Genomic DNA, 54,623 nt, shown 5'->3' with positions numbered 1-54,623 from the left:
TGCCGGCCTCGATCCCGCCGATCGCGCCGCCTATTCGCGCAGTTGCGCCGCACGTGACTGAGGCCTGAACTGACTGAAGAGCAGGTCTCTCAGCCGTCATTGCGAGGAGCGAAGCGACGAAGCAATCCACGTCTCCGCAAGTGGCGAAATGGATTGCTTCGCTTCGCTCGCAATGACGGGGGGCGGCAACGGCTGCGGTGCCCACAACGATCTTCCTGATCCCGTCGGCTTTATTTGCCCCGACGCCTGACTTATCCTGTGAGCAGACGAACCCCAACGGAAGCTTGCGAAGACATGCGCGAATTGTTCGATGAAGCGGCGGGACAATCCCCGCTGGATCCGCAGGAGGCGGCGCGTCGTAACGTGCGCGCGCCGCAGCGCAGGCGGTTCTATGGCCGCGCCGATGTCGCCGAGGAGGATGGCGGCTTTGCCGTGACGCTCGATGGCCGGCCGATCCGTACGCCATCGGGAAAGAAGGTGACGGTGCCGTCGCGCGCAATCGCGGACGCCGTCGCTGCCGAGTGGAACGCGCAAGGAGAGATGATCGATCCGCTGACCATGCCGCTGACGCGCTTCGCCAACAGCGTGATCGAGGGCGTGGTTGGTCGCGTCGACGTGGTCGCTGACGACGCCGCAAAATATCTCGGCTCGGATCTGTTGTTCTATCGCGCCGGCCATCCAGAGGGGCTGGTCGCCCGCGAGGCCGAGCATTGGGATCCGGTCCTGTTTTGGGCTGCGGATACGCTCGGTGCGCATTTCATCCTCGCGGAAGGCATCGTGCACGTCGCCCAGCCGGAAAGCGCGATCCAAGCCGCGCGCGAGGCGTTTCCGAGCGATCCATGGTCGGTGGCGGCGCTGCATGTGGTGACGACGCTCACCGGCTCGGCGTTGCTTGCGCTGGCCTTGACCCACGGTTTTCGGGACGCGGCGCAAATCTGGACCGCCGCCCATGTCGACGAGGACTGGAACATCGAGCAGTGGGGCTTGGACGAGGAGGTCGCCGCGCGCCGCGCCGCACGGCTGGTCGATTTCAACGCGGCCACCAGCATCCTGAAGACGCTGAACTGAGTTCCTTTGGCGCAACCGCCACCCGCTAAGTTAACGGGAGGTTTACGGCGCGGAGGTAGGCTCTAGCCTTCCAGCCGAGACCCTCCGACATGGCGCTGACCATCAATCCCGTGCTGCCGGTGCTTTCCGCCAAGGAGGTGGGCAGCGTCGCACCCGATCTCGTGCTGCAGCCGGGCAGCGTGATCAATGCGCAGGTGCTGAAGGTGCTCTCCGCCGACCTGGTCCGGATCGCGATCTCGAGCCTGTCGATCGACGTGCTCTCGGAAGTTCCCTTGAAGGAGGGGCAGGCGCTGCAGCTCGCGGTATCCCAGACCAAGGACGGGATCCGTCTTGCGATGCTCGGGCAGGGCGATGCCGCCGCTGACGACGCGGTGACGCTATCGCCCGACGCGCAGCTCGCCACCGCCAATCCCTCGACGACGGCCCAGCCCAAGAACGTCCTTACGCCGGTGGAGCGCGCGGCTGTCGCCAACGCCGCGCAAAATGCGGCGACGGTGCAGCAGAGCCTGGCGCCGTTGTTTGCCAATCTCGGCGCATTGGCTGACGCGGGTAACCTGCCGCCAAGGCTGCAGCAGGCGATTGCGCAAGTGTTGGCGCAGCAGACCCGGCTCGACTCGAGCCTTGACGGCGGCAATATCAAGAATGCGTTCGAGCGCTCCGGCCTGTTCCTCGAGGCGGCGCTGGCCGCCGGCACCGCATCGCCGGCCGCGGGCGTTCCCGATCTGAAGGCCGCGCTGATCGTGCTGCAGCAGACCCTGCTATCGTCGCTCGGCACGGCGAATGCCGCGCCGCCGGCCTCCACCGCCGCGGGACAGGTCGCGGCACATCCCGCGCTCACCCAAAATCTCGCGCCATCCGATCTCGAGGTCGAGGAAATCCTGCTGCCGCAGGCGCGCGTTCCGGTCGCCGACGATCTCGTGACGCCGGGCACCATCGGCCGGGGCACGTCAAATGCCGGCCCCTCCGCCGGTGCGACGCTGAATCTGCTGCAGGAACTCGGCAATTCCGCGCGTCCCACTGACATCGCCGCCGATGTCACCGTCCACACCAATACGCCGCCACCGCCGTTCCGAGGCGCGCTTCCCACCGCCCAGCCCGTCGCCTCGCCATCGGTCGCGCCGGATATGCCGCTCGCCGCCGCGGCTCATCATCTGCTTGGCGACACCGATGCCGCGTTGGCGCGGCAGACGCTGTTGCAGGTGGCGTCCCTGCCGGACCGCATCGATCCCGCGCATCAGCAGATCGACACCTCGTCGCCGCGCTGGCATTTCGAAATCCCGTTCGCAACGCCGCAAGGCACGGCGATGGCGCAGTTCGAGATTTCCCGTGACGGCGGCGGCGGTGTTGAGGCCGAGGCTGCCAAGCGCATCTGGCGGGCGCGTTTCTCGCTCGATGTCGAACCGGCAGGCCCGATCCATGCGCTGATCTCCCTCATCGGCGACCAGACTTCGGTGCGAATGTGGGCGGAACGCCCGGCGACCGCCGCGCAGCTTCGCGCCAGCGTGCCGCAGTTGAGCCAGGCGCTGAGCCGGGCCGAGCTTCTGCCCGGCGACATCGTGATCCAGGACGGCGCGCCGCCGCAGGCAGCACCGGCTCGCGCCGGCCATTTCCTGGACCGCGCGCTATGAGCGTCGAGACCAAGAGCCAGCTCGCGGTCGCCCTGCATTACGACCACAGCGGCGCGCCGACGGTGGTTGCCAAGGGCAGGGGCGCGATCGGCGCCAAGATCATCGAGCTCGCAAGAGCCCACGACATCCCGATCGAGGAGAACGAGGTTCTGGCGGGCGCGCTTTCCAATGTCGAGCTCGGCGACGAGATCCCGGTCGAGCTCTACAAGGCCGTTGCGGAAGTTCTGGTGTTCGTGCTCCGCCTGTCGGGCCGCGCCCGGTAAGGTTCTTGCCATCGTTTCATCACGATGGCATCCATCATGGTCTGCTCCTCAACCCATCCAGGTTCAGCCGTGATCAATCGCCGCCAAGCGCTCGGTCTCCTCACCGCCGCGTCCGTTCTGCCGACCCGCAGCCTCGCCAACGTGTCCTACCAGCGCAACGAGTTTCGCGACAGCCTGGCGCGGCGCTTCTTCGAGCTCGGCACCGAGGGGACCTTCGTCGCCTACAAGGTCGACGATTACCTGATCATCGCCAGCGACAAGCGGAGGTCGAGCGAGGGCAAATTGCCGGCCTCGACCTTCAAGATCCCGAATTCGGTCATCGCGCTGGATACCGGCGTGGTCGAAGACCCTGACAAGGACGTGTTCAAGTGGGACGGCGTGACGCGCAGCATCGAGGCCTGGAACAAGGACCATACGCTGCGCTCGGCGATCGCCGTTTCCGCCGTGCCGGTCTATCAGGAGATCGCGCGGCGCATCGGCGAAGAGCGGATGAAGAAATATCTCGATCTGCTCGAATACGGCAACCAAGACATCGGCGGCGGCATCGACCAGTTCTGGCTGACGGGAAACCTGCGCATCGATCCGGTCCAGCAAATCGATTTCGTGGACCGCCTGCGGCGCGGCACGTTGCCGGTCTCCAAGCGCGCCCAGGAGCTGACGCGCGACATCCTCCCCGTGACCAAGGTCGGCGACGCCACCATCCGCGCCAAGAGCGGCCTCGTCGGCGCCGAAATCGGCAAGCCCTCGCTCGGCTGGCTGGTCGGCTGGGTCGAGAAGGGGTCCTCCGTCACCGTGTTCGCGATGAACATGGACTGTAAGAACGAGAGCCACATCGCCGCCCGCATGACCGTGACGCAGCAATGCCTCGCCGACATCGTGGCGTATTGATGGGCCGATGCGCGCCCGCACTGGCTGGTGCGCAAATCAATGCCGGACTAACATCTCCGCACAATGAAAAATCATGCGGAGGAAACCATGCATTCGGCTTCAATCTGGCTCTCGTCGCTCACACTTGCCGCCGCCGGGGGCTGGTTCGCGGCCACGATGTTTGCCGCGCCGGCGACCAGCAAGGAGCCGCGCTTCCCGCAGCTCACCATGGACCAGCTCGACGAAAAGCAGCGACCGCTGGGCGAGCAGATCATGAAGGTCTCGAGCGTCGGCATCGGCGGCCCCTACAACCCGATGATCCGCAGTCCCGTGCTCGGCCAGCGGCTGTTCGACCTGTTCTATTATTTGCGCTGGCAGACCTCGGTCCCGACCAAGCTCAATGAGTTTGCGATCCTGATCATTGGTCGGCAATGGCGCTCGCAGGTCGAATGGTTCGCGCATGCACCGCTCGCGGCCAAGGCCGGCCTGTCGGGCGATATCATTGCCGAGCTGAAAGCCAACAAGCGGCCGTCAAACATGGCCGAGGATGAGGCCGCGGTCTATGATTTCGTCACTGAGCTGACCACCACCAAGAAGGTATCGGACGAGACCTATGCGCGGGCGAAGAAGGTGTTCAACGATCAGCAGATCGTGGATTTGACCGCGGTCGCCGGCAACTATGTCATGGTCGCGATGATGCTTGCCATGGCGGAGGAGACCGTGCCGCCCGGCAAGGAGGAGCCGTTCAACGCAGGGGAGTGACGGAGCCGCGGCGAACGAAGAGGGTGAACGGCCGGGATTGTCCCGGCCGTCGATTATCAAGCCTGAGGCGACTTCGCCTTTCCGATCCGTCCCATATGGGTGAAGCCGAATCCTGCCTGATATTTCAGTCCGTAGCCGAGCGCGCGGTCGATGCCGATATGGGCGAGCCAGATCATTGCGATCGAGAGCACCAGCGGCTCGGCGGTCGCAAAGCCCGCGGTCATCAGGGCCACGGGCGCCATGTAGCTGTGGGCGGCATTGTAGATGACCGCGCCCTCCTTGGGGCCAATGACATAGCCGGCAAAGCTCAAATCGGGCGCCAGGAACAGGATCGCATAGACCCACCACGAGCCGCCCCACATCGCGTACAGCACCGTCATGCCCACAAACAGCGTCAGCCCCTCCAGCCTGAGCAATAGGCGCACGCCGCCGGTGACCGAGCCGGCCTCGGCTGTGGTGTTATCCATGGTTTCCTCCCCAAATTTGCGCTGATCCAAGTACCGCCCGTGCCCGGGATTCGGGGCAAGAAGGTGGTTTCCGGTTCAGAAAATGCCGTGTTAGAACCCCGCGCGGGTTCCAGCAGCCAATCACTAGCTAATGCGGGCGGAAGCAAATGAAAGATATCCTCGACACCCTCGAAGAGCGGCGCGCCGGTGCCAAGCTGGGCGGCGGCATCAAGCGCATCGAGGCGCAGCATGCCCGCGGCAAGCTGACGGCGCGGGAGCGCATCGAGCTGCTCCTGGACAAGGGCTCGTTCGAGGAATTCGACATGTTCGTCGAGCACCGCTCGACCGAATTCGGCATGGAGAAGTCCAAGGTTCCCGGCGACGGCGTCGTCACCGGATGGGGCACCGTTAACGGCCGCAAGACCTTCGTCTTCGCCAAGGATTTTACCGTGTTCGGCGGCTCGCTGTCGGAAACGCATGCGCTGAAGATCACCAAGCTGCAGGATATGGCGATGAAGGCGAGGGCGCCGATCATCGGCCTCTATGACGCCGGCGGCGCGCGGATCCAGGAGGGCGTCGCGGCGCTGGCGGGCTATTCCTACGTGTTCCGCCGCAACGTCATCGCCTCCGGCGTGATCCCGCAGATTTCCGTCATCATGGGCCCCTGCGCCGGCGGTGACGTCTATTCGCCTGCCATGACCGACTTCATCTTCATGGTGAAGAACACGAGCTACATGTTCGTGACGGGTCCTGATGTGGTGAAGACCGTGACCAACGAAGTGGTGACCGCCGAGGAGCTCGGCGGCGCCTCGGTGCACGCGACGCGCTCCTCGATCGCCGACGGCGCCTTCGAGAACGACGTCGACGCGCTGTTGCAGATGCGTCGGCTGATCGACTTCCTGCCCTCGAACAACACCGACGGCGTGCCGGAATGGCCGAGCTTCGACGATATCGGCCGGGTCGACATGTCCCTGGACACGCTGATCCCCGATAATCCGAACAAGCCCTATGACATGAAGGAATTGATCCTGAAGGTCGTTGACGAGGGCGACTTCTTCGAGATCTCCGAGACGTTCGCCAAGAACATCGTCACCGGATTCGGCCGCATCGCGGGCCGCACAGTGGGCTTTGTCGCCAACCAGCCGATGGTGCTCGCCGGCGTGCTCGACAGCGATGCGTCGCGCAAGGCCGCGCGCTTTGTTCGTTTTTGCGATGCCTTCAACATCCCGATCGTCACCTTCGTCGACGTGCCCGGCTTCCTGCCCGGCACCGCGCAGGAATATGGCGGCCTGATCAAGCACGGCGCAAAACTGTTGTTCGCCTATTCGCAATGCACGGTGCCGCTCGTCACCATCATCACCCGCAAGGCCTATGGCGGTGCCTTCGACGTCATGGCCTCGAAGGAGATCGGCGCTGACATGAACTATGCCTGGCCGACCGCGCAGATCGCGGTGATGGGCGCCAAGGGCGCGGTCGAGATCATCTTCCGCTCCGACATCGGCGACCCAGACAAGATCACCGCCCGCACCAAGGAATACGAAGACCGCTTCCTCTCCCCCTTCATCGCCGCCGAGCGCGGCTATATCGACGACGTCATCATGCCACATTCGACGCGGCGCCGGATCGCGCGGGCACTCGCGATGCTCAAGGACAAGAAGGTCGAGATCCCCGCAAAGAAGCACGACAATTTGCCGTTGTAGGGATGCCGTAGGGCGGGTTAGCGAAGCGTAACCCGCCATCCCTCCTTGCGGTTATGTTGCGGCGGATTACGCTTCGCTAATCCGCCCTACAAATGTACGGAGGAAGCGACATGCCTACTGCGCTTTTCATCGTCCGTTCGACCGTTACCGACCCTGCGAAACGCGCCGCGTTTGACGCATGGTATTCGCGCGAGCATTTGCCGGATGCGCTGAAATCGTTCCGGGCGCAGAAGGCGTGGCGGCACTGGAGCGCGACGGATCCGTCGCAGCATCTGGCGACGTATCAGTTTGCCGACCAGACCTCGCTCGATCGCGCGGTCAATGGCGAGGAGATGAAGCGGCTGATCGCCGACTTCAACCGCGATTGGCCTGATGTCACGCGCACGCGCGAGGTGCTGGTGTTGGCGGAAGAGGTTGTGGCGTAACCTCAGCGCCGCGCGCCTAGAGCTTCGGTTCTGATTGAATCAGAACCGAAGCTCTAGATTCTTGATTTGACGCGTTTTCTTCACGCGAACCGGTATCCACTTCGCTCGAAACGCTCTACGCCGCCTTGCCCTGGTTCTTGAATATCTCCGCCGCGCGCTTCTTGAGTTCGTCAGGCGCGACGTCCTCGATATGCGTGCCGAAGAACCAGGCGTTGCCCGCGACATCCTTCACGCCGCCGGTGCGGTCGCCGTAGAACTGATCCGCCGGTTCCATGATCGAGGTCGCGCCTGCCTTGATGGCGTTTCGGTAGGCGGTGTCGACGTCGGGCACGTAGAGATAGAGCATGGCGGGCATCGCCTTGGCGTGCGCGGAGGCATCGGCGATCATCACCATGGAATCGCCGATCCTGAGTGTCGCGTGCATGATCGTGCCGTCGGGCCGCAGGGTCGGCTCGTGGTGCTTCCGGGCGCCCAGCGCCTGCTCCAGGAAGCTGATGATCTTCTCGGCGCCTTCCACGATGAGATAGGGCGTCACGGTATGAAACCCGTCCGGGGTTGGTCGTGCCTTCGCCATGGTGTTCTCCTGCGGAGTTGGAGCTGACCCCGTTAACGCAGAGCATCCATTTTGGTCGCATCGTGTCGGCAAAAAAAGATCGTGACGGTCCACGGATGCAGAGGCGCGCGCGATTGCCGCGGCGCTTTTTGTCGCGCCGAGCCCACGCGCAAAGTTCAGCGGGCATTCATCTCGCGGCGGCAACACTGTTCTGGCATCACATGCTGAGTAAGAAAAGGACAATGTTCATGGAACGCCGCCACTTTTTGAAGATTGCATTGGGCGCTGCCGCAGGTGTGGCAACCTTTGCTGCAACCGCGCAAGCCGCGCCGATGGTGCCATTAAGCGAAGACGCGCGGCGGCCTTCCAGCCCGGATGCCCATCCTGCGGTCTCCACCGGCGATGAAGTTGACAACCTCAAGCCCGAACAGGTGCAGTGGCATGGCGGTCATGGGCATCGCGGTCATGGACATCGTCGCCACGGGCATCCTCACCGGGGCTGGCGCCACCGCCACCGCCACCGCCACTGGCACCGTCGGCACTGGCGTCGCTGGTGAGGCCGGTCTAGCAGGCTGCCATAAAGCTTGCGTGGTCGGGGAGTCGGAGCTCCAAGCCTATCAATCCGAAAGCCTTTGGTTTCCGAATCTCCGCCACCACTGATCGAAAAAAAAGGGACAGGGACCGCGAGCCGCAGTCCCTGCCCATTATTGTTTGGGCCGCTAAAGTTTAGCCCGCTCTGCTCGGCCAATCTGATTGGCCGAGCTTTGTTCGATTACGTTTTAACGAAAGTTTAGAAAGGCCGGCAGCGGCCATGGCGCCAAATGAAGCCGCGGGGGCAGACGCGAGGCGCCACCACGACCCGCGGCGCCGGCCGCACGACGACAACGCGGCCGTTGGGCCGGCAACCGCCATACGGGCCGCGGTGGAAGCCGGGGCCGCAACCACCCGCTGCGTTAGCGGAGCTGAAGCTCGCGACCATGCCAGCCGCAACGACAGCCGCCGCCAGAAGATACTTCATTCTTGTTCTCCCATTGAGTTCTCGCCGCACGCGAATGCGACACAGTGATTCGCCACGCTGGAGTGTCGCAGACGCCGCATCACTTGTCGCGAAGCATAGTTTTCAGGACTGAACGCGATGTGAACGGAGCGGTTGCTTCTTACCGCGGAGCGAAGAAACTCGCCGCCAGCGTTGGGACTCGCCAGTCATTTGCGGGTGCAAATGACGGAGCAATGACGGCGCCAGTTCTTCGTTGCGCTCGCGCGCCGCTATTCGCCGGTCCCGAATAGCGCTGCAAATCGCTTTTCGCCGTTTCGTGAAAAGTTGACCACGCGGCTGCCCGGTGTCGAATCGCGCGCCGCCCATTTCAGCTCGGTGAAGCGCTCCATGAGCGCAGCGCCCAGCGTGCCCGCCAGATGATGCCGCCGCTCGCTCCAGTCGAGGCAGGCCTTGCACACGGGGCGGCGGGGATGGATGAGCGCGTCGGCGTCGATCTGCAGCGCCTTCGCTATGAAGCGCTTGCCTTCGCCGGTCAGCTCCATCGCATCCTTGCTCTGCCGGATCAATCGCTGCTTCTTCATGCTGTCGAGCATCTGAACGCCGAGGTCGCCGGCGAGATGGTCGTAGCAGATCCGCGCGCGCCGCAGCGCAGGGTCCTTCGGCCCGGTGCGTACGCGCATGTGGCCGGCGCGCGCGGCAAGCCCGGCAAGCCCCTCCAGCACGCCTGCGACGTCGGTGCCGGTGAGGCGGTAGTAGCGATGGCGGCCTTGCTTTTCCGGCTCGATCAGCCCGCCAGTTTCGAGCTTGGAGAGATGCGAGCTCGCGGTCTGCGGCGTAATGCCCGCTTCCTGCGCAAGCTCGCTTGCGGTAAGCGCCCGGCCGCTCAAAAGCGCGGTGAGCATGTTGGCGCGCGCGGGGTCGCCGACCAGCGACGCGACCATGGCGATGTCAGGACCTGCTTTCATAGTTCGATCATAGCCGAAGCATTAGTGTCGGACAAGGCGATATTCTCCAAACTGCGCCGTCATTGCGAGGAGCGCAAGCGACGAAGCAATCCACGTCTCCGCAAGCTGAGAGATGGATTGCTTCGCTCCGCTCGCAATGACGGTGGAGAACTTGGAGCAACCCATGACCATCACCGTGTTCATCCGCTACCAGCTCGATCCGTTCAAGCGCGCGCAGTTCGAGGAATATTCCAGGCGCTGGCTCACCATCATTCCGAGATGCGGGGGCGATCTGATCGGCTACTTCATGCCGCATGAGGGCACCAACAACATCGCCTTTGCGCTGATCTCGTTCGAAAGCCTTGCCGCCTACGAGGCCTATCGCGCGCGGCTGCGCGCCGACGCCGAGGGCATGGCCAACTTCAATTTCGCCGAGGAACAGAAATTCATCCTGGCCGAAGAGCGGACTTTTTTGCGCTCGGTTACGTAGTAGGCTATCGCTTTGGGCAACAAGGGAGGTGCCGATGATCGCCGTGATCTTCGAGGTCTGGCCGAAGCCGGAACTTCGGCAGCAATATTTCGATCTTGCCGCCGAGTTGCGGCCGATCCTGGAGACCATTGACGGCTTCATTTCCGTGGAGCGCTTCGAAAGCCTGACCGAGAAAGGGAAGTTCCTGTCGATATCGTTCTTCCGCAATGAAGCCGCCGTCGAGGCCTGGCGCAATGTGGTGGAACATCGCAGGTCGCAGGCGAAGGGTCGCGCGGTCATCTTTGAGGACTACCGTATCAGGATCGCCAGCGTGGTCCGCGATTACGGCATGAACGATCGCGCGCAGGCGCCCAAGGACAGCCGTGCCGTTCATGAGCCGCACTAGCGCCTGATACGTCTGGTGTCACAAAACATCGAAAAGGAGAGAAACATGCCGGTCACGACTGCTGAGAAGCGCGCTGCGTTCAGGAAGCTGCATGAGAGCGGCTGCTTCATCCTGCCCAATCCCTTTGACGTCGGCAGCGCCCGCGCGCTGCAGCAACTTGGTTTCAAGGCGCTCGCCTCCACCAGCGCCGGCTTTGCCTGGACTATCGGCAAGGCCGACAACCGCGTCACGGTCGATGATGTCGTCAACCATCTGACGGCGCTCTGCGCCGCCGTCGATCTGCCCGTCAACGCCGATTTCGAAGGCGGCTTTGCCGTCGAGCCGGACAAGGTCGCCACCAACGTCGCCCGCGGCGTCAGGACGGGTGTCGCGGGGCTCTCGATCGAGGACTCGACTGGAGATGCGGCAAAGCCGCTGTACGATTCCAGCCTGGCGGTCGAGCGCATCAAAGCCGCACGCAAGGCGATCGACGCCGAGGATAGCGGCGTCCTGCTCACCGGCCGCTGCGAAGCCTTCCTGTGGGGACGGAACGATCTCAACCTCGTCATTGAGCGGCTGCAAGCCTATTCCGCCGCCGGCGCCGATTGCCTCTATGCGCCCGGCATCAAGACGAAGGAAGAGATCGCGGCGGTCGTGAAGGCCGTGCATCCCAAGCCCGTCAATCTCCTGAACGCTTCCGACCTGTCGCTGCAGGAAGCCACTGACCTCGGCGTGCGCCGCATCAGCGTCGGGGGCTCGCTGGCGCGCGCCGCCTGGGCCGGCTTCATGAAAGCCGCACGCGAGATGGCGGAGCAGGGGACCTTCACCGAGCTCGCCCACGGCTATCCTGGCGGCGAGCTCAACAAGATGTTCAAGTAGCGGTTCAAACAGCAAACACGGCGGACAGATCGATGCCCGCCGTGTTTGCGAAAGTGTCGGTCCTCTTACTTGTTGCTATCAGGTTTGGCCGAATGGTCGACGTCCTGGCCGGTCGGATTGGACTGCGGCGGGGTCGGGCGGTTGGTCGCCGCGCCCGTGGTCGTGCCGGGGTCGGTGTTGGCCTTCGGCATGGTCGATGGAGATGCAGGGTTGGCCGGCTGGTTCTGCGCGCTCTGCGACGGCGGCGTCGTGCCGGCATTGTTAACGGACGTGTTGTTCAGGCCATAGAACACTGCGCCAAGCACCACCGCGATCGCAATCGCGAACATCGCGATCTTCGCACCACTGGCTGGGCCCTCGGCAAGCTCCGGATCCGGCTGCAACTCATTGTCCAGTTCGTTGAGACGCGCCTGATGGCGGATCTCTTCCTCGGTCATATTGCCGCGATTAGGGTCATTCGGTTGGTTTGCCATTGGGTTTCCTCCGTTAGCCTAGGTTACAACTCGCCAACGCTCCCTGGCGTTCCCGGGGATCCTGCCTGCTACGCGCCTTCGCCGTCGGAGAATGCACTGCACAAAAACGCGCGAGCGAGAATCGCGCCTCCCGCCTGACGCCATGCCTGCGTCCGGCCATCTATTGCCGGCCCTCGCGGCACCTCACGGCGTTTCGCGCAATACCCCTCCGACGCACGAAGCGAAAACAAACCCGATCATTCGAGGCACGAAATTGCGAACTTCAAGGGCGAGGTGCCAGAGCACAGAATTGTGCTGCGTTGCCTTCGAAAACCGACATAGACTGGTTCTAAAGCGTTTGGATGACTAGCTAAAATCAGTCGTCGCGACCAGGAATACGAGGGCTTAGATGGGAATCAACCAAGGTCCGATCAGTCTCGACCAGAAGTATACCCAGGGCACCGGCCATATCTTCCTGACCGGCATCCAGGCCCTGGTCCGCCTGCCGATGGCGCAGATCCGCCGCGACCGCGCGGCCGGCCTCAAGACCGCTGGCTTTATTTCAGGCTATCGCGGCTCGCCGCTTGGCGGTTACGACCAGCAGCTCTTCGCGGCAAAGCATCACCTCGAGCAGTACAACATCAAGTTCCAGCCCGGCGTGAACGAGGACCTCGCTGCCACCGCGGTCTGGGGCTCGCAGCAGCTCCACCTCTCGCCCGGCGCCAACTACGATGGTGTGGTCGGCATCTGGTACGGCAAGGGCCCCGGCGTCGACCGCTGCGGCGACGTGTTCCGTCACGGCAATGCGGCAGGCTCCGCCAAGCATGGCGGCGTGCTCTGCCTTGCCGGCGACGACCACGGCGCCAAATCCTCCACCGTCCCGCACCAGTCGGACCACGCCTTCATCTCGGCGCTGATGCCCTACCTCTATCCGTCCAGCATCCACGAGATGATCGAGATGGGCCTCTTGGGCATCGCGATGTCGCGCTACTCCGGCTGCTGGGTCGGCATGAAGGTGATCACCGAGACCGTCGAGACCACGGCCGAGATCGACCTCAGCGACGAGATGACGCCGTTCGTGATCCCGACCGATTTCGAGCTGCCGCCGGGCGGGCTGAACATCCGCTGGCCGGACGATCGCTTCGACCAGGATCGGCGCCTGCAAGACTACAAGGGCTATGCGGCGATCGCTTTTGCCCGTGCCAACAAGGTCAACCGCATCACCATGGATTCGCCGAACGCGCGCTACGGCATCATGGCGTCCGGCAAGAGCTATGAGGACATCCGTCAGGCGCTGCGCGAGCTCGGCATTACGCCGGAGATCGCCGCCAAGATCGGCATCCGCCTCTACAAGATCGGCATGCCCTGGCCGCTCGAGCCGGAAGGCGTGCGTAACTTTGCCGTTGGCCTGGAGGAGATCTTCATCGTCGAGGAACGGCGCGAGATCGTCGAGAACCAGGTCAAGCAGGAGCTCTTCAACTGGCGCGACGACGTCCGCCCGCGCATCGTCGGCAAGATGGACGAGCACGAGAAACGCTTCCTGACCTTCGCCGCCGAGCTCAGCGTCGCCTCGCTCGCAAGCTCGCTGACCGAGCGCCTGCTTCGGCTCAATCTCAACCCAGAGATCGCCGAGATGCTGCGTGCCAAGGCCGACTGGTTCAACGGCCGCCAGGCGACGCAAATGCAGGCCACATCCCCGATCGCCCGCGTCCCGTATTTCTGCTCGGGCTGCCCGCACAACACGTCAACAAAGGTGCCGGAAGGCAGCCGTGCCATGGCCGGCATCGGCTGTCACTTCATGGCGCTGTGGATGAACCGCAACACCGAGACCTTCACCCATATGGGCGGGGAGGGCGTGCCGTGGGTCGGCATCGCGCCGTTCACCAACGAGAACCACATCTTCGCCAATCTCGGCGATGGCACCTATTTCCATTCCGGCATTCTGGCGATCCGGCAGGCGATCGCTTCCAAGGCCAACATCACCTACAAGATCCTCTACAACGACGCGGTCGCGATGACCGGCGGCCAGCGCCACGACGGCGACCTGTCGCCGCAGCAGATCACCTTCCAGCTCCACGCCGAAGGCATCCGCGAGATCTACCTCGTCTCCGAAAATCCCGACGCCTATCCGGCCAGCACCATCGCGCCGGGTGTGAAGCTCGCTCATCGCGACGAGCTCGAGAACGTCATGAAGGCGTGCCGCGAGTTCAAGGGCACCTCCGCGATCGTGTTCGTGCAGACCTGCGCCGCTGAAAAACGCCGCCGCCGCAAGCGCGGCCTGATGGAGGACCCGCAGCGCCGCGTTCTGATCAATCCCGCCGTCTGCGAGGGCTGCGGCGACTGCTCGGTGCAGTCGAACTGCATCTCGGTCGAGCCGCTGGAGACCGAATTCGGCCGCAAGCGCACCATCAACCAGTCGACCTGCAACAAGGACTATTCGTGCGTGAAGGGTTTTTGCCCGTCCTTCGTCACCGTCGATGGCGGCAAGCTGCGCCGCCGCGCGCCGCCGGATCTCGGCGCCATCGGTGACCTGCCAGAGCCGGCCACCCGGCCATCGCTGGAGCGTCCGTATAATATCGCGGTCGGCGGCGTCGGCGGCACCGGCGTGCTGACGATTGGCGCACTGCTCGGCATGGCCGCGCATATCGAAGGCAAGGCCAGCATGATCCTGGACATGTCGGGCCTCGCGCAAAAGGGCGGGGCGGTGCTGAGCCACGTCCGCTTGTCCGATCATCCGGCCGACGTCACCTGTTCGCGCATCGTCACCGGCACCGCCGATCTCGTGCTGGCCGCCGACGAGGTGGTCGCCGCGTCGAAGGAGACGATCACGCTCTGCGAACCCAGCCGCACGGCCGGCATCATCAACAGCCATGTGATCCCGACCGCGGATTTCATTCTCAACCGCGACTTCAACTTCCAGGTTCCCAAGGTGAACTCGGTGCTGGAGAACGCCCTGCGCCAGCACTCCGCTTTCTTCGATTTCACCAGGCCGGCTGAAGCCCTGCTTGGCGACAGCATCGCCACCAACATCATGATGATGGGCTACGCCTATCAGAAGGGCCTGCTGCCGCTGTCGGCAGCTTCGATCGAGCAGGCGATCGAGGTCAACGGCGTCTCGATCAAGATGAACAAGGACGCCTTCCAGCTCGGCCGTCTTGCCGCCGCCGATCCGGCGCGGCTGGCCGAGATGATGAAGGACCAGGACGAGCCGGTGGTGCCGAAGACGCTGGATGCCATGACGCTGGACGAGATCATCGCCCACCGCAGCGCCCATCTCACCGCCTACCAGAATGGCAGATTGGCAAAACGCTATCGCAAACTGGTCGACCAGGTGCGCGATGCCGCCACCAAGGGCGGCTATGGCGAAGCACTGCCGCGGGCGGTTGCGATCAACTACGCCAAATTGCTCGCCTACAAGGACGAGTATGAGGTGGCGCGGCTCTACACCGACGGCCGGTTCGAGCACCAGCTTCGCGAGCAGTTCGAAGGCGATTTCAAGTTCAACTTCAACCTCGCGCCGCCGATCTTGGCGCGCGGCGTCGACGCCCAGGGCCGCCCGAAGAAGCGCGCCTTCGGTCCGTGGATGCTGAATGCCTTCCGCGTGCTGGCCAGGCTGCGTTTCCTGCGCGGCACACCGCTTGATATCTTCGGCTACAGCGCCGACCGCAAGCTCGAGCGCGACTTGATCGCAGGCTACGAGAAGGACGTCACGACGGTGCTCGGTCTCCTGTCGCCGGCCACGGTCGAGACCGCAGTCGAATTGCTGTCGCTGCCCGACCGCATCCGCGGCTACGGCCCGGTGAAGGAAAAGGCGGTGCAGGACGCAAAAGCCCGCTACGCCCAACTCGCCGCCGACCTGGCCAACCCGCCGCCGGCCCCGCGCCAGATGGCAGCCGAGTAGGGCACTGCCGTAGGGTGGGCAAAGCGGAGCGTGCCCACCTTTCTTGCACCGAACGTGGATGGTGGGCACGCTCCGCTTTGCCCACCCTACGATTCTGTGCCGCGTCTCCCTCGATGTTTGCTCTCTCGCCGCACGGAATATTTCCGCGCTTGCCAAGGCCTGCCTGACGGTCCAGAAAAACGCTCGCACTAGAAACGCCAGCGGAGAACGAGTTGACCATCAAAGGCAAGGCTTACATTGCCGGCATCTATGAGCATCCCACCCGGCATGCTCCCGACAAATCCACCGCGCAGCTCCATGCCGAGGTCGCCAAGGGCGCGATCGAGGATGCGGGGCTGACCAAGGACGATATCGACGGCTATTTCCTCGCCGGCGACGCGCCCGGCGGGCTCTGGCCGATGGTCGATTATCTCGGCCTCAAGGTACGTCACGTCGATTCCACCGAGACCGGCGGCTGTTCCTATCTGATCCATCTCGGCCATGCCGCGCAGGCGATCGCCGCCGGCAAATGTTCGATCGCGCTGGTGACGCTCGCCGGCAAGCCGCGCACCGGGGTGATGCCGCCGCGCGCCGCCGGCGCCGAGGCCGATTTCGAGTCCGCCTACGGGGCTACCACGCATAACGCCTACGGTATGTGTGCCATGCGCCACATGCACGATTACGGCACCACCAGCGAGCAACTCGCCTGGATCAAGGTCGCCGCGTCCCATCACGCGCAATACAACCCCCACGCGATGCTGAAGGAAGTCGTTACCGTCGAGGACGTGCTGAACTCGCCGATGATCTCCGATCCGCTGCATCGCATGGATTGCTGCGTCGTCACCGATGGCGGTGGCGCGATGATCGTCACCACGCCCGAGATCGCCAAGAGCCTGAAGAAGCCGCTGGTGCGCCTGATCGGCCATGGCGAAGCGATGAAGGGCCCGCGCGGCGGCAAGGATCTCGATCTCACTTATTCCGCCGGCGTGTGGTCCGGCCCGCGCGCTTTCGAGGAAGCGGGCGTGACGCCGAAGGATATCAAATACGCTTCGATCTACGACAGCTTCACCATCACCGTGCTGATGCAGCTCGAGGATCTCGGCTTCTGCAAGAAAGGCGAGGGCGGCAAGTTCGTCGCCGACGGCAATTTGATTTCCGGTGTCGGCAAATTGCCGTTCAATACCGACGGCGGCGGGCTCTGCAGCAACCATCCCGTCAACCGCGGCGGCATGACCAAGATCCTCGAAGCTGTCAGGCAATTGCGCGGCGAAGCGCATCCGAAGGTGCAGGTGCCCAATTGCGATCTTGCGATTGCGCATGGCACCGGCGGCCTGCTCGGCGTTCGCCACGCCGCCTCGACCTGCATTCTGGAGCGCGTGTGATGACTGAAGCGAAGAAATACAATGCGCCGGTGACGAACCCGGAAAGCGCGCCGTTCTGGGAAGCGGCCAAGCAAGGCAAGTTCCTGATCAAACGCTGCACCGCCTGCGGCGAGCCGCATTACTTCCCGCGTTCGATCTGCCCGTTCTGCTTCTCCGACAAGACGGTGTGGGAAGAGAGTTCGGGCGAGGCGACGGTCTATACCTACAGTCTGATGCGAAAGTCGCCGACCGGTCCATATGCGATCGCCTATGTCACGCTGAAGGAAGGCCCGTCGCTGCAGACCAATATCGTCGACTGCGACCTGGACAAGATCAGGATCGGCCAGAAGGTGAAGGTGGTGTGGAAGCCAACCGACGGCGCGCCATTGCCGTTCTTCACGGTGGCCTAAAAAATACCTTCTCCCCTTGTGGGAGAAGGTGGCGCGCATGCAATGCGCGTCGGATGAGGGGTTCTCTCCGCAGGTTCGGTGCTCGCGGGAGCAACCCCTCACCCGAACGAGTTTGTTGCCGGCAGCGGAACTGCCCTCTCCCGCAAGGGGAGAGGGCGCTGTAACGGGCGCCGGCGAAGCGGATATCCGGGGAGGAACGAGAAAAATGCCGATCAATTACGAGCAACTGATGGCCCTGAAAAACCTCGGCCAGAAGTACAGCTACGGCGATCGCGAGGTGATGCTCTACGCCTATGGCATCGGCATCGGCGCCGATCCCATGGACGAGCGCGAACTCGCTTTCGTCAATGAGGCGACGCTGACGCCGCGTCCGCTGAAGGTGGTGCCGACCTTCGCATCGGTGGCGGCCTGGGGCGCCGGCCCCGGGGAGATGAATCTCAATCGCGTCCTCGTCGTCGACGGCGAGCGCGACATCACCTTCCACAAGCCGCTGGCGACCGCCGCAAACATCACTGCTGATTCCAGCGTGCTCGACGTCTTCGACAAGGGCAAGGACAAGGGCGCGGTGATCCGCCACCAGACCATCCTCAGGGATGAGAAGGGCGAGAAGCTGGTCACGCTGGTCGCCTCGCGCTTCGCCCGCGGCGATGGCGGCTTTGGCGGACCGTCCGAGGGCCAGCCCGAGCCGCACAAGGTGCCGGAGCGCGCGCCCGACCGGACCGTCGACATCGCAACGCGCCCGGACCAGGCGCTGATCTACCGCCTCTGCGGCGACCGCAACCCGCTGCACTCCGATCCGGAGTTCGCGAAAAAAGCAGGCTTCCCGCGGCCAATCCTGCACGGCATGTGCACCTACGGCATCACCTGCCGCGGCGTGCTGCAGACCTATGCCGATTACGATCCGTCCGCCTTCAAGCAGCACGTCGCGCGCTTCTCCTCGCCCGTGTTTCCCGGCGAGACCGTGACCATGGATCTCTGGAAGGACGGCAACGTGATCTCGTTCGAGGCCAAGGTGAAATCGCGCGGCGTCACCGTGATCCGCAGCGGCAAGACGGTGCTGGGCTGATGATTCCGGTGGAGGCGCTTTGAGCTGTCTCGTCATGCCCGGGCTTGTCCCGGGCATCCACGTCTTTCTTGCCAATGGCGACAAAGGTCGTGGATGGCCGGGACAAGCCCGGCCATGACGGAGAAAAGGAATAACGAAGCGGGAGAAACAACCATGGGATTACTCGACGGCAAGGTGGCGCTGATCACCGGCGCGGGCGGTGGACTCGGTGAAGCCTACGCAAAACTGTTCGCGCGCGAGGGCGCGGCGGTGGTGGTCAACGATCTCGGCGGCCCGCGTGATGGCTCGGGCGCCGACAAGTCGATGGCGCAGCAGGTGGTGGATGCGATCAAGGCCAAGGGCGGCCGCGCGGTCGCCAATGGCGCCGACATCTCGACGCTGGAGGGCGGCCAGTCGGTGTTCAACGATGCCATCAAGAATTTCGGCCGCGCCGACATCCTCGTCAACAATGCCGGCATCCTGCGCGACCAGACCTTCGCCAAATCGAGCGAGGCCGACTGGGACAGGGTGATCAAGGTGCATCTGAAAGGCACGTTCTGCTGCACGCTGCCGGTGTTCCGATGGATGCGCGAGAACGGCGGTGGCGTCATCGTCAACACCTCCTCGACCTCGGGGCTGATCGGCAATTTCGGCCAAAGCAATTATGGTGCGGCCAAGGGCGGCATCTGGGGCTTCTCCAACGTGCTCGCGATCGAGGGCCGCAAATACAACATCCGGATCTGGACGCTGGCGCCGGGCGCGCTGACCCGCATGACCGCAGACCTGCCCCGCTATAAAGAAAACCCCGGCGCCGCGCTCGACCCGGACGGCATTGCGCCGGCCGTGCTATACATGGTCAGCGACTTGTCGGGCGACCAGACCGGCAAGGTGCTCGGCGTCTCCGGCCCGCGCGGGGTCAGGGAGATGCGGATGATGGAAATGGAAGGCTGGAAGCCGCCGTTCACGGGCTGGAAGGCCGAGGATATCGTCACCCACGCCAAGGACATCTTCTTCTCGGAAGAGCAGATCAAGATGGGCGCGCGGCGGTTTTGAAGTAGACAGTCGTTCCGGGCACGCGCAGCGTGAACCCGGAACCTCGAGATTCCGGGTTCGATGCTGCGCATCGCCCCGGAATGACAAGAGAGGATAGAGGCACGAATGACGAAGCTCACCGCCCAGGCCGCCGGCACCTTTGCGATCGCGCCGACGCCGTTCCATGACGACGGCCGCATCGACGAGCGTTCGATCGACCGGCTCAGCGACTTCTACACCGAGGTCGGCTGCGACGGCGTCACCGTGCTCGGCATCCTGGGCGAGGCGCCAAAGCTCGATGCAGCCGAGGCTGAGCAGGTGGCTGTTCGCTTCATCAAGCGCGCCAAGGATCTGCAGGTGATCGTCGGCGTGTCCGCGCCGGGCTTCGCCTCGATGCGCTCGCTGGCCAAGGCATCGATGGATGCCGGCGCCGCCGGCGTCATGATCGCGCCGCCGCCGCACCTGCGCACCGACGACCAGATCACCGCCTATTTCAAGCAGGCGCAGGAAGCGATCGGCGACGACATTCCATGGGTGCTGCAGGACTACCCGCTGACGCTCACGGTGGTGTTCACGCCGGCGGTGATCCGCAAGATCGTGATGGACTGCCCGTCCTGCGTGATGCTCAAGCACGAGGATTGGCCGGGTCTGGAGAAGATCACCACGCTGCGCAATTTCCAGAAGGACGGCTCGCTGCGCCCGCTGTCCATCCTTGTCGGCAATGGCGGCCTGTTCCTCGATTTCGAGATGGAGCGCGGCGCCGATGGCGCGATGACGGGCTACGCATTCCCCGAACTCCTGATCGACGTGGTCAAGCTCTCCAAGGCCGGCAAGCGCGACGCCGCGCATGATCTGTTCGACGCACATCTGCCGCTGATCCGCTACGAGCAGCAGCCGGGCGTCGGGCTCACCGTGCGCAAATATGTGCTGCAGAAGCGCGGCATCATCGCCTCCAGCGCCCAGCGCAAGCCGGGCGCCGTCATCACGCCGCAGGCGAGGGCGGAGGTCGATTACCTCCTGTCGCGCGTGGCCCGCGTCGACCGCCGCGCCAATCTGCAGCCGCAGTCCAGCGCCGCAGGCTAGCCATGGCCGAGACCGTTACGCCGCGCCCTGCCTCCACCATCCTGCTGCTCCGCGACGCGGCGGCACGGCGGGAAATCGAAATCTTCATGATGGTCCGCCATTACGAAATCGACTTCTCCTCCGGCGCGCTGGTGTTTCCCGGCGGCAGCGTCGACAAGGGCGACAAGGAGATCATCGCCAACCACGCGCTCTATTCCGCCGGCGAGGGGCTCGACGAGAGCGCGCTCAGCTTCCGCATCGGCGCCATCAGAGAAACCTTCGAGGAGAGCGGCATCCTGCTGGCGCGGCCGAAGGGATCGAGCGAACTGGTGGATGCCACCCGCGCCCGCGAGATCGAGCTCGCGCATCGGAGCCGGCTCTGCGAAAGCAAAACCAGCTTCCTGAACGTGCTGGCCGAGACCGGCATGGTGCTGGCGCTCGACGAACTCGTCCCTTACGCGCACTGGATCACGCCGGAAGGCATGCCGAAGCGGTTCGACACCTGGTTCTTCCTCGCCGCGGCGCCTCCAGAGCAGCTCGGTACCCATGACGGCAGGGAATCCACCGATTCGATCTGGGTTTCCCCCCGTGAGGCCTTGGAAGGCGGGGAAAGCGGCCGCTTCAAGCTACCGTTCCCGACCACCCGCAACCTGATCAGGCTAGGCAAGCAGGCCAGCGTCGGCGAGGCGCTGCAGGACAGCCGCGGCAAATCCATCGTCACGGTGATGCCCGTCATGACCAAGACCGCCACCGGCCGCCAGCTCCGCATTCCGCTCGAGGCCGGCTATGACGGCGAGGTCTTCGAGGTCGGCGCCGCCGGCTGAGGGCTTGCACCACCGAACCGCCGTCATGGCCGGGGCATAGCCGTCAATGATGAAGGCGTGGATGCCCGGGACCAGAGCATGATCCGGAAAAGTGGAAACCGGTTTTCCGAAAAGATCATGCTCAAACGAAGAGATGAGATCATGATCCGATTCCGTCTAATCGGATCATGATCTCGTCCGGGCGTGACGACGCCATCCATACTTCGACGCACAGCGAAATATTATGGCTTCCCGGGCCTGTAGGTTTCCGTCCCGATTGAAACAAGACGGAACTCTGCCAATGGACGCCAATCCACGCCAGCCGGCTTTCGAGCTTGTGCTGCTTCTCGCGCTCGCAACGCTGTGGGGCGGGTCCTACACGTTCATCAAGCTCGGCGTCGCCACCATTCCGCCGATCACGCTGATCGCGGCGCGGACGGCGATCGCGGGCATGTTGCTGCTCGTCATCATGGGTTTGCGCGGGGTGCGGATGCCTACCGACCTCACGAGCTGGCGCCGCTTCCTGCTCCAGGCCTGCCTCAACAGCGTCATTCCGTGGCCTGGGGCGAGCGGTTCGTCGAGGCCGGGCTCACGACCATTCTCAATTCGGCCTCGCCGATCTTCACCTTCCTGTTCACGGCGCTGGTCACGCGGCATGAGGCCGCAACACCGCGCAAATTGTTCGGCGTGGTCGCCGGCATGGCCGGCGTCTGCCTGATCGTCGGCGCCGATGCCTTCCACATTTCCGGCGGCGCCGTTCTGGCTGAAATCGCGATCGTTGCCGCCACCATCTGTTATGTCTGTGCGGCGATCTTTAGCCGCGGTTTCAAGGGGCTCGATCCGATGGCGCCGGCGGCGGGTTCGCTGATCTGCGGAGCCACGGTCCTGATCCCGGCAAGCCTGATCGTGGATCGGCCTTGGACACTGTCGCCGTCGGCGAACTCGGTGCTGGCGCTCATCGCTCTGGCGGTGTTCTCCACGGCCTTGGCTTTCGCGATCTATTTTCGTCTGATCCAGACACTCGGTTCGGTCGGCACCACCGCGCAGGCCTATTTGCGCGTGCCGATCGGTGTCGCCCTCGGTATGGCCTTGCTCGGCGAGCGGCTGACCTCGACGGCGTGGATCGGGCTTGCCTGCGTCGTAGCCGGCGTTGCCGCCATCACGATCCCGGCGCGGAAACAGGCCGCGGTCACGATTTCGTCCTGACGGCGCACCGCGGTTGCCGGCCGAGCGTCCAGGCTCCGGCCGGTGAACTCGCCGATTCCACAATCGAGCAGCCGGCGAGGGGCTCGACGAGAGCGCGCACAGCTTCCGCATCGGCGCTATCAGAGAAACCTTCGAGGAGAGCGGCATCCGAGGTCGGCGCCGCCGGCTAATCGCGGGCGGCGCGCCTATTCAGCCTGGACAGACTATGTGGGCCTCTTAATGGAGAAGTCTCCGCAGACGTAATTCCAATTCGTCAGCACCTTGTTGATCCATGCTCGGTCCGAAGAAACGATCAATCCAGTGATGTTTTTCGAATCTGTGCCGAACATTGGCTTCATTGCGAGTACGCTTTCGAACGATACGGTGGTGTCATCATTCTTGGCCTTGAAGACGAGAAAAATGGATGACGCCCCGTCGATGAACAGCCCTGTCGTGTCTTTCGCTTCTTCGTAACATCCGAAACGGATGTATCGTCTCTCAGGAGGAGGCTGAGTATTTTCGTCAGTGAGCTTGCTAATAAGATCAAAGCGTTTGTAAGAACCGCTGCCGCCAACTACCAGATCCGACGTCTTGTCGACGACTGCAATATCTTCGGCAAGAAGATTGGTGAGATGGTCGACCGCTTGCCGAGGATGCGGATTGTTGCGTGCATATTGCGCGAGGGATATGACGAGATCATCGACCTTGGAAGCGATCACGCTAAATTTTGGTTGAGTGCTGCTTGGATCGACGGCAAGATTTCGCTCAACGTCCTCCTGGCTGAATTTCTGCTCAGCCTGAAAATCCTTCCAGATTAGACTATCCTGATTTTTGCGGCTCGTAATTGCCATCGCGTAAGGGCGCGAAAGGCATTGCACTGTCTGGTCGTTGTCGATGCCGGCCTTGCCGGCAAGCGCAATCATTCCATAGGCAATATCGAGAGTGTTGCGGAAACCAAGGTCCGAGATCCCAAGACGGGCAGCACGGCAGCTTTGCTTGAGCTTGGTTGCGTCAATCTTGTCTGGCGCAGCCTTCACCTGAGCGCGAAGATCGTCGCGGAAGCTTGGATTTCTGTCCAGCACGATCGATTCGATTGATCGGATCGTCACACTAACGGCAGCGTAGTCGGTGACGTAGCTGTAAGTCCCCGTCCGCAAAACATCCACCGGTCTCGTTTGAGTACTTCCCGATTTCAGCGCGCCGAGCAACTTGCTGAAAGGGTCGGCCGCGGATTGCAGGTTGGTGATCTTCGACGCGATTTCGGTCGGCAGGGCTTGCCCTGTGAAGAACGAGAACAGCGGCGAAACGATGCCGAGCAGACCGGATACAAACTGCCCAAGCGGGCCGCCGGCGGGATCGTCGCTTTCGTTCTTCACTGCGACCAAAGTGAGTTTCGAGCCTGCGACAAGGAAGTCCTTCTTGCAGTGCCGATAGTCGTACGACGTCCAGTCTTTGCTGCTTGCGCTATAAGCCTGAACCGCTCCGACCGCATCGCTCGGGAGCTTGTCCACGGCGGGAGTGCCGGTGCCGACAGATTTTGTAATCAACAGTAGAAGGCTGCGTGTCTTGCCGGTCCATGCGTTCGTCACGCCCTCAAGCGATCCGCCACGTGGAGAGCATCGGACCTCAACGGCGTAAAGGCCGAGACTTTGAACCTTCGGATTTTTCGATGAAGGCCTGGTCCAATCAACTTGATCTTCCCAAGCGGCACTGACAGGCGTAGCGACGGTAAGAAAACTCAACAACGATAGCAACTTCGCAAAACGATGCCCCATAAAATCCCCCACTATCAAAGATTGCACGACTAGCAGGCGCAATGGTCGGATGCAAGTTGCCGCCTGCCAAACGATCGTTTCGTCTTGTTGCCTTCGTTTGATTTGCGCGTGGTCTGCGCCGATGAGCAACGTTAGGTTGTGTCGCGCGCCGATGGAGTCGCTGCTGTTCGATTTCGCGGCTGGCCCGTCTCCACGGCACGCGGCCTCCGCGTCTGCAGGCCGCGCCGTTCAAGAGCGGTATCCCGCTGGCCGGCTTCTTCAACGTGCTTATCGGTGGGGCCGCGCGAGGTGCTGGAGGGGGCGTAAAGCCCCGCTTTGGGGCTCGGCCCCCGTTCCCACGGGGCCGAATTACGTCGTATATTGGGGGCGATTTCAGCCTGGCCCCCCTTAGCATGACCTCCGAATTGCCGCCGAATCCGCCCCAGAAGCGACCGTTCGCGCTGTCGATCGGTCAGCTTACCTTCGGCAGCTTCCTGCTGGTGCTGGCAGTCATCATCATCACCTCGACCGCCAGCGTGATCGCGATCCGTCACATCGACGCCACCTTCGGGGAGCTGCAGCGGCTGCAGAGCGTCGGCGACCTGGCCGAGGATATCGACCGCCGGATGAACGAGCTCCGGCTTGCGGCGCGCGACTTCGTCACCGATCCCGGCACGCAGACGATCCAGGTCGGCGAGGCCGCCAGCGCCCTGGGCGATGCGCTGAAGAAGACCAGGATCGAGCTTGCCCCCGAGCAGCAGGACATGATCGACGGCGTGACCGAGCGCCTCGCCACCTACCGCGGCGGCATCGAGCGCATCTCGGCGCTGATCAACCGCCGCGCCGAGTTGATCATCGGCCTGCCGCCCTTGCGCGACGCCTTCGAAAAGGCGGTGGCCGAAAGCTCCGATCCCGCCACTGCCTCCATCCTGTTGCAGACCCAGGGCCGCATCGCCACCGCGCTGCTCGCCCACAACCCGTCCGCGGCCGAGCAGGCGGCACAGAGCATGCGGTCGATGACCATCGCCGACCCGGCGCTGCGCACGGCCGTGAACGATTACGCCGACGCGGTCGTCGCAATATCGATCCGGGAACGCCAGATCGCCGATATCGACCGCGAGGTGCTGGGCACCGAGGGACGGCTGATCCAGCGCGTGACCGAGCTGTTGCGTGAGCTCAGTTCGCGCCGCGGTCACGTCCTGTCGCGGGATTTCGCGCGCACGCTCACCGAGGCGAAATGGCAGAGCATCGTGCTCGGCTCGGCCGGCGTGCTGATCGGGATCTTCGCCGCGCTGCTCGTGGTCCGCCGCACCGTGCGGCCGCTCGCCTCGATCACCAAGTCGATCCGCGCGGTCGCAGCCGGCGAGAAGAGTGCGTCGATCCCGGCGACCGACGTCGACAACGAGATCGGCGAGATCGCCCGCGCCGCCGAGGTATTCCGGAAGACGCTGGTCGATGCGGATACCGCGCGCGAAGCAGCGGTGCGCGCGCTCGCCGAGCAGCGGCTCGCAGAAGAGAGCTATCGCAAGCTGTTCGAATCTTCCATCGACGGAATTTATGTGACGACGCCGGGCGGCGCGCTGCTCAACGCCAATCCGGCGCTGGCGTGGATGATGGGCTACGCCACGCCGCAGGACCTGATCAACGGCATCGACGACGTTGCGTCCAATGTCTATGTCGATCCGGCCGCGCGCACCCAATACCAGCGGCTGATGGACCGCGACGGCATGGTGCGCGACTACGAATATCAAGTCCGGTCCCGCAGCGGCACGGTGCTATGGCTGTCCGACAGCGCGAGCGCGGTGCGCGACGAGAAAGGCGAGGTGATCCGCTACGAAGGCACGGTGCGCGACATCACCGACCAGAAGCGAGCCGAAGACGCGATCGCCGAAGGCCGGCGTTTGCTGCAGATGGTGATCGACACCGTTCCGGCGGTGATCAACGTCAAGGACCGCAATCTGCGCTACGTCCTGATGAACCGCTACATGGCCGGCATTTTCGGCATCGAGCCGCACGAGGCGCTCGGCCATACCACCGGCGAGCTGATGGCGCGCTATGGTGCTGCAAAGACCGATGAGAACGACAAACGGGTGCTGTCGGGGCGAACGGAGCTCGGCTTCTACGAGGAAGAGTACAAGGACGTCGCCGGCAACATGCGGCAATGGCTGGTCAACAAATTGCCGATCCTCGACATCAATGGCGAGATCGAGAACATCGTCACGGTGGCGCTCGACATCGGCGAGCGCAAGCGCAGCGAGCATGAGATGCGGAAAGCGCGCGACGCCGCGGAGGCGGCGCTACGCAATTTGCGCGAGACGCAGAACTCGCTGATCGAGGCGGAAAAGCTCGCGGCCCTCGGACGGCTGGTCGCGGGCGTCGCGCATGAGGTCAACAATCCCGTCGGCATCAGCCTCACGGTCGCCTCAGCGCTCGAGCGCAAGGCGGCGACCTTTGCCGCGCAGGTCGAGCGCGGCGAGCTTCGGCGTTCGAGCCTGAACGATTTCCTTGCCACGACGAGCGATGCGTCCTCGCAGCTCGTCGCCAACCTCAACCGCGCCGCCGAGCTGATTCAGTCGTTCAAGCAGGTCGCCGCCGACCGCAACTATTCCGATCAGCGCAACTTCGATCTCGGCGATCTCACCGAGCAGGTGGTGATGAGTCTGAGGCCGGGCCTGCGCAAGCACAATCTGACGCTCAACGTCGATTGCCAGCCGAACCTGATCATGAATTCCTATCCCGGCCCTTATGGCCAAGTGCTCACCAATCTCTTCCTCAATTCGGTCGCGCATGCCTTTCCCGACGGCAAGCCGGGTATCGTCGACATCCAGGTTCGCGCTTCCGGCAGGGACAATGTCGAGGTCATCTTCTCCGACAATGGCTGCGGCATGTCGCTCGACGTGCGCCGCCGCGCCTTCGATCCGTTCTTCACGACGCGCCGCGACCAGGGCGGCACCGGCCTCGGGCTTCACATCGTCTACAGCATCGTCACCACGCGCTTAGGGGGCCGTCTCGATCTCGACTCCGAGCCCGGCGGCGGCACCCGCATCCAGATCATCCTGCCGCGCGTCGCCCCCGTGGAGCAGGCGGCGGAGTAAGCTCTCTCCACACGAACGGCGCCGTAGCCCGGGTGGAGCGCAGCGCAACCCGGGGCCGCTCGTACACGCGGATGCAGCCGTCCCGGGTTACGCGTTCCGCTTCAGCCGGGCTACGATCTACGCCAATCAGACGACGTGATGCGCTAATCGATATCCACGAGCTTGCGCAGCGTGGCGCCGAAGATCTGGCTCGCTTTGCCGACGAGCGCGGTTCCACTCATGGTCGCCTGCGTGGCGGTGAAAGTTCCGGTGACGCCGATGCCGACCGGCGCAGGTCCGCCGAATAGCGGGTTATCGCTGTCGCGCGGCGTGGTGTGTCGCTGCACCAGCACTTCGCCTTTGAAGGTGTTGCCTTTCACGGTGTAGGTGCCGGTGTAATAGAGATAGGCATCGCCGCCGACAATCTGGCCGTCGCGAAACACAATCACCCCGCTGCCCTTGCCGACGCGTCCGTCGAGCAGAGTGACGTGAATGGAATACAGGCCGTTTCTCATAGTGCCCCGCGGCCGGCCACCTTCGCCCAAGGCCGGTTCGGAATTTATGCCGAAGCAGCATGCGCGGCGCAACGCGTCAGGTTGACCATGCGCCGCTCAATGCCGTGCGAAACCGAAATGATTCCATTGGTGCGCGACGTCTCGATGACGACGTTGTGGCTGACGGCGCTTGGCGAATCAAGTTGGCCCGCGAAATGCATAACATTTGTTGGCACCGGCCGGCGGGTGCAGGAGCGAGAGACAGGTGACGAACTGGATCGATTCCGGCCGCATTTTCGCGCGCCTACGCGCAGAGCTGACAGGTTCCATCCGTGAAATTACGGACCATCGTCGAGCGGTCCGCCTCAGAGTCCCACTCACATTGAGTCTTGTCGCGTTGTTGTCGGTGACGGCCGTAAGTCTCGGGCATGCGCGCGATCCCGACGGCCGTTACGCCAATTCGCCGCTCAAGCAATGGTTCGACAGTTTGAGGAGCGGGAAGGGGCCGTGCTGCTCAGATGCTGATGGCACGGCGGTGAGTGACGTCGATTGGGAATCCAAGGACGGACATTATCGCGTGCGCATCGACGGCGAATGGATCGACGTGCCCGATGATGCTGTGATCACCGAGCCGAACCGCTACGGCCGCACCATGGTGTGGCCGATCCGCGGTTATCTCGGGCTGCAGATCCGTTGCTTCATGCCGGGCAGCATGACGTAGATCATGATCCGATTGAATCGGATCATGATCTCATCTCTTTTTTGAGCATGATCTCCGCGCAAACGCTGGGCGTTTGTCGCGAGGGAAAACCGGTTTCCACTTTTCCGGATCATGCTCTAACCGTTCGACGCGCACGTCGTACGGTCAGGCATATTTCTTGTCGCGCTCCAGGAGCTCGATCGAGATGCCCTGCGGGCCGCGGATGAAACAGATGCGCACGCCGGGGCGGATCGTGGTCGGCTCCTTCGTGAACGCGACGCCCTTCGCCTTGATCTCGGCAGCGACAGCGTCGATGTCTTTCACCGCCAGTCCGAAATGGTCGAGGCCCTGATAGGGCGTCACCGGCGGCGCGTTGACGCCGTCGCCTGGTGTCACCGGCGCGATGAACACCTTGGCGCCGCCGAGCTGCACGTCGATGCGGCCGGGATTGCGGATGATCTCGCCACCCAGCACGTCTCGAAGCCACGCCGCGGTCGCTTCGGGATCGGGGGTGCGCAGGTGGATATGGTCCCAGGTAACCTCTATCGGCATTTCATCTCCCATCTTTCTCGACGCACGTGAGATCCGTTGCTGCGGCAATCTATCGGCTCGGAATCCACAAGGCCATCCTGTCGCAGGCACTGCGCCGCATTTTTGCCGGGGAGACTTGGAACTGTAGCGTCGGTGGACGGTTAATCGACTAGCGGTGGTCTCCGTACAGCGGTGCGTCGCTTTCAAGCCGTGCGGTGATGCGCCGGAGCGGTTTTGCGTGCAGGCAGGAAGCGCTGTCACGCGGGTGAGGACATGGCCATGGGCATCGGCAGGTGGTCGTTTCGCGGCTTTGCGGCTAAGCTGATTCTGCTCGCCGTTCTCGCCATTGCCGGATTTGCTGGATGGCTGATGCTCCCCGATCCCAGCGACGCGAATAACAAAGCGGTCGCCGTGGCGGCGCCCCCGACTTCTCAGCAGGATGTCGCCTGGCTCGAGAAGACGACTGCGCCCACCGAGGAGGCGGCTGCCCCGGTCGAGCAGGCCGCGCCGGTCGAGCAGGCGACCGCGCCGGCTGAGAACGCAGTGGACGATGAGGTGCCGGCCGCCAGCACCAACGAACCCTTCACGGTCGAGCGGGCGCCGATCGACGGGCTGACGATCTCCCGCCAGTTCTGGCGCCGCGGCGGCCTCGGCTCGAAAGCGCTGGTCTGGCTAACGCTGCGCAACGCCAACCGCTATCCGGTCAAGGATATCGAGATCGCCTGCGCCTTTGCCCGCGCCGACGGCACGCATCTCACCGACCGCCGGCGCGTGATCAGCGACACCATCAACATGAAGAGCCGCAAGACCTACGCCGGCATGCTGGTCGGGTTCGTGAACATCAATGCAAATAAGGCAAAGTGTTCCCTGGTCACGGCCAGCCGCGCCTGACACAGCGTCCCGAAAAAGTGAACGCTTCGGTTGAACCCGTAGCGTGTGACCAGGAACTAACTCCCTATATCGCTATTAGGCGAATAGACCGCGTCATCGCGCGGGGGAGCAGTTTCGATGTTGGTGACGCGTTATTTCCTGTACGTCGGCGGGGCGTTGTTCGCGCTGTTATATGCAGTTGACGCCCTGGTCCCGCAGGACGCTGCCACGACAAGCCATAGCGCGCCCGGCATCGACAAGTCGACCGTCCGCATCCAGTCCGCCCAGAAGCTGCCGGAACGGGTGGTTTTCGACACCAGCCTCCCGACCATCGTGCCGCCAGCCCCCGCCACCCAGATGGCTGCCGCACCGCTTCCGCCGGCGCCGGGTGCCGGGTCGTCGGTTGCCCAGGCCCGCGAGACCTTCGCCCAGTACGTTCCGGCCGACGCCAAGAAGCATGAGCCGCAGGCGCCGAAGAGGCATAAGGTCGCCAGGGCGCGGGCCTACCAGCCGATGTACGCGGGTCAGCCGATGTATATGGGCCAGCAGCCGATGTTCATGGGCCAGCGGCCGATGCGGGTGGCGCAGCAGTCGCGTTTCGGCTTCTTCGGCGGTGGGCCGGCCTGGGGCACCTGGTAACCGGATTGCAGCCGGATTACTGCGGCAGCTTCGGAATCTTGTCGGCAAAGCCGTTGTAGCAGGTGAGCCGCTCGTCCTCTTCCTTCACGAACCGGCACTCGCTGACGGCTTTGGCCGCGGCGGGCTTCGGCTTGGGCTGCGGCGCGAAGACCTCGTCATAGCAATTGAGCCGCTCCTTGGTGCCGTCATCGATCTCCTGGCATGCCTGGAGCTTCTGGGCGACCGATGGCTGCTTGGCCTTCTCGCCCTTCTTTGCCGCCGGCTTCTTGGCGCCGACCTGCATCAGGGGCTTGTCGCCGACCATGGGCTGATTGGCGGGGTCCGCTGGCGCGGTCGTCCCTTGAGCCGTACCTTGGGCGAGCGCGGCGGCCGGACACAGAAGCGCCAGCGCGAGGATGATCTTTCTCATATCGAATTGTCCGAAATGGCGTGACCGGAGAGGGCGCCCGAACAGATCGAGCCGGACCGCTGGAATCGCCCCAAAACCTAACGTTGTTTACTCGCGCTTGCGCGCCCGTCCAAGCGGTCGCAACGCCGCTCTGACAGGCCGTGTTTTCTTTACGGATTTTCCGGTTCCTGTCCAGCGGGACGGCGCCTCCCGGGCGGCCCGTCCGGACCGCCAGCGGGCCCAAAGTGGCGGCCTAAGCCGCCTGCCGGCCCGCCAGCACCTTGTCGAGGGTGATCGGCAGGTCGCGCACCCGCACGCCGGTCGCGTGGTAGACGGCATTGGCGACCGCCGCGGCGACCCCGACGATGCCGATCTCGCCGAGCCCTTTGATCCCGAGCGGGTTGATCAGGCTATCCGGCTCCTCGACGAAGATCACCTCGATGTCGTGGATGTCGGCGTTAATGGGCACATGGTACTCGGCGATGTCATGGTTGACGATCCGGCCCAGGCCGTGGTCGTAGATCGTCTCCTCATGCAGCGCCATGCCGATGCCGCCGACGACGGCGCCCATCACCTGGCTGCGTCCCGTCTTCGGGTTCAGCACGCGGCCAGCCGCGACCGCGCTGACGACGCGGGTGACCCTGATGACGCCGAGTTCCTCGTCGACCTTGACCTCCGCGAACACGGCGGAATGCGTGTTCCTGGCGTGCGCCTTGTCCTCGGCGAACTCGTTGGTCTTTTCCTTCTCGATCCGCTCCAGCGCGCCATGCCGCATGATGTCGGAGATCGACACCCCGCGCTCGGTCTGCGTCCGGCTGACGAGCTTGCCGTCGGCAAGGCTGACGTCCTCCTCGACCGCGTCGGCGAGCGGCGAGCCCTTCATCAGCTTTGCCAACCGCAACAGCTCCTTGCGAACCTCGCTCGCGGTCGCGATCACGGCGTGGCAGGCGGAGGCTGCCATCCATGACCCGCCCTCGACCGGCGCTCTCGGCAGCGTGGAATCGGCAAGGTGGACCGTGACGTTCTCGATCGGAATCCCGAGGCTGTCGGCCGCGACCTGGGCCATGATCGTATAGGTGCCGGTGCCGATATCTGAAGCCGCGCAGGAGACCTCGGCGTGGCCGTTGGCGGTCATCACGATCCGCACCGCGGTCGGCATCTGCAGCGCCTCCCAGACGCCGGAGGCCATGCCCCAGCCCACGAGGCTCTTGCCGTCGCGCATCGAGCGCGGCTCCGCCTTGCGCTTGTCCCAGCCAAAGGCCGCGGCACCCTCGCGATAGCATTCGCGCAGGCGCTTGCTGGTGTAGGGCAGGTCCTCGTTCTGGTCGCGGTCCGAATAGCAGCGCAGCCGCAACTCCACCGGATCCATCTTCAGCGCGACCGCGAGCTCGTCCATCGCGCTCTCCAGCGCGTAGACGCCGGTCGCAGCGCCCGGCGCACGCATGTCGCAGGAGGTCGGCACATCCAGCGGTGCCACGCGGTGTTCATATCGGGCATTCGGCGAGGCGTAGAGCAGGGCCGACCAGCCGGTGTCGTTGCGCGAGAATTCCTCGAACTGCGAGGTCACGCCAACAGCTTCATGCGAGATCGTATCGAGCGTGCCGTCGCGCCGCGCGCCAAGCGCAAGCCGCTCGATGGTGGCCGGACGATAACCCAGCCCATACATCTGCTGGCGCGTCAGCACCAGCCGCACCGAGCGCTGAAGCTTCAGCGCGGCCATCACCGCCAGCACGACGTGGTATTGCGGCCGCAAGCCGGCGCCGAAGGCACCGCCGACATAGGGCGAGAGCACCCGGATCTCTTCCGGCTTCTTCTCGAACACGCTGCAGAGATACTGCTGCACGTTCTGCACGCCTTGGGTCTTATCGTAGACCGTCAGCGGGCCGCCGGCTTCCCACATTGCGGTGGTCGCAAACAATTCCATCGGGTTGTGATGCTCGGTCGGGATGAAATAATCGGCCTCGTGCCGCACCTCGGCCGCCGCGAATGCCTTTGCGGCATCGCCACGCGGCCTGTCGGGCTTCTCGACGACGATGGCATCATCGCGGTTGCGATGGACGTCGGTGACGAATGGCTGCTTCTCGTAGTCGACGCGGACGAGCGAGGCCGCATAACGTGCGATTTCCCATTCTTCCGCGACCACCAGCGCGATCGGCTGCTGGTTGAACTTGATCGCGTCGTCATAGAGCGGGCGGAACGGCGAACCTTCCTCCGGGGCCACGTCGTCCTTCCAGGCCTGATCGGTGTCGGCGACCCGCGGCCTGTTCTCATGGGTGATGACATCGATCACACCCAGCACGCGCCGCGCCTGGCTGGCGTCGATCCGCGCGATCCGGCCTCTGGCGATGGTTGATTCCACGACCGCGCTATAGGCGAGGCCGCCCGTGTTGAAATCGCCGGCATATTTGGCGGCACCCGTGACCTTGGCGCGGCCATCGACGCGCGAGGTGGGGGTGCCGGTATAGGTTTTCGCGGTATTGTTGAGCATGCTCATTGGATCGTCTTGTTCGATTGCGATTGCGGCGTGCCGTGCGCGGCCTGCGACAGCGTGCGGATGATCGCCCGCCGTGCGAGATCGACCTTGAAGCCGTTATGTGCCTGCGGCCTGGCGTCGCGAAGCAGCAGGTCAGCCGCGCCGGCAAAGCTCGCTTCGTCAGCGGGCCGCCCGCGCAGCGCTGCCTCGGCCGCCGGATTGCGCCACGGCTTGTGGGCGACACCGCCGAGCGCGAGCCGCGCCTCCTGGATCATGCCGTCCTTGAGCTCGAGCGCGGCCGCGACCGAGATCAGCGCAAACGCGTAGGACATCCGGTCGCGGATCTTCAGGTAGGAGTGGTTTGATGCGAAGCCCTTTGCCGGCACCTCGATCGCGGTGATGATCTCGTCCGGTCCGAGATTGGTGTCGATATGCGGGCTATCGCCGGGCAGGCGGTGGAAGTCCGCGAATGGATTCGTGCGCGCGCCCTTCAGTCCCGTCACGTGCACGGTGGCATCGAGTGCGACAAGTGCCACGCACATGTCGGACGGATGCGTCGCGATGCACGACGTACTGGCGCCGAGAATCGCGTGGCCGCGGTTGACGCCACTGATGGCCGAACAGCCCGACCCCGGCTCTCGCTTGTTGCAGGGCGTCGCAGCGTCATAGAAATAGGCGCATCGCGTCCGCTGCATCAGATTGCCGCCGGTGGAAGCCATGTTGCGCAATTGCTGCGAAGCGCCGGCAAGAATCGCGCTTGCCAGCAGCGGATAGCGCTTTTCGATCAGCGGATGCCAGGCAAGGTCGGCGTTCGGCACCAGCGCGCCGATCCGCAAGCCTCCCGAGGCGGTCTCTTCGACCGAGGTCAGCGGCAGGCGGGAGATGTCGATCAGCGTCGTCGGCCGCTCGACATTGTCCTTCATGAGATCGAGCAGGTTGGTGCCGCCGGCGATGAACTTTGCGCCGCTAGTGGCGGCGATCAGCCGCACCGCGTCGGCGATATTATTCGCTCTTGTATACTGGAACGGGATCATGACTTGGTTCCCATCGCCTGCTGGATCGCGGCGACGATGTTGGGATAGGCGCCGCAGCGGCAGATGTTGCCGCTCATGAATTCCCTGATCTCGTCAGCACTCTTGGCCCGTCCCTCGGCGATCAGGCCGACGCCGGAGCAGATCTGCCCGGGTGTGCAATAGCCGCACTGGAAGGCGTCATGGTCGATAAAGGCCTGCTGCAGCGGGTCCAGCGCGCCATTGGCGGCCAGTCCCTCGATGGTGGTCACGTGCGCGCCGTCCCGCATCACTGCAAGCGTCAGGCACGAATTGATGCGGCGACCGTCGACCAGCACGGTGCAGGCGCCGCATTGGCCGTGGTCGCATCCCTTCTTGGTACCGGTGAGATCGAGATGATCCCTGAGCGCATCCAGAAGCGAAACCCAGGGCAGGACCGAAAAGCGCCTCTCTGTCCCGTTGACAGTCAATGTCACCGACACCTTTTCCGGCAGCGGTTGAGGCTTGGCGCCCGATTGTGCGGCTCCATCTTGCATCGTCAGCGACTCCGTCTTGCAGGTGGCTGCCATCCGCCATTACAGCGGAGAATACCGGTCGTTTAGATTGGTTCCAAAGCGAGCGGCAGCATGTCGAAGCGGCTGTTCCGGTTCTTTCCAAATCGCACGCCGGATTTCATGAGTGCATTTGCCACGACGCCGCAGGGGCATCTCGCTGCCAATTCGTAGCCTTGCGCTTGCTATGAATGTATTCCGTGAAGTCGCCGCTCTTTGCGTGACGGCCTGTTCGAGAGTGTCCCGGTTCACATTGAGACAACGCGGGTCAATCGTTGCTTCTGTGCGACCCCATGTCAGCATCGAGGCCGGCAACAATCAGGACGCCAGCGCTGGCGGCTGCCGCCATGAGAATCAGGATGATGCTGAGTGCATAAATCACGATCGGCGACCTCGACGGACTGATTATCCGATACAATCAGCAAGAGCAGCCATCGTTCCGCGGCGCGTTGCGGGGAGTATCGGGCATCACTCCGTGATCTTGATGAAACCCTCCTGGACGAGCTGCACCGTGCGCGCCATGGCATCGGTGTTGACCGGGATTCCGGGGAGCAGGTCGGTGTTTCCCCAGTGGTGGGCCTTTGCAGTCGCGCCACACAGTTCCACGCGGACGCCGCGTTTCATGAGATCTTCCAGCAGATCCTTGTAGGGGTTGCCGGTCGAGATGTTCCGGTCGGCGTTGTAGGCCGCATCGTGCAACGTCAAATGGCCCGCGTTGGTATGAAAGACCGCAACCACGTCGCTCTCCGCGTTCCAGTCGGCGGCATCGTTCGTGATGAGCTGAAGATGAAAGATGGACGCTGGCAGGTCGCCCTCGAACCCCAGGGCGCCGATGCTGAAGACCACCTTCAGCCGCGACAGCTTGACGGGGATGTCGATATGCAGCGCTTCGTCCAGGGCAGACATTCTCAATGCTCCTGCGACAGCCGCGCGCTCACGCGCCCTCGTAGACCAGCTTGGTGAAGAAGTCGGGAGTTATGACGAACTGGCCCCATTTCTCGTCGAAGGCGGCCGTTGGCTTCGCGGCGATCGTCTCCTCGAGCGTGCGCCCCTGCTGCTTGAGCTTGGCGACGTTGTCGTGGATGGCGACGAGCATGTCGCGGTAGGCCTTGAGCTCCGCTCTGTTGCTGACGGGACGGCCATGGCCAGGGATCACGATGGTCTTGTCGGTCGTGGCGGCAAGATTGGCTTCGGCGGCCGCGATCGATCCCTTGATGTTTCCGCCGGTCGAGTAGTCGATGAACGGATAGATCCCGTTCCAGAAGGTGTCCCCGGTGTGAAGGATGTCGGCTTCGGAGAACGTCACCGAGATATCGCTGTCGGTGTGGGCGGGGCCGTAGTGCTTCAGCGCCAGCGTCTGACCGTTGAACTTGAGCATCTTCTCCGAGGCGAAGACCTCGGTCGGAACGGCCGCAAGAGGCGAGGTGGGGAAGTTGAAATCCCAGTCCTCGACCCGCTGCGCCGAGAGCAGATGCTTGTGCGTATTCTCATGCGCGAGGATGGCCGCGCCCTCGGCGTTCAGCCACTCGTTGCCGTCGGCGTGATCGAAGTGCCAATGTGTGTTGATCAACTGCCGGATCGGCTCGTTGCCGAGCCGGCTCGCCGCCTCGAGAATGCGCGGACGCGACGCCGTGATCCCGGCGTCGATGAAGACCTTGCCGTCTTGTCCCGTGAGGACCGCGATATTGCCGCCGGACCCTTCGAAGATGCTGACGTTGCCGCGCAATTTATGGACGGTGATGGGGGTCTTGGCGGCGGAATCCCGGATCAGGTCGACGATGTTGCGGGAGGCTGCATAGGCCTCGCGCGGACTGAGCCAGCCGCTCGTCGCCGCAACCGTGGTCGCGGCCACGCAGCACAGGCAGAAGCCGCGCCGCGACATCATGTGTTGGGGCAGGGTGGACATGAATGCTCTCCGGTCTCGGGAAATCTCGGACGGCTTGGCCCCAGAAGCGGGCAGCGTTGTTTCGTGCGGTCTGGGAAGAACTTAAGCAGAAGCCGGTGGAATATTGGATGTCCGCGCGGCGCATTCGCATGGCCGCCCGGATCAACATCTGGCAGCGATGCAAGCGACCATGACAAGAAACGAAAGCGATGATCCGTTAAGCAGCCTGGCGCCATTTTTGCGCGTCAAACCCGATTTACAGGATTTCTGCAGGTTCGGCGGCACCTGGGTCTCGCCGCACGAGCCGTCCGGCGGGGCGCAGTTTCATATCGTGACCCGCGGCCATTGCGTGTTCGAGATAAACGGTCACGGTCCGGTGAAGCTTGGCGCCGGCGATACATTGCTGCTCCCGCACGGCGACGCCCATGTGGTCCGCTCGGTTTCGACCGATGGCGCCATCCGCAGGATCGTGACGGAATTCCGCAATGCAATTCGCACGAAGTCGACCCCGGGCATCGCCTACGACACCGAGCTCGTTTGCGGCGTATTGCGGGGTGAAGCTGCGTCCGAGCAAGCCCTTATCGCCGCGCTTCCGAACTTTGTCGTGCTGCGCTCGACCAGGCTTCCGCTGGCCGAGCGATTACACACGCTCGCGATCTGCATCAGCGACGAATTGGATTCGAACGAGACCGGCAGTACGATTATCGCGACCAATCTGGCAACGGCACTCTTCGTGATGATGCTGCGCGAACGTCTCAAGGAGGTGCCGCCGGCTAGCGGTCTTCTCGCCCTTCTGACCCATCGCTCGACGTCGCATGCGGTGCTTGCGATGCTGCGCGAGCCCGCCCGCGACTGGACCCTCGACCTCCTGGCGAAGGCGTCCGCGGCATCCCGGGCAACGCTCGTCAGGTCATTCCGCAAGCTGGCCGGACTGGCGCCGCTCGCCTTCCTGACCGAGCTGCGTCTCGGCTTCGCGCGACAGCGGCTCATGACCACGAACGACCCCATCTGCGTGATTGCCGCCGATGTCGGCTACCAGTCGGAGGGGGCGCTAAGCAGAGCCTTGCTCCGGCGCTATGGCGTCAGGCCCAGTAAACTGCGGCTTGGCAAATCCGGTTGAACGCTGCATTCCTGTCGCCGGGGCGCTGAAACGAAAGGGCCGCTGATTTCTCAGCGGCCCTTGCCGGTTAATAAATCTGTTCGGAATGAAATTGGCCCCGGCGAAAGCAACCTTAGCGGTATCGTGGTCCTATTTGGATTCCGGGGAATCACGGTGGCCCCACGGTGAACACCTTCCGTCAGGGTGCTCCCCGCTGTGAGCACCCCCGGAACCCGATCGAACGCGACTGCGCCAGGACTGCCACCAGCTCGCATTGAGGATCGCAACGCGTGAAGGTTTGCGCTCGCGAGCACCGAGACGAGCCGCTTCGATTACGTTGGCAAACTCAAAGCCTCACGGCTTTGCGGCCAACCCGCCATATCGAACCGGTGTGATAGCTGCGACGTCTCCTGCATCACGTTTCGGTCGCGGTCTTCGTCTGCGCGAACTCCCGGGTGGGATTCGGCTGGTTCTGTCCTGTTCTGGCGATGATGTTGGAACGCAATTCCGGCCCGCGCTTGTTGTCGGTCGGCTTTTTGGCCGGCGCAGCGATCAGTCCGTCTCGAACAGCCTGCTTGCGTGCCTGCTTGCGCAACCGTCGTATGGCTTCTGTCTTCTCTCGCGCAGCCTTGTCCGAGGGCTTTTCGTAGAAGCGACGCCGGCGCATCTCCTTGAAAACACCTTCGCGCTGCATCTTCCGCTTCAGAATTCGAAGCGCCTGATCGACGTTGTTCTCTCGGACGAATACCTGCACGCGCTTTTCTCCTAAGCATTGTCGGCGCAAAACCGTTGAAGCTTCCCGCGATGGGCGCTTCAGAGATTTCGGAGTACTGAAGTTCGGTTGAAAGCGATCCCGGTGGTGAAGAGAAGTTGGGACGCAATTCTGAGCCGCCGCAATCTGTTCGGATGGAGCGCACGGCCTCTCGGCCAACGGCGCGAAGCCGATACAATTGTTTTGACGATGGAGCCTATGGGCGGGAATAGCCAGCTCTTTTTGCAAGGATTTCGATTGAGCAGCCTGTGCTCTTGCTGCATTTGCAGCCGACCTGCTGCATCGAACAGGAGAAGAAGTTCCTTCCGCGACGGCCGATTTTACCTCCGGGACTTGTAATCCAGGGCCGAGGCCTGTAGGTTGCATCGGTTCGATTAGCCGCTGTGCCTTTCTGAATGTGCCCGCGGGCTCTTTCCCAAAGACATCGCCAGTTGAATGGATCGCGTGACGGTCGCGCGAATATGCTTTGGAGATGAAAGAATGCCGACGGGTACTGTGAAGTGGTTCAATGGTCAAAAGGGGTTTGGCTTTATCCAGCCCAACGATGGCGGGAACGATGTGTTCGTTCACATCAGCGCCGTTGAACGGGCGGGTCTTTCCGGCCTTGCCGAAGGCCAGAAGGTGGCCTTTGAAATCAAGACTGACAAAGTGCGGGGCAAGGTAAGCGCAGAGAATCTGTCGCTGGCCTGAACCGTTCGCGCCATTTCACGGATGTACTGAAATGGCAGTATTGCCCGCTCGATCCCGGGATTGAGCGGGCTTTGTGTTGTTCGGATTGGGAAGACAAGATGGCTGTCCAGAAACCCGCTGAAGCATCCCCGGAAAGCATCGCGCGCGCTAACCGGCAACGTCTCGCGATGGAAGAAGGTGCGCGAGCGATGGCAGACGTCCAGCAACAGGCCATTGCGGTGCGTAAGAACATGGAACGTCTTCGCGCCTTGAGGGAGGCCAGGGAGGCCGAGGAGGCGACAACTCAAGCGGCTTGTCCGGACATCTCGAACAGGAAGCGCAAGAAGGTGCTCTCGAAATAGCGCACACGTTCGGCTCTGGCTTTGAACCGGCCTTCGTAGGGGGCCGATAATCAAACGCTGGGTTGGCACTTGATCCGTGTTCCAGGTTTCCATGGTCGCCGGTATCAAGCCATTGACTTCCGGCGCTCAGCGGCGCAGTGCGGAAACCATCTGACGCTCATTTCCTATGGAGTAGGCGGACACATGGCGAAGAGCATGGGGACTGTATCCACCATCGAGTCAGGGCAAACCATTACATTCTCACTGGCGGTCGGGCCGGTCAGGCAAGCATGCCGACTTCAGACGACTTTTCGGACCCAGAACCAAGCTTTCAGCTACTTGCACAGACATCGAACCGAGTTCGAGCATATCGCTCGCGCGAGACTTGCTCGCGGCGAGCTCGAAGATGGTGTGGTCCAGCTCGTGATGCTTTAGGCAGATTGCTGTGATGGGAGCTTCGCTCGCCGGAGCGGAGCAGGGCCGACGATCTTCTTGCCTGAACAGTTGGTTGGCGATTCGCCGGGAGCGGCGGTCTATCACCGGCGCTGCGCGTGTGATATGCTCGTTGGAGCTGGCGCAGAAAAACAACATCTAAAAACAACAAAAGACAACATTGTGTCCCAGCGTATGGGCGTTGTCTCGGAGCCGGCGGTGAATCGATCGTAATGCGGCCTTCGTCTAGCCTTCGGCCATAACGGAACTGCCTGACGAAGGAAAGTGCCTTGCGAGCGCGTGCACGCAGGCTCGGATACGCGATCCATAAGTCGCGCTCACGTTCGATCGACGAAGACAACTTCCGCAAATACGCGCTCGTGAAGGAAGACAGCAATTGCGCGGTGCTTGGCGAGCGTTTCGACGCCTCGCTGGAGGATATCGCCGAATACTTGGGCTGACACCTGATCGCCGCCATCAACGAGCTTGTTGTTGGCGCGTGACCGCGACGTGCAATGTGCCGAGGCAAGGACCGGATGAAGTTTGAAGCCCATCGCCGAGGGCGGGCTGAAATTGTACGGAACGCAACGAGGAGCACTGATCATGGCGCAGCTCGATGATTTCAGATTGATCCGGGAGATCGTTGCAGCCGGCCGCCCCAAGCCGGTGATCGAACACCTTGATAAGACCAGGTATCAGCGCCTCGTTGAGTTAGGTTGGCTGAAGGTATTTCCTCAGGACCCCGGTCATGTGCTCTATCAGGTTACCGAACGCGGGAGAGCCGCTGCCGCGCGCTCCTGAAGGCACGCGCTTCCCAAACGGGCGCGCAGTTGCAGGAATCGGTCGAGAGACTGGCGCCCGTCGCGGTCGGCTTTTTCCTCCTGAAGGCTTCACCGGAATGGCCACAAGGGAACTTTGCTTCGCCGGGTTCCGACCTGTTCCGCGCCGTAATCAGTGAATCTACGCCGTTCGGCGGTCCTACGTCCCGGCCTGAAGCTGCCGCCCTTTTCTCGCCGCCATCATCATTCAGGAAATTCATGAGGGGCGGGTCTTACGGAGGCGGCTTCTGAAGTCCCGCGTGATCGTCCGACACTCGCTGCGAAACGAAGTGATGATGTCCCGCCGCGCCCTGCTGGGCGGGCTTGCATCCTCTGCGGGCGCACTCGCGCTCGGCGGATGCGCCAGTCTGGGTGCGACCGGCGCGCGCTACGACGCATCGTCGCTGTCGGTGGACCCCACGCTGCTTGTCGCAACCACGCGCAAGCCCGTAAAAGGCGGGCGCGCGAAGCCTTGGTTCGGGCCGGATCGGGCCTCCGCGATGACCGTCGCACGGGCGAAGCTGGTGCCGCCGGACGAGAGCCGTTTCTCCCTGGCGGCGGCGGGGCTCGGCGGTTGGCGTATTGATCAGGTCGAGCCGGTTTCGGGAGACGTCAGCGATCTTCTCGGGCAGGCCGGCGGCGGCGGATCAGACGTCCTGATCTATGTGCATGGCTTCAAGCAGACGTTCGAGACGGCGGCACTCGATGCCGCCCATCTTTCCGATGGCATCCGGTTCCGCGGCCAGACGATGGTGTTCTCCTGGCCGTCAAAGGCGGGATTGTTCGACTACGCCTACGACCGCGACAGCGCAATGTGGTCCCGTGATGATTTCGAACGCGTGCTTCAGGCCATCGTGACGCCCCCGGGCGTCGGCCGCGTCCACATCGTGGCGCACAGCATGGGAACGATGCTGGCGCTCGAAAGCCTGCGCCAGCTCCATGATCGATATGGTGACACCGTTGACGGCAGGATCGGCGCCGTGGTGTTCGCTTCGCCCGACATCGACATGGACGTGTTCTCGTCGGCGATCAACCGGATCGGGCCGCTCGCCCGCAAGATCACGGTGATCACCGCGACGAACGACCGCGCGCTCGCACTCTCGGGGTCGCTCGCCGGCGGCATGACACGCGTCGGCGCCGCCGAGAAAGCCGTCATCGAGAAGCTCGGCGTGCGCGTGGTCGATGCTTCCGACTCGGGCTGGGGCATCATCAACCACGATCTGTTCCTGTCGAATGCAGAGGTGCGGCGGGTGATCCGCCGCCAGATCGACACCTCGGCGGCGTGAACGCGCCTGTCGCGTAGCTGCAGGGGGAGTCACGCTGCTATCTGAGCGAGTTGTCAGGCTGCGGCCATCCGCGACGCCACAGGTCGCGCTTTCGCCACAGGTCTTGCCACATCTTTGTGCCGGCGAGCCCTGATGTCTCGGCCACGGCGCGCAGTGCTATGCCGCCCAGCAGCAGCCATCGAGCCAAGCTGCTTCCGAGCGGGGACAGGTGCTGGCGGTAGAGGCTCACCTTGCCGCGCAAGATCGCGATCCATCGCTGGGTGTCGCTCGCCGAACTCGCGCCGCCGCGATGGACATAGCGCGCAAAGCCAGTGAAGAGCGTGGTACCTGACAGTCTTTTCGCCCGGATGCACAGGTCAACATCCTCTCCATAGAGGAAGTATTGCTCATCGAACCCGCCCAAGCGGTGCCACAATGCGCGGCTGATCAAGAGCATCGCTCCCGTGAGCGCTGGGACTGCCCGGATGCCGGTCCGGCCCCAGCCGCCGAGCGCATCGGGATCGAGCCACTTGCCACCGGGCCAGTGCCGCAGGCCCAGTGCGAACGCGATCGATTGTCGGAGCGACGGTTCGGCAAGGCAGTTGTGGGGGTCGACGCTACCGTCGTGCCGCATCATCCGTCCGCCGACGATCGCCTCCGCCTCGCTCACCAGCGAGGCCGCGATCAACTGATCGATCGCATCGGATGCCAGTTCGACGTCCGGATTGACGAGCAGAAGATGGTCGACTTCCTCACCGAAATCGACGGCGAGCCGGTTGACTGAAGCGGCGAATCCGCGATTGACGGGGTTCGCTCTGATCTTCGTGCGGCATTCGGCTTGTCGAACAAGATCGGCCGTGCCGTCCACCGACGCGTTGTCCTCGATTCGAATCGAAAGCTCGGACCAGCAAGATTTCAGCGAAGTGAGGCAGGCTCTGATTTCATCAGCGTTGTTATGCGTGACGATGCATATGCCGATGCGTGGTCGGCGTGGTGCGACCGGTGCAATCGGCGGCGGCTTTGGCCCGATCCACGCGGCGGCATCATCGTTCTCGCCTCGGGTAAGCCGTGCCGAGAGCGCCAGCAGTACGAAGCACGCGAGGGCTGGGCCCTCTCGCCAGAGACGCGCGACATCGCCCAATCGGGACCGGAACGACCTCGTGGGCAGGTTGCCTGGCCGAACATCGTGCAGTCCTGCAAGGGTGCGATTGCCATGGTCCCACCGCCGCTTGGCCCGGATTAGATCCCATCTCCGTGGGAGGTTGAACAGGAAGCCGCCCGCGGCAAGGAGTTTTCGTTCGCTTCTCGCGAAGAGCGAGCGCACGAACAGGTCGTCGGCCGCGATCGGGGGAAATGCGCTCCACCTGCGGCGGCCCGCCGGGTTCGTGGCATAGACGCCGGCTCCGACGACGTCGTTCTCCATCCCGGAGAGACGCGGCCACACTGAGGCGAACCCGCGCTCCAGTCGGCCCTCCGGCCGAACCAGCACCATGGGAGGCGCGACGAGAAGCGGCTCATCGGTGGCCAGGCCTGCGACAATCGCGGCCAAGGTGCCAGGGAGAATGATGGTGTCTGCGTCAAGGTAAAGGACCGCCCCGCCACGACGTTCGCGATCACCCCGATTGAGCGCCGCCGTCTTGCCCGGACAGGTGTTCGTTACGACGATCAATGTTTGGCGTTCATCCTCGAACGCCCTCAGCAACAACTCAGCGCTCGCCTGATTTTGGCTGGACGCAGGCCCGTTTGCCACCACGATCACGCGAAGGTCGATATCGTGGCCGTCGCACAGAAGTGCAACAAGGCATCGCTGAAGCAGCCCAGGATCGCCACCTGCGGGGATGACGACATCGAGGGTGTGGTTCACGATCGTCTCGCCGTTCGCGCCCCGACGCTTTCCGTCAGCCAGGTCGCGCCATAGGCTGCCACGAAGACCGCGAAATCGAACCAGGCCGACGGTCGCAGAAGCGGCCTGAGGACGCCCCTGTAGCGCGGAATCGGATCTGGAGGAGCAAGGTGGGTCGCCCGCGCCAATTCGCGATTGCCACGCAGGTAGCGGCGCCGAGCCCGGATCAACTCGCGCCAGCCTTGCGGCGCCACCACATGGTAGCTCTCCGATGCGAGCAGCAGCCGTTCCTTCGGAGCGAACAGCATCCGGACAAACTTGTCGTCCGACGCGAGTTGCGGGAGCGCGCCCCACCGCCGCCGGCCCTCGGCTGACACTGCATAGGCGCCCATGGTGACGGGCGAAGCATCGCAATAGGGTAAAGCGCACCAGTAACGGCAGAACGCGCGCACCACCGGGGAAGGGGAGGGATCGAACCGTGCGCGAGGCGCGGCGAATTGAATGCCTGTGCCCATCGTGAGCGCTGCAAATAAGGCGGAAAGCGCGTACGGGGACAGTCTGGCGTCCTGGTCCAGGTAGAGGCGATGGGTGCCGGCAGCCGCCACCGCCTCGGCCGCGGCTATGGCGGCGCGGCGGGTCGGCGGCGTACGCAGCAATCGCACGTGGAAGTTCCGTGCGCGCAAGCTCGCGACATGCGCGGCCACCGCCGCCTCGCTGTCTTCCCGGCCGTCGTTCAGTGCCAGCAGCACCTCGACGTCGCTCGCTTGCAGTCCGCCATCGTTATCGAAGCGTTGATCGGCAAGCGCAGTCAGGCTCCGGCCTACGGTGTCGGCTCCGTGATACACCGGAATGATCACGGAAAAGCGCGGCACCGCGCCCTGTGCGATGCGCAGAGCAGATCGCAAAGGCGCGGGCTCGAATCCCGGAAGGCGGCGCCTCAGCCGGCTGTTCGACTGGGTGACGTTGCGCGGCCGGATCATGTTCGGACTGAACGAGGCGCGCGAGACCCGCTGGATGTCCGACGCCGAGTTCATCTCCCGGCGCATCATGCAGATGATTTCGTACGGCGTCATCGCAGATGAGCCTGAAATGTGCACGAGCCCGTGATGACGTTGCACTGCCAGCTCTATTGTTGCCAAAGCTGCGTCGGCCAGGCTGATTGGCGATCGCCATTCGTTATCGATCGCGTTGACCGGTTCGTTGCGCTTGAGGCGTGCGGCGATCGTCGTCCATGATGTCTGGCGACAATCGACCGGGAAACCGAACAGCAGCGAGTAGCGGGCGACCAGTCCGCAGCCGTGCTCTATGACGACACGCTCGCCGGCAAGCTTGCTTCTGCCATAGACGTTCGCCGGAAGTGGCACATCGTCTTCATCGTGGAACCCGCCGTTTCCGTCCCACACGAAATCGGACGAGGCATACAGCATCCATCCGTTCGTAGAGGCGGCGTAAGCCGCCATCCTCATCGCGGCGTCAACGTGGAGCGCATGGCAGGAGGCGGGGTCGGACTCGGCGATCAGGGGCGGTACTCCCGCAAGGTGCAGGATGCGCGTCGGGGTCGCGCGTTGCAGCAACTCCATCAAAGCCGCGCCCCTTCTGATATCCACCAATTCGGTGACATGCGCGCCCGGCAGCGGTGAACGGCCAAGCGCATGCACGTAATCGCCAGGGCAGTGACGCGAAAGCGCACTGAGGATATGACCGCCCAACTGCCCCGATGCGCCTGAAATCAGCCAGCGCTGCATCGCATTCTCGGAGATTGTAATATCTGTCAGTAGCCAAATGTCTCGATCAATGGTTGCAATTTTATCGGGTGCCTCCTGAGATATCAAGGAGAATTCGGCTGGCTGCGACGGCTTGCGAGCTGCCGTGAAGAGCGAAACCTCGGCTTGCAAGCTCGATTTCGCTTTGAGCCAAGTGAGGATTTCACTCCCGACGATGTCGAGAAAGCGGTTCGCATCAGTCCGCCGGGCCACGCTTTCGATGGGCCAGAAAATCGAGTGTTAGCGCGGCGCCGCGTTAGCCGCATCGGCGGGCCCCTGAAATCCGGCCAATCGACAGCGGCCACTTAGCAATCTTCGGCCGTCAGGCCGCTGGCACATATTGATATCCCGTGCCCTTCCGCTCGGCCAAGCCCAGGCCGGGATAGGGCCAGTGGAAGCCCAGCATCTTCATCCTGTCGGTCGCGGCGCGGTCGAGCAGCTTCTTCCGATTGGCGACGGCTGTGCCATTGTCCATGTCGTAGGCGAACTGCCACTCCGGATGAGGAAAATAGACGGCGGGTTCCGTGATCGCGTCGGCCGGAATGAGCAGCCCCTCGCTGCCTGCCAGGACCAAGGAAATATGACCCGGCGTGTGACCCGAACTGTCCAGTACGCTGAGGCCCGTTACGATGTCATCACCGGGCTTGACCATGGTCACGCGATCCTTGACCGCAGCAAGATTGGTTTGCGCACCCGTGACGAAGATATGCATTTGTTCGGGGAGCTTCGTCGTGAGGTGAGGGTCCATCCAGAAATCCCATTCGACTGCCGAGACGTAGTAGGCGGCATTTGGAAAGTTCAGGGCACCGCCCGCGCCAATCGTGCCCCAGATATGGTCGGGATGCGCATGGGTGAATACGACCTTGGTGATGCTCTTCGGATCAATATTGGCAGCTTTGAGGTTGTCGAGCAGTTTTCCGGCGGTCCCCTGGAAGTTCGCACCAGAGCCGGTATCGAGGAGAATGAGGTCGGATCTGGTGCGGATCAGAGCCGGATTTGTTGCCGGCTTCACCTGATCGGGATCCAAACCAGCCTCTTGTAGAAGCCTGTGAACCTCTTCCCGCGGCGCATCAAGCCCATGGATCGTCGCCGGCAGCACGAGATGGCCATCGCTTAAGACCGTGATTTCGAAGTCGCCTTGCCGGAATCGGTAAGGGGTTGTCTGGGCAGGCGACCGCGTCGCCCGGATTCCGGCGCCAGCGAGACACGCGGCGCCGACCACGACTTGCCGACGACTGAGAGCGAAGCGCATTGGCGTTGGCTGATCGTATTCTGACATCTCCAAGCCTTCCTTCCCCGACGCCTGATCCGATCGGAACGCGACTGTCGTCGCCCACGCTCCAAGCCGGCCGGCCTGTTTTCGTTAGAATGGTGGCAGTAAGCTGTATTCTCCAAACCTACAGCACATTGCGCCGATCGCAACCCGTGCCGCCTTCGCGCTTGGTTACGGCAAATCGAAAGCCATAATAGTGCACGCGCCAAAATCGGGGTTGAGGCCATCGAACGCTGATGGCATATTATGCCATACGCCATTTTTTGAACGAGCCGCGACGCCGCCAATGCCAACGAGAAATGTTGTGCTGACCGAGCGCCAGGAAGAACTCATTGACACCCTCGTCAAGTCCGGCCGCTATCAGAACGCCAGCGAAGTGCTGCGTGACGGGTTGCGGCTGGTGGAGCAACGCGAGGCGGAGGACGCGGGCAAGCTGAAGGCCTTACGCGCTGCGGCTCGCCTCGGCGTTGGTGCATTGGACCGAGGCGAATTCAAAGAATTCAGGAATATCGAAGACCTGCAAGCCTATCTGAACGAGCTCTCGGAGAAGGTCATCTCCGGAACAGCCGAATAGGGCCTGTATGGCCGAGCATAGATGGCGCGTCCGTCTCGGCGCTGCTGCCGAACTCGACTTTGCGAACATCCTGAAATGGACCACCGAGAATTTTGGCGCGCGACAATCGCGCGTCTATCGGGACACGCTCGTTCAGGCGATTGGTGACCTTGCTGACGGTCCCGATGTCGCAGGCTCCAAGGCCCGGGACGCGATCATGCCGGGTCTTCGCACGCTCCATGTTGAGCGACGCGGTCGTCGCGGAAGCTACTTCATCATGTACCGGGTAGCGCCAAAGAGCACGATCGAAATCGTGCGCATCCTCCACGACAGGATGGACCTTCAGCATGCTCGATTTGCCCCCGACGAGGACAAATAGAGCGCCACTTCGCATCATGTGGAAAAGCGTACTCCTGCGCACGCCGGTGCTCGCACCAAGCGCAAAACGGCAGGTTCTGGAGTGCCCAGGGGTGTACGAAGTGGCGGGCCGGAGAGATTCGAATGCCCGACCCTCGGAATCGAAATCCGATGCTCTATCAAGCTTAGCTACGAGCGCGTGCCGTCCTGGCGGCGGTCGTTTTCGGACCTGGTCTTCGAGAATGGCTCGCCACCTGCGGCTATGGTCATTATAGCAATCGCATGCTCGATTTCGCCGCACAATATGAAGCATTTCGGCGCCGCGATCCGGCGTGGGACGGGCTGGTGTTCGTGGCGGTCAAGACGACGGGAGTGTATTGCCGGCCCGTCTGCCCGGTGCGAACGCCGCTCTCGCGGAATGTGAGGTTTTATCGCAGCGCCGCTGCCGCGGAACACGCGGGTTTTCGACCCTGCCTCCGCTGCCGTCCGGAGGCCGCTCCTTTCTGCCCGGCCTGGAAGGGGACCAGGACGACTGTCGAACGTGCACTGGCGCTCATCGAAAACGGCGCACTTGATCGGAGCAATATCGAAGCATTGGCCGATCGTCTCGGAGTAGGACCCCGGCACCTGGCGCGGCTGTTTGCCGAGCACCTCGATGCATCGCCTCTGCAAGTCGCGCTTTCGCTTCGTGTTCAACGTGCAAAGCGTCTCCTCGATGAAAGCGATCTTCCAATTCCTCTCATCGCCAAGCGTGCCGGGTTTTCGAGTGCAAGGCGCATGAGCGCATCTTTCAGCCGGATCTATGGCCGGTCACCATCGGCGTTTCGCAAGAAAGCGTCGCCAAGGACGATAACGAGCTGAGCGAGGCGGAGTGAGATACGATGCTGACCAAGACCTTCGGGACGGTGGATGCCGAGACACAGAAGACGATGAGTGGACTGGAGTTTGTGCAGGGCCTTGCCAGCGGCACGATTCCTCTCAACACCTTGGCGCGAACGTTGGGGTACGACGTGGCTGAGGCTACGCGCGGTCGTGTTATCGTGACGCTCATTCCAACCGACGCCCACCTAAATCCAGCCGGCACGGTCCATGGCGGCCTCACGGCGACGCTGCTCGATAGCTGCATGGGGCTCGCCGTCCAATCGACGCTGGACCAGGGCGTGGCTCAGACAACGCTCGAATTCAAGATTTCTCTTGTGCGCCCAATCACGCCGGAAACGGGCCAGATCAGGGCCGAAGGAATGGTTCTGAATTGCGGACGCCGCATCGGCACCGCCGAAGGGCGCGTCACGGACGGCAAGGGCCGATTGCTCGCTCATGGCACGACGACCTGTCTCATTTTTCCGAGTTGAACTATGGATGCCCGCTGTACCCGGATCGTAGAACCGACGTGAGATGGCGAAGTTCTTCGGAGAGAGTTTGCACGCCAACTCAGCAAAGCCGCCAGCGGCGATAACAAAGAGGGCACTGCGACCTGGCGAAGGTGAAGTACGATCGTCAGATTATGGCAATCGCCAAGTAGAGGGAGGCGACTGCATCTACTCGATCCTGTCATCGGTCAGGTGCTTCAGCATCGCCTCACACGCAGTCTCGGCTTCAGCGAAGGTCTTGAACGGCGAACCGCCCACTCTGATCGCCGGCCTGTTCAGATCGATGGGACGCCACGAGGCAACAAAGCCGGGCTCTCCGTGAAGGCCGGGGCCGGTCCGGCTCTCATTACTGATCACGAACGAGAACCCGCGGCTTATCGCGCTCCAAATTTGGAAGTCTTCCGTCGGACCGATGATGCGGCTGAACTGCATGATGCATCCGAAGCCCACACTTCGAAAAGGATATCGCTTCGCCGATCCGGAAACATGCAGCGCTATTGACGTAACGACTGTTTTTCCCCAGCCGTTGGCCAATCAGCTCGCACAGCTCGGCGACATCGCCGGTCGGATAGTACGCGCTGAGGTAATACGTGCTTAAAGTCTTGCCGGAGCGCGGCAAAACCCGGCGCCGTATCCGGCCGGCTTGGCCTTGTCCTGAAAAAGAAACGAGTAGTTGATTTTCTCGATGTGAATGCGGTCCGTCTGTTTCGGCTCGACGGCACGCGCGAGCTTCACGAGCCGGCGAGCGGCTTTCTCCGGATCGGCATAGGGGGGTCTAACGCTGGCTTGGACAAGGCATTGTACTGCTCGTCGGAGCCCAGATCCCCTGTTTGCCTTTTCACGACCTGTTCCAGCTCAAGCGCCTCGATGGCAAGCTCATCCGCCAAACGCTTAAGCAGCTCGCGTTTATTTGGATCCGTCGCCGACATGGCCATGACGGCACAATTGTTGGCATCAGCCCGGAGCTGGTGCAATTTTCCGCTGAGGTCCTTCATGGCTCACGTCCTCGTTGGCCTGTGCGCTACGCGGACATGGGAGTCTAGACAATCGACGCTAAGTCTCTGTTCGGTTGAGCACAGTTCGCTATTATTTTTGCGCGGGGGAGCTGCATAGGGGGGTGCGCCCACAGACCCTGCGGCGCATTAGGATGCATCCAAGCTGAACCCCTGGCCAGCACTTTGCGGAGCTGAGTGATGCGTTTTTGCCCGTCAATTGCACGGGCGGTGCCGAAACGGGCCAAACGAAAAAGATGCAAGGAATACAATATCTTAGGTGGTGCGGCGCGCCACGGCAGACGAGGATGGGCTCTATTGCTTCGCCGTGGCGCTATGATGCGGCGGCCCGCTGCGCGTTCCAACCGGCAAATCTCGGACCGCCTGCGATTTTGCGATACGCTTGCAAATAGTCTTCGGCTGGCCACATCAAAAGGGGTGCAGGTTCACCGGCCCCACTATGACTGACACGGCAGATACTGCGAATGTCATTGTCCGGCCGCCGATCGCGTGGGTGCTAGCGGTGCTTGCCGGTCTCGCGCTCAACTGGCTCATACCCTTGCCGTTCTTGCCGGCCGTGGTTGCTGCAGGCTGGCTCGGCGCGATAGTGTTTGTCGTTGCGGTGGCGCTGGTCGCGTGGGCGATCACTACCATGACCCGGGCCGGCTCGAATGTGCCCACCAACTTGCCGTCCACGACCATCGTGGAGACTGGCCCCTACCGCTTCACGCGCAACCCCATCTATCTCGGCATGGTACTGGGGCTCATCGGCCTGGCCATTGCCTTCAACGACCTCTGGCTGCTGATGACGCTGGTGCCCTTCGCGCTTGTCATCCGCTACGGTGTGATCACCCGCGAGGAAGCCTATCTCGAGCGCAAGTTCGGGAACGCCTATCGCCGCTACCGCGCGCGGGTGCGGCGCTGGCTGTAGGGCTTGTCGGACAAAATGCGGGGCCGGGGAGGCCGTATCTTGCCGTTCCCGCTACGCACAACGACATGGCACGGGTCCCTGGAAGGCGTATAATCGTGGGGTCCTTCGCGCATCATGATCAACGTCACGTGGAGGTGGCCATGAAATATGTGCTGCTTGGTAGTCTGAGCCCGGAGTGGGCGAGCAAGCAATCGGAGCGGATCGGCAAGGCCAAGGCAAAACTCGACAAGCTGGGCATCAAGGTCGAGTCGATCCACTACACGCAGGGCTATTACGATTTCGTCGACATCGTCGATGCCCCGAATGAGGGAGCGATGCTCGCGTTCTCCGTCTGGTACGCCACCCAGGGTCTGGGGCGGATCCAGAGTATGCCGGCCTTCGACGCAAAGAGCTTCGAAACCGCGCTCAAGGATGCGGCGAGCTAACATCTTCATCGGCCGTGGCGCACCCATCGGTCTCGGCTAGCCAGTTGTTTCTTGATCTGAGGGCTGTTGGCATCGCTGCATTGGCGCCGATCGCTTCAGTTGCTGGCTGAAATGCCAGGTTTCGGATCACTGCGATCACTAAGGTAGGCGCCGCGCCAGGTTCAAGTTCCTGGCCTTGTCCAGATTGCGGGCCTTTTCCAGCGCGGCTGCGCTCGGCAAGAGGGCCGACGCGAGGTCAGTCTCGGTGAAATCGGCGCCTGCGAGATTGGTGTTGGACAAGTCGGCTCCCGAAAGGTCGGCACCGCTAAGATTGCAATTCGCCAGATTGGCGTTCTGCAGCTGCGCGAATTCGAGATCGGCGCGCGCGAGATTGGCGCCGTTCAGATCGGCATTCCTGAGATCGGCGGATTTGAGCACGCCACGCATCAAGCCCATCGATTGGTTGCGCATATCAGCGCTCAAATCGGCGCCAGCAAGCTTAGCCCCGATCAAGCTGGCACCAGAAAGATCCGCGGTTATGCGAGCGCTGTTCAAATCGGCGCCGCCAAGCTTGGCGCGCTGCATCTGCGTGCCGAGGAGTGATGCATTTACGAGAGACGCCCCGGTCAAATCCGCGTCGATGAGCCAAGCCTGGTTGAGGATGGCACGATAGAAGCGTGCGCCTTTCAGGCTAGTCCGGTTGAGCTTGACGAGGCGGAGATTGCTGCCGGAGAAGTCGAGCCCCGAGAGATCGAGTTGCGACAGCCGCTTTCCTTGCAAATCCGCAGAGCTCTGGCCCGCGGCGTCTTGAGGCGCCGCCTTGAGAAGCGTCTCGACCTCGGCCCGCGTCATCTCGGATGTCGACATTTCGGGGCTGTTGAGGTCGACGCTGCGCAGCATGTCCTGCGACACGGCGTCGATGGGATCCACCAACAGCGCCGTCATCGACACAAGAGCAAACGCGTGACGAAACAGCATCGCTGTCTCTCCGCTTTCCAGTAACCCGGCATTGTCTCTTGCATTTTTTCGGGTTGGTCGCACCGTCACGTTAGCCGGTCGAGGTGCGCCTCCGGGCGACGCGAGACTATGAAACCGGATTACGGTCCTCGCAATGCCCGTGATCGCCCGGTCCGAGGAAAAGCTGCTCGAGAAGGCGAAGTGCCAGATCGCAGTCTATCGCAGTCCTGGCGATTTGAGCGCGCACCCGGGCCCCGGCATCATAGCGCCACGGCGAAGCAGTAGCGCCTATCTTCATCGGCTGTGGCGCGCTCGGAGAGATTCGAACTCCCGACCCTCGGAATCGAAATCCGATGCTCTATCCAGCTGAGCTACGAGCGCGTGCCTTGGAGCATGATCCGGAAAAGTAGAAACCGGTTTTCCCTCGCGACAAACGCGAAGCGTTTGCACGGAGATCATGCTCAGACAGAGAAGTCAGATCATGCATCCGACTCGGTATGGTCGGATCATGATCCAAGCGTCGATTATCAGGTTTGGGCCGGAACGGCCAGCGCGTAGAGCGGAAAAGGTGCCCTGCGCACGGCGTCCCGCCCGGTGGGGCCTTCAGAAACAGGGATGCCGGCGGCCGTCCTGGCCGATATAGGCGGAGGCGCTCTGGCGGCATTTTACCGCCGTCGGGCCGTCGTAATAGGCGAACGTGCCGGGCGTCGCGCCCGGGCCGTAATTGTGGAGGTAGCTGATCTGATAGGGCAGGTGCCCGGCGTGGTGCCGGTGGTGGTGGTGATGGCGGTAATGGCGGGCGTCGGCCACGCTTGGGGCGGCAGCCATGGCGGCAAGAACCGCTGCGGCGGCGAAAAACTTCAGTCTGGGCATTGTGCGTCTCCAGGGCCAGCCGAGGCGATTCTGGCCGATCCGGCCTTTCATTTAGCGCGGTTTGGCGGGAAAAACTGCGGGAAATCGGCCACATCACGTCAATTTTTGGCCCATTCTGGATGCTTAACGGTTTCCCAACACAGTCCGGCCAGAGTTTTGGGGTCTGGTCCGGGGCCCGCAGCCGGCTTTGTTTGAGGCGACCAAGGCTACTGTTACATTGTTCATGCGCATCACGCTTCTCGCCCTGTTGTTCCTTGCTCTCGCGATGGCGCCGGCGCGTGCCGTCCTGCACATCACGCGCGACCACGGCGGCTATGTCGATGAGTACAAGGCCAAGTACAAGCGCATCCGCGAGCGCGGCGAGCGCGTCATCATCGACGGTATCTGCAATTCCGCCTGCACGCTGGTGTTCGGCATCGTGCCGATGAACAAGATCTGCGTCACGCCCAGGGCAAGCGTCGGTTTCCACCAGGCCTATTACGACAAGGCCTTCACCTTCGGCATCAAGGTCACGAGCCTCGATGGCACCTCCGACCTGATGTCCTATTACCCACAGACGGTGAGGGACTGGATCCGCCGCAACGGTGGGCTGACCACCGAAATGAAGAAGATCAAGAACGGCATCGAACTCTGGAAGATCGTCGATCCCTGCCCGGAAGAGTGGTAGGGCGGGCCGGTTTTGGCCATTCGTGTCGCCGCATTCCTCAGCCGTCATTCCGGGGCGATGCGAAGCATCGAGCCCGGAATCCATCAGGCCACAGGCGCGGGCGGTGAAATGGATTCCGGGGTCACGCTGCGCGTGCCCCGGAATGACGGGGGAGAAAAATTCGCGAGCAATTCCAACGTGATTTGCCTCGTCCAGTCCTCGCGCAAAAAACATTCCGCTTCCGTCGTCGGGCAAATCAGTGATTTAACTCCGCGCGTCT

59 protein-coding genes, 1 tRNA gene and 1 pseudogene are annotated in these 54,623 nt (G+C 62.9%); 38 read left to right on the top strand and 23 right to left on the bottom strand.

Annotated features, from left to right (window positions below; translation table 11 throughout):
* Positions 1-294: 294 nt before the first annotated feature.
* From OZ411_RS29260 to OZ411_RS29240, 5 genes are all read left to right on the top strand, one after another.
* Positions 295-1,068, top strand: coding sequence for an ATP12 family protein (locus OZ411_RS29260; RefSeq protein WP_282530743.1), 774 nt, complete (start codon positions 295-297; stop codon positions 1,066-1,068).
* A gap of 89 nt (positions 1,069-1,157) precedes the next feature.
* Positions 1,158-2,696, top strand: coding sequence for a flagellar hook-length control protein FliK (locus OZ411_RS29255; RefSeq protein WP_282530742.1), 1,539 nt, complete (start codon positions 1,158-1,160; stop codon positions 2,694-2,696).
* Positions 2,693-2,959: an EscU/YscU/HrcU family type III secretion system export apparatus switch protein gene (locus tag OZ411_RS29250; protein ID WP_130580931.1), complete on the top strand. Its 267-nt coding sequence runs from the start codon at positions 2,693-2,695 to the stop codon at positions 2,957-2,959. Before OZ411_RS29255 ends, OZ411_RS29250 begins: the two co-directional genes overlap by 4 nt.
* A gap of 69 nt (positions 2,960-3,028) precedes the next feature.
* A complete protein-coding gene (gene blaOXA, locus OZ411_RS29245; protein ID WP_282530741.1) occupies positions 3,029-3,847 on the top strand; it encodes a class D beta-lactamase in 819 nt (272 codons plus the stop codon).
* A gap of 87 nt (positions 3,848-3,934) precedes the next feature.
* Positions 3,935-4,588, top strand: a complete 654-nt coding sequence (locus OZ411_RS29240) for a carboxymuconolactone decarboxylase family protein (protein WP_282530740.1) — start codon at positions 3,935-3,937, stop codon at positions 4,586-4,588.
* Between the two features lie 56 nt (positions 4,589-4,644).
* Here OZ411_RS29240 and OZ411_RS29235 read toward each other — a convergent pair whose 3' ends face one another.
* On the bottom strand, positions 4,645-5,055 hold the full coding sequence (locus OZ411_RS29235) for a DUF4260 domain-containing protein (RefSeq protein WP_130580928.1): 411 nt from the start codon (positions 5,053-5,055) through the stop codon (positions 4,645-4,647).
* A 146-nt stretch (positions 5,056-5,201) separates the two neighbouring features.
* Between OZ411_RS29235 and OZ411_RS29230 the strand changes: the two genes are divergently transcribed.
* Both OZ411_RS29230 and OZ411_RS29225 read left to right on the top strand, forming a co-directional pair.
* On the top strand, positions 5,202-6,734 hold the full coding sequence (locus OZ411_RS29230) for an acyl-CoA carboxylase subunit beta (RefSeq protein WP_282530739.1): 1,533 nt from the start codon (positions 5,202-5,204) through the stop codon (positions 6,732-6,734).
* A gap of 110 nt (positions 6,735-6,844) precedes the next feature.
* A complete protein-coding gene (locus OZ411_RS29225) occupies positions 6,845-7,159 on the top strand; it encodes a hypothetical protein (protein WP_130580926.1) in 315 nt (104 codons plus the stop codon).
* Positions 7,160-7,274: 115 nt separating this feature from the next.
* On the opposite strand, the gene OZ411_RS29220 is transcribed toward OZ411_RS29225, so the two are convergent.
* Positions 7,275-7,733: a VOC family protein gene (locus tag OZ411_RS29220; RefSeq protein WP_282530738.1), complete on the bottom strand. Its 459-nt coding sequence runs from the start codon at positions 7,731-7,733 to the stop codon at positions 7,275-7,277.
* A gap of 420 nt (positions 7,734-8,153) precedes the next feature.
* Here OZ411_RS29220 and OZ411_RS43410 point away from each other — a divergent pair, with 420 nt between their 5' ends.
* Positions 8,154-8,372: a hypothetical protein gene (locus OZ411_RS43410; protein WP_349017046.1), complete on the top strand. Its 219-nt coding sequence runs from the start codon at positions 8,154-8,156 to the stop codon at positions 8,370-8,372.
* Between the two features lie 130 nt (positions 8,373-8,502).
* Here the strand turns inward: OZ411_RS43410 and OZ411_RS29210 are convergent, their stop codons facing one another.
* Both OZ411_RS29210 and OZ411_RS29205 read right to left on the bottom strand, forming a co-directional pair.
* Positions 8,503-8,730 (bottom strand): hypothetical protein, encoded by a 228-nt coding sequence (locus tag OZ411_RS29210; protein ID WP_282530737.1) that lies wholly within the window; start codon positions 8,728-8,730, stop codon positions 8,503-8,505.
* A 248-nt stretch (positions 8,731-8,978) separates the two neighbouring features.
* Positions 8,979-9,674: a winged helix-turn-helix domain-containing protein gene (locus OZ411_RS29205; RefSeq protein WP_165421400.1), complete on the bottom strand. Its 696-nt coding sequence runs from the start codon at positions 9,672-9,674 to the stop codon at positions 8,979-8,981.
* A 163-nt stretch (positions 9,675-9,837) separates the two neighbouring features.
* On the opposite strand from OZ411_RS29205, the gene OZ411_RS29200 reads away from it, so the two are divergent.
* From OZ411_RS29200 to OZ411_RS29190, 3 genes are read left to right on the top strand one after another with little or no spacing between them, the layout of a single operon-like run.
* The gene (locus OZ411_RS29200) at positions 9,838-10,143 is read left to right on the top strand and encodes an NIPSNAP family protein (protein WP_130582248.1); all 306 of its coding nucleotides are present in this window, start codon (positions 9,838-9,840) and stop codon (positions 10,141-10,143) included.
* A gap of 34 nt (positions 10,144-10,177) precedes the next feature.
* Positions 10,178-10,528, top strand: a complete 351-nt coding sequence (locus OZ411_RS29195) for an antibiotic biosynthesis monooxygenase (RefSeq protein WP_282530736.1) — start codon at positions 10,178-10,180, stop codon at positions 10,526-10,528.
* 45 nt (positions 10,529-10,573) lie between these two features.
* Entirely contained in the window at positions 10,574-11,386 is an 813-nt protein-coding gene (locus OZ411_RS29190) for an isocitrate lyase/phosphoenolpyruvate mutase family protein (RefSeq protein ID WP_282530735.1), read from the top strand.
* Positions 11,387-11,451: 65 nt separating this feature from the next.
* Here OZ411_RS29190 and OZ411_RS29185 read toward each other — a convergent pair whose 3' ends face one another.
* Positions 11,452-11,859 carry a hypothetical protein gene (locus OZ411_RS29185; protein WP_282530734.1) on the bottom strand — a complete coding sequence of 136 codons (408 nt, stop codon included), beginning with the start codon at positions 11,857-11,859 and terminating at the stop codon, positions 11,452-11,454.
* Between the two features lie 388 nt (positions 11,860-12,247).
* Here OZ411_RS29185 and OZ411_RS29180 point away from each other — a divergent pair, with 388 nt between their 5' ends.
* The 8 genes and pseudogenes from OZ411_RS29180 to OZ411_RS29145 all read left to right on the top strand — a co-directional run bounded on the left by OZ411_RS29180 (position 12,248) and on the right by OZ411_RS29145 (position 22,637).
* Complete coding sequence (locus tag OZ411_RS29180) at positions 12,248-15,739, top strand: indolepyruvate ferredoxin oxidoreductase family protein (protein ID WP_282530733.1); 3,492 nt, start codon at positions 12,248-12,250, stop codon at positions 15,737-15,739.
* 212 nt (positions 15,740-15,951) lie between these two features.
* Positions 15,952-17,100, top strand: a complete 1,149-nt coding sequence (locus OZ411_RS29175) for a thiolase domain-containing protein (protein ID WP_282530732.1) — start codon at positions 15,952-15,954, stop codon at positions 17,098-17,100.
* Entirely contained in the window at positions 17,100-17,489 is a 390-nt protein-coding gene (locus OZ411_RS29170) for a Zn-ribbon domain-containing OB-fold protein (RefSeq protein WP_282530731.1), read from the top strand. The genes OZ411_RS29175 and OZ411_RS29170 overlap by 1 nt, the downstream gene beginning before the upstream one ends.
* A gap of 205 nt (positions 17,490-17,694) precedes the next feature.
* Complete coding sequence (locus OZ411_RS29165; protein WP_282530730.1) at positions 17,695-18,555, top strand: MaoC family dehydratase; 861 nt, start codon at positions 17,695-17,697, stop codon at positions 18,553-18,555.
* Between the two features lie 153 nt (positions 18,556-18,708).
* On the top strand, positions 18,709-19,587 hold the full coding sequence (locus OZ411_RS29160) for an SDR family oxidoreductase (protein WP_282530729.1): 879 nt from the start codon (positions 18,709-18,711) through the stop codon (positions 19,585-19,587).
* Positions 19,588-19,692: 105 nt separating this feature from the next.
* Positions 19,693-20,649: a dihydrodipicolinate synthase family protein gene (locus tag OZ411_RS29155; RefSeq protein WP_282530728.1), complete on the top strand. Its 957-nt coding sequence runs from the start codon at positions 19,693-19,695 to the stop codon at positions 20,647-20,649.
* 2 nt (positions 20,650-20,651) lie between these two features.
* The gene (locus OZ411_RS29150) at positions 20,652-21,452 is read left to right on the top strand and encodes an NUDIX hydrolase (protein ID WP_130582262.1); all 801 of its coding nucleotides are present in this window, start codon (positions 20,652-20,654) and stop codon (positions 21,450-21,452) included.
* Between the two features lie 280 nt (positions 21,453-21,732).
* Positions 21,733-22,637, top strand: a pseudogene (locus OZ411_RS29145) (EamA family transporter).
* A 203-nt stretch (positions 22,638-22,840) separates the two neighbouring features.
* Here OZ411_RS29145 and OZ411_RS29140 read toward each other — a convergent pair.
* The gene (locus tag OZ411_RS29140) at positions 22,841-24,520 is read right to left on the bottom strand and encodes a hypothetical protein (RefSeq protein WP_282530727.1); all 1,680 of its coding nucleotides are present in this window, start codon (positions 24,518-24,520) and stop codon (positions 22,841-22,843) included.
* 263 nt (positions 24,521-24,783) lie between these two features.
* Between OZ411_RS29140 and OZ411_RS29135 the strand changes: the two genes are divergently transcribed.
* A complete protein-coding gene (locus OZ411_RS29135; protein WP_282530726.1) occupies positions 24,784-27,465 on the top strand; it encodes a PAS domain S-box protein in 2,682 nt (893 codons plus the stop codon).
* Between the two features lie 143 nt (positions 27,466-27,608).
* Here OZ411_RS29135 and OZ411_RS29130 read toward each other — a convergent pair whose 3' ends face one another.
* On the bottom strand, positions 27,609-27,959 hold the full coding sequence (locus tag OZ411_RS29130) for a GrlR family regulatory protein (RefSeq protein WP_028164051.1): 351 nt from the start codon (positions 27,957-27,959) through the stop codon (positions 27,609-27,611).
* A 361-nt stretch (positions 27,960-28,320) separates the two neighbouring features.
* On the opposite strand from OZ411_RS29130, the gene OZ411_RS29125 reads away from it, so the two are divergent.
* A complete protein-coding gene (locus OZ411_RS29125) occupies positions 28,321-28,659 on the top strand; it encodes a hypothetical protein (RefSeq protein ID WP_130581703.1) in 339 nt (112 codons plus the stop codon).
* 144 nt (positions 28,660-28,803) lie between these two features.
* Here the strand turns inward: OZ411_RS29125 and OZ411_RS29120 are convergent, their stop codons facing one another.
* Positions 28,804-29,190 carry a VOC family protein gene (locus OZ411_RS29120; RefSeq protein WP_130581704.1) on the bottom strand — a complete coding sequence of 129 codons (387 nt, stop codon included), beginning with the start codon at positions 29,188-29,190 and terminating at the stop codon, positions 28,804-28,806.
* 258 nt (positions 29,191-29,448) lie between these two features.
* Here OZ411_RS29120 and OZ411_RS29115 point away from each other — a divergent pair, with 258 nt between their 5' ends.
* On the top strand, positions 29,449-30,060 hold the full coding sequence (locus tag OZ411_RS29115; protein ID WP_282530725.1) for a hypothetical protein: 612 nt from the start codon (positions 29,449-29,451) through the stop codon (positions 30,058-30,060).
* A gap of 156 nt (positions 30,061-30,216) precedes the next feature.
* Positions 30,217-30,678: a hypothetical protein gene (locus tag OZ411_RS29110; protein ID WP_282530724.1), complete on the top strand. Its 462-nt coding sequence runs from the start codon at positions 30,217-30,219 to the stop codon at positions 30,676-30,678.
* Positions 30,679-30,694: 16 nt separating this feature from the next.
* Here the strand turns inward: OZ411_RS29110 and OZ411_RS29105 are convergent, their stop codons facing one another.
* From OZ411_RS29105 to OZ411_RS29080, 6 genes are all read right to left on the bottom strand, one after another.
* Positions 30,695-31,087: a hypothetical protein gene (locus OZ411_RS29105; RefSeq protein ID WP_282530723.1), complete on the bottom strand. Its 393-nt coding sequence runs from the start codon at positions 31,085-31,087 to the stop codon at positions 30,695-30,697.
* Between the two features lie 232 nt (positions 31,088-31,319).
* Positions 31,320-33,560 carry a xanthine dehydrogenase family protein molybdopterin-binding subunit gene (locus OZ411_RS29100; RefSeq protein WP_282530722.1) on the bottom strand — a complete coding sequence of 747 codons (2,241 nt, stop codon included), beginning with the start codon at positions 33,558-33,560 and terminating at the stop codon, positions 31,320-31,322.
* On the bottom strand, positions 33,557-34,573 hold the full coding sequence (locus OZ411_RS29095) for a xanthine dehydrogenase family protein subunit M (protein ID WP_282530721.1): 1,017 nt from the start codon (positions 34,571-34,573) through the stop codon (positions 33,557-33,559). The genes OZ411_RS29100 and OZ411_RS29095 overlap by 4 nt, the downstream gene beginning before the upstream one ends.
* Positions 34,570-35,085: a (2Fe-2S)-binding protein gene (locus OZ411_RS29090; protein ID WP_282530720.1), complete on the bottom strand. Its 516-nt coding sequence runs from the start codon at positions 35,083-35,085 to the stop codon at positions 34,570-34,572. Before OZ411_RS29090 ends, OZ411_RS29095 begins: the two co-directional genes overlap by 4 nt.
* Positions 35,086-35,568: 483 nt before the next feature.
* Positions 35,569-36,006, bottom strand: a complete 438-nt coding sequence (locus tag OZ411_RS29085) for a DsrE family protein (protein ID WP_282530719.1) — start codon at positions 36,004-36,006, stop codon at positions 35,569-35,571.
* A gap of 28 nt (positions 36,007-36,034) precedes the next feature.
* Complete coding sequence (locus OZ411_RS29080) at positions 36,035-37,006, bottom strand: MBL fold metallo-hydrolase (RefSeq protein WP_282530718.1); 972 nt, start codon at positions 37,004-37,006, stop codon at positions 36,035-36,037.
* A gap of 169 nt (positions 37,007-37,175) precedes the next feature.
* On the opposite strand from OZ411_RS29080, the gene OZ411_RS29075 reads away from it, so the two are divergent.
* Positions 37,176-38,105: an AraC family transcriptional regulator gene (locus tag OZ411_RS29075; RefSeq protein WP_282530717.1), complete on the top strand. Its 930-nt coding sequence runs from the start codon at positions 37,176-37,178 to the stop codon at positions 38,103-38,105.
* A 394-nt stretch (positions 38,106-38,499) separates the two neighbouring features.
* On the opposite strand, the gene rpsU is transcribed toward OZ411_RS29075, so the two are convergent.
* Positions 38,500-38,838, bottom strand: coding sequence for a 30S ribosomal protein S21 (rpsU, locus tag OZ411_RS29070; RefSeq protein ID WP_130581715.1), 339 nt, complete (start codon positions 38,836-38,838; stop codon positions 38,500-38,502).
* 498 nt (positions 38,839-39,336) lie between these two features.
* On the opposite strand from rpsU, the gene OZ411_RS29065 reads away from it, so the two are divergent.
* From OZ411_RS29065 to OZ411_RS29040, 6 genes are all read left to right on the top strand, one after another.
* Entirely contained in the window at positions 39,337-39,546 is a 210-nt protein-coding gene (locus tag OZ411_RS29065) for a cold-shock protein (RefSeq protein WP_130581712.1), read from the top strand.
* Positions 39,547-39,644: 98 nt separating this feature from the next.
* Positions 39,645-39,887, top strand: a complete 243-nt coding sequence (locus OZ411_RS29060; RefSeq protein ID WP_282530716.1) for a transcriptional regulator — start codon at positions 39,645-39,647, stop codon at positions 39,885-39,887.
* A gap of 195 nt (positions 39,888-40,082) precedes the next feature.
* Complete coding sequence (locus tag OZ411_RS29055; protein WP_130581363.1) at positions 40,083-40,301, top strand: hypothetical protein; 219 nt, start codon at positions 40,083-40,085, stop codon at positions 40,299-40,301.
* A 287-nt stretch (positions 40,302-40,588) separates the two neighbouring features.
* Positions 40,589-40,759 (top strand): hypothetical protein, encoded by a 171-nt coding sequence (locus OZ411_RS29050; RefSeq protein ID WP_282530715.1) that lies wholly within the window; start codon positions 40,589-40,591, stop codon positions 40,757-40,759.
* 142 nt (positions 40,760-40,901) lie between these two features.
* Entirely contained in the window at positions 40,902-41,099 is a 198-nt protein-coding gene (locus OZ411_RS29045) for a TenA/THI-4 family protein (RefSeq protein ID WP_130581364.1), read from the top strand.
* 313 nt (positions 41,100-41,412) lie between these two features.
* The gene (locus OZ411_RS29040; RefSeq protein ID WP_282530714.1) at positions 41,413-42,402 is read left to right on the top strand and encodes an alpha/beta fold hydrolase; all 990 of its coding nucleotides are present in this window, start codon (positions 41,413-41,415) and stop codon (positions 42,400-42,402) included.
* 37 nt (positions 42,403-42,439) lie between these two features.
* Here OZ411_RS29040 and OZ411_RS29035 read toward each other — a convergent pair whose 3' ends face one another.
* From OZ411_RS29035 to OZ411_RS29025, 3 genes are all read right to left on the bottom strand, one after another.
* Positions 42,440-44,245, bottom strand: a complete 1,806-nt coding sequence (locus OZ411_RS29035) for a glycosyltransferase (RefSeq protein ID WP_282530713.1) — start codon at positions 44,243-44,245, stop codon at positions 42,440-42,442.
* Entirely contained in the window at positions 44,242-46,119 is a 1,878-nt protein-coding gene (locus tag OZ411_RS29030; RefSeq protein ID WP_282530712.1) for a sugar nucleotide-binding protein, read from the bottom strand. Before OZ411_RS29030 ends, OZ411_RS29035 begins: the two co-directional genes overlap by 4 nt.
* Positions 46,120-46,309: 190 nt before the next feature.
* Complete coding sequence (locus OZ411_RS29025) at positions 46,310-47,266, bottom strand: MBL fold metallo-hydrolase (protein WP_282530711.1); 957 nt, start codon at positions 47,264-47,266, stop codon at positions 46,310-46,312.
* A gap of 280 nt (positions 47,267-47,546) precedes the next feature.
* On the opposite strand from OZ411_RS29025, the gene OZ411_RS29020 reads away from it, so the two are divergent.
* From OZ411_RS29020 to OZ411_RS29005, 4 genes are all read left to right on the top strand, one after another.
* Positions 47,547-47,834: a type II toxin-antitoxin system ParD family antitoxin gene (locus OZ411_RS29020; RefSeq protein WP_282530710.1), complete on the top strand. Its 288-nt coding sequence runs from the start codon at positions 47,547-47,549 to the stop codon at positions 47,832-47,834.
* Positions 47,835-47,841: 7 nt separating this feature from the next.
* Complete coding sequence (locus tag OZ411_RS29015; protein WP_282530709.1) at positions 47,842-48,192, top strand: type II toxin-antitoxin system RelE/ParE family toxin; 351 nt, start codon at positions 47,842-47,844, stop codon at positions 48,190-48,192.
* 260 nt (positions 48,193-48,452) lie between these two features.
* Entirely contained in the window at positions 48,453-49,031 is a 579-nt protein-coding gene (locus OZ411_RS29010) for an Ada metal-binding domain-containing protein (protein WP_130581351.1), read from the top strand.
* 20 nt (positions 49,032-49,051) lie between these two features.
* Positions 49,052-49,522: a PaaI family thioesterase gene (locus tag OZ411_RS29005; RefSeq protein ID WP_282530708.1), complete on the top strand. Its 471-nt coding sequence runs from the start codon at positions 49,052-49,054 to the stop codon at positions 49,520-49,522.
* Between the two features lie 186 nt (positions 49,523-49,708).
* Here OZ411_RS29005 and OZ411_RS29000 read toward each other — a convergent pair whose 3' ends face one another.
* Positions 49,709-49,972, bottom strand: coding sequence for a hypothetical protein (locus tag OZ411_RS29000; RefSeq protein WP_282530707.1), 264 nt, complete (start codon positions 49,970-49,972; stop codon positions 49,709-49,711).
* Between the two features lie 299 nt (positions 49,973-50,271).
* Entirely contained in the window at positions 50,272-50,535 is a 264-nt protein-coding gene (locus OZ411_RS28995; protein ID WP_130581354.1) for a hypothetical protein, read from the bottom strand.
* 457 nt (positions 50,536-50,992) lie between these two features.
* Between OZ411_RS28995 and OZ411_RS28990 the strand changes: the two genes are divergently transcribed.
* Entirely contained in the window at positions 50,993-51,463 is a 471-nt protein-coding gene (locus tag OZ411_RS28990; protein WP_282530706.1) for an isoprenylcysteine carboxylmethyltransferase family protein, read from the top strand.
* 140 nt (positions 51,464-51,603) lie between these two features.
* Positions 51,604-51,888, top strand: a complete 285-nt coding sequence (locus OZ411_RS28985; protein ID WP_130581356.1) for a GYD domain-containing protein — start codon at positions 51,604-51,606, stop codon at positions 51,886-51,888.
* A 138-nt stretch (positions 51,889-52,026) separates the two neighbouring features.
* Here OZ411_RS28985 and OZ411_RS28980 read toward each other — a convergent pair whose 3' ends face one another.
* From OZ411_RS28980 to OZ411_RS28970, 3 genes are all read right to left on the bottom strand, one after another.
* Entirely contained in the window at positions 52,027-52,845 is an 819-nt protein-coding gene (locus tag OZ411_RS28980; RefSeq protein WP_130581357.1) for a pentapeptide repeat-containing protein, read from the bottom strand.
* A 283-nt stretch (positions 52,846-53,128) separates the two neighbouring features.
* Positions 53,129-53,205 (bottom strand) — tRNA-Arg (locus tag OZ411_RS28975).
* Between the two features lie 222 nt (positions 53,206-53,427).
* Positions 53,428-53,697 (bottom strand): hypothetical protein, encoded by a 270-nt coding sequence (locus tag OZ411_RS28970; RefSeq protein WP_282530705.1) that lies wholly within the window; start codon positions 53,695-53,697, stop codon positions 53,428-53,430.
* 223 nt (positions 53,698-53,920) lie between these two features.
* On the opposite strand from OZ411_RS28970, the gene OZ411_RS28965 reads away from it, so the two are divergent.
* Both OZ411_RS28965 and OZ411_RS28960 read left to right on the top strand, forming a co-directional pair.
* A complete protein-coding gene (locus OZ411_RS28965) occupies positions 53,921-54,364 on the top strand; it encodes a hypothetical protein (RefSeq protein ID WP_282530704.1) in 444 nt (147 codons plus the stop codon).
* A gap of 12 nt (positions 54,365-54,376) precedes the next feature.
* Positions 54,377-54,623, top strand: a 247-nt coding sequence (locus OZ411_RS28960) for a hypothetical protein (protein ID WP_282530703.1), incomplete at its 3' end; no start/stop codon positions are given.

This window comes from Bradyrhizobium sp. Arg237L (assembly GCF_029990105.1).
GTDB lineage: Bacteria > Pseudomonadota > Alphaproteobacteria > Rhizobiales > Xanthobacteraceae > Bradyrhizobium.
The sequence above is the reverse complement of the archived record's forward strand: the minus strand, read 5'-3'. Positions and strand labels throughout refer to the sequence as shown.

Excerpts from the sequence above, each read along its gene's own strand:
- OZ411_RS29260 (WP_282530743.1), top strand. The coding sequence starts at position 295 with ATGCGCGAATTGTTCGATGAAGCGGCGGGACAATCCCCGCTGGATCCG.
- OZ411_RS29255 (WP_282530742.1), top strand. The coding sequence starts at position 1,158 with ATGGCGCTGACCATCAATCCCGTGCTGCCGGTGCTTTCCGCCAAGGAG.
- OZ411_RS29250 (WP_130580931.1), top strand. The coding sequence starts at position 2,693 with ATGAGCGTCGAGACCAAGAGCCAGCTCGCGGTCGCCCTGCATTACGAC.
- OZ411_RS29240 (WP_282530740.1), top strand. The coding sequence starts at position 3,935 with ATGCATTCGGCTTCAATCTGGCTCTCGTCGCTCACACTTGCCGCCGCC.
- OZ411_RS29235 (WP_130580928.1), bottom strand. The coding sequence starts at position 5,055 with ATGGATAACACCACAGCCGAGGCCGGCTCGGTCACCGGCGGCGTGCGC.
- OZ411_RS29230 (WP_282530739.1), top strand. The coding sequence starts at position 5,202 with ATGAAAGATATCCTCGACACCCTCGAAGAGCGGCGCGCCGGTGCCAAG.
- OZ411_RS29225 (WP_130580926.1), top strand. The coding sequence starts at position 6,845 with ATGCCTACTGCGCTTTTCATCGTCCGTTCGACCGTTACCGACCCTGCG.
- OZ411_RS29220 (WP_282530738.1), bottom strand. The coding sequence starts at position 7,733 with ATGGCGAAGGCACGACCAACCCCGGACGGGTTTCATACCGTGACGCCC.
- OZ411_RS43410 (WP_349017046.1), top strand. The coding sequence starts at position 8,154 with ATGGCGGTCATGGGCATCGCGGTCATGGACATCGTCGCCACGGGCATC.
- OZ411_RS29210 (WP_282530737.1), bottom strand. The coding sequence starts at position 8,730 with ATGAAGTATCTTCTGGCGGCGGCTGTCGTTGCGGCTGGCATGGTCGCG.
- OZ411_RS29205 (WP_165421400.1), bottom strand. The coding sequence starts at position 9,674 with ATGAAAGCAGGTCCTGACATCGCCATGGTCGCGTCGCTGGTCGGCGAC.
- OZ411_RS29200 (WP_130582248.1), top strand. The coding sequence starts at position 9,838 with ATGACCATCACCGTGTTCATCCGCTACCAGCTCGATCCGTTCAAGCGC.
- OZ411_RS29195 (WP_282530736.1), top strand. The coding sequence starts at position 10,178 with ATGATCGCCGTGATCTTCGAGGTCTGGCCGAAGCCGGAACTTCGGCAG.
- OZ411_RS29190 (WP_282530735.1), top strand. The coding sequence starts at position 10,574 with ATGCCGGTCACGACTGCTGAGAAGCGCGCTGCGTTCAGGAAGCTGCAT.
- OZ411_RS29185 (WP_282530734.1), bottom strand. The coding sequence starts at position 11,859 with ATGGCAAACCAACCGAATGACCCTAATCGCGGCAATATGACCGAGGAA.
- OZ411_RS29180 (WP_282530733.1), top strand. The coding sequence starts at position 12,248 with ATGGGAATCAACCAAGGTCCGATCAGTCTCGACCAGAAGTATACCCAG.
- OZ411_RS29170 (WP_282530731.1), top strand. The coding sequence starts at position 17,100 with ATGACTGAAGCGAAGAAATACAATGCGCCGGTGACGAACCCGGAAAGC.
- OZ411_RS29165 (WP_282530730.1), top strand. The coding sequence starts at position 17,695 with ATGCCGATCAATTACGAGCAACTGATGGCCCTGAAAAACCTCGGCCAG.
- OZ411_RS29160 (WP_282530729.1), top strand. The coding sequence starts at position 18,709 with ATGGGATTACTCGACGGCAAGGTGGCGCTGATCACCGGCGCGGGCGGT.
- OZ411_RS29155 (WP_282530728.1), top strand. The coding sequence starts at position 19,693 with ATGACGAAGCTCACCGCCCAGGCCGCCGGCACCTTTGCGATCGCGCCG.
- OZ411_RS29150 (WP_130582262.1), top strand. The coding sequence starts at position 20,652 with ATGGCCGAGACCGTTACGCCGCGCCCTGCCTCCACCATCCTGCTGCTC.
- OZ411_RS29135 (WP_282530726.1), top strand. The coding sequence starts at position 24,784 with ATGACCTCCGAATTGCCGCCGAATCCGCCCCAGAAGCGACCGTTCGCG.
- OZ411_RS29130 (WP_028164051.1), bottom strand. The coding sequence starts at position 27,959 with ATGAGAAACGGCCTGTATTCCATTCACGTCACTCTGCTCGACGGACGC.
- OZ411_RS29120 (WP_130581704.1), bottom strand. The coding sequence starts at position 29,190 with ATGCCGATAGAGGTTACCTGGGACCATATCCACCTGCGCACCCCCGAT.
- OZ411_RS29115 (WP_282530725.1), top strand. The coding sequence starts at position 29,449 with ATGGGCATCGGCAGGTGGTCGTTTCGCGGCTTTGCGGCTAAGCTGATT.
- OZ411_RS29105 (WP_282530723.1), bottom strand. The coding sequence starts at position 31,087 with ATGAGAAAGATCATCCTCGCGCTGGCGCTTCTGTGTCCGGCCGCCGCG.
- OZ411_RS29100 (WP_282530722.1), bottom strand. The coding sequence starts at position 33,560 with ATGAGCATGCTCAACAATACCGCGAAAACCTATACCGGCACCCCCACC.
- OZ411_RS29095 (WP_282530721.1), bottom strand. The coding sequence starts at position 34,573 with ATGATCCCGTTCCAGTATACAAGAGCGAATAATATCGCCGACGCGGTG.
- OZ411_RS29090 (WP_282530720.1), bottom strand. The coding sequence starts at position 35,085 with ATGCAAGATGGAGCCGCACAATCGGGCGCCAAGCCTCAACCGCTGCCG.
- OZ411_RS29085 (WP_282530719.1), bottom strand. The coding sequence starts at position 36,006 with ATGTCTGCCCTGGACGAAGCGCTGCATATCGACATCCCCGTCAAGCTG.
- OZ411_RS29080 (WP_282530718.1), bottom strand. The coding sequence starts at position 37,006 with ATGTCCACCCTGCCCCAACACATGATGTCGCGGCGCGGCTTCTGCCTG.
- OZ411_RS29075 (WP_282530717.1), top strand. The coding sequence starts at position 37,176 with ATGACAAGAAACGAAAGCGATGATCCGTTAAGCAGCCTGGCGCCATTT.
- OZ411_RS29065 (WP_130581712.1), top strand. The coding sequence starts at position 39,337 with ATGCCGACGGGTACTGTGAAGTGGTTCAATGGTCAAAAGGGGTTTGGC.
- OZ411_RS29060 (WP_282530716.1), top strand. The coding sequence starts at position 39,645 with ATGGCTGTCCAGAAACCCGCTGAAGCATCCCCGGAAAGCATCGCGCGC.
- OZ411_RS29055 (WP_130581363.1), top strand. The coding sequence starts at position 40,083 with ATGGGGACTGTATCCACCATCGAGTCAGGGCAAACCATTACATTCTCA.
- OZ411_RS29045 (WP_130581364.1), top strand. The coding sequence starts at position 40,902 with ATGGCGCAGCTCGATGATTTCAGATTGATCCGGGAGATCGTTGCAGCC.
- OZ411_RS29040 (WP_282530714.1), top strand. The coding sequence starts at position 41,413 with ATGTCCCGCCGCGCCCTGCTGGGCGGGCTTGCATCCTCTGCGGGCGCA.
- OZ411_RS29025 (WP_282530711.1), bottom strand. The coding sequence starts at position 47,266 with ATGTCAGAATACGATCAGCCAACGCCAATGCGCTTCGCTCTCAGTCGT.
- OZ411_RS29020 (WP_282530710.1), top strand. The coding sequence starts at position 47,547 with ATGCCAACGAGAAATGTTGTGCTGACCGAGCGCCAGGAAGAACTCATT.
- OZ411_RS29015 (WP_282530709.1), top strand. The coding sequence starts at position 47,842 with ATGGCCGAGCATAGATGGCGCGTCCGTCTCGGCGCTGCTGCCGAACTC.
- OZ411_RS29010 (WP_130581351.1), top strand. The coding sequence starts at position 48,453 with ATGCTCGATTTCGCCGCACAATATGAAGCATTTCGGCGCCGCGATCCG.
- OZ411_RS29005 (WP_282530708.1), top strand. The coding sequence starts at position 49,052 with ATGCTGACCAAGACCTTCGGGACGGTGGATGCCGAGACACAGAAGACG.
- OZ411_RS29000 (WP_282530707.1), bottom strand. The coding sequence starts at position 49,972 with ATGCAGTTCAGCCGCATCATCGGTCCGACGGAAGACTTCCAAATTTGG.
- OZ411_RS28995 (WP_130581354.1), bottom strand. The coding sequence starts at position 50,535 with ATGAAGGACCTCAGCGGAAAATTGCACCAGCTCCGGGCTGATGCCAAC.
- OZ411_RS28990 (WP_282530706.1), top strand. The coding sequence starts at position 50,993 with ATGACTGACACGGCAGATACTGCGAATGTCATTGTCCGGCCGCCGATC.
- OZ411_RS28985 (WP_130581356.1), top strand. The coding sequence starts at position 51,604 with ATGAAATATGTGCTGCTTGGTAGTCTGAGCCCGGAGTGGGCGAGCAAG.
- OZ411_RS28980 (WP_130581357.1), bottom strand. The coding sequence starts at position 52,845 with ATGCTGTTTCGTCACGCGTTTGCTCTTGTGTCGATGACGGCGCTGTTG.
- OZ411_RS28970 (WP_282530705.1), bottom strand. The coding sequence starts at position 53,697 with ATGCCCAGACTGAAGTTTTTCGCCGCCGCAGCGGTTCTTGCCGCCATG.
- OZ411_RS28965 (WP_282530704.1), top strand. The coding sequence starts at position 53,921 with ATGCGCATCACGCTTCTCGCCCTGTTGTTCCTTGCTCTCGCGATGGCG.